At 51.0% G+C, this 56922-nt stretch carries 58 protein-coding genes, 2 tRNA genes and 7 pseudogenes (1 of these 67 only partly in view); 31 read left to right on the top strand and 36 right to left on the bottom strand.

Annotated features, from left to right (window positions below; all coding sequences use genetic code 11):
* The 4 genes from rsmE to ruvX all read left to right on the top strand — a co-directional run.
* Positions 1-311 carry the final stretch of a 16S rRNA (uracil(1498)-N(3))-methyltransferase gene (rsmE, locus tag M2406_RS24215; RefSeq protein ID WP_012146727.1) on the top strand. 421 nt of this gene lie to the left of the window's left edge, so only the last 311 of its 732 coding nucleotides appear in the window; its start codon lies beyond the left edge, outside the window; its stop codon occupies positions 309-311.
* Between the two features lie 10 nt (positions 312-321).
* A complete protein-coding gene (gene gshB, locus M2406_RS24210; protein WP_012146728.1) occupies positions 322-1272 on the top strand; it encodes a glutathione synthase in 951 nt (316 codons plus the stop codon).
* A gap of 132 nt (positions 1273-1404) precedes the next feature.
* Positions 1405-1968 (top strand): YqgE/AlgH family protein, encoded by a 564-nt coding sequence (locus tag M2406_RS24205; RefSeq protein ID WP_012146729.1) that lies wholly within the window; start codon positions 1405-1407, stop codon positions 1966-1968.
* A complete protein-coding gene (ruvX, locus tag M2406_RS24200; RefSeq protein WP_012146730.1) occupies positions 1968-2390 on the top strand; it encodes a Holliday junction resolvase RuvX in 423 nt (140 codons plus the stop codon). Before M2406_RS24205 ends, ruvX begins: the two co-directional genes overlap by 1 nt.
* Here ruvX and M2406_RS24195 read toward each other — a convergent pair.
* Positions 2387-3409 carry a type IV pilus twitching motility protein PilT gene (locus M2406_RS24195; protein WP_259191711.1) on the bottom strand — a complete coding sequence of 341 codons (1023 nt, stop codon included), beginning with the start codon at positions 3407-3409 and terminating at the stop codon, positions 2387-2389. The two genes, ruvX and M2406_RS24195, sit on opposite strands and share 4 nt — an antisense overlap.
* 20 nt (positions 3410-3429) lie before the next feature.
* Here M2406_RS24195 and M2406_RS24190 point away from each other — a divergent pair, with 20 nt between their 5' ends.
* From M2406_RS24190 to hemW, 6 genes are read left to right on the top strand one after another with little or no spacing between them, the layout of a single operon-like run.
* Positions 3430-4137 carry a YggS family pyridoxal phosphate-dependent enzyme gene (locus tag M2406_RS24190; protein ID WP_012146732.1) on the top strand — a complete coding sequence of 236 codons (708 nt, stop codon included), beginning with the start codon at positions 3430-3432 and terminating at the stop codon, positions 4135-4137.
* A gap of 20 nt (positions 4138-4157) precedes the next feature.
* Positions 4158-4979 (top strand): pyrroline-5-carboxylate reductase, encoded by an 822-nt coding sequence (gene proC / locus M2406_RS24185; protein ID WP_115183836.1) that lies wholly within the window; start codon positions 4158-4160, stop codon positions 4977-4979.
* A 31-nt stretch (positions 4980-5010) separates the two neighbouring features.
* Positions 5011-5565, top strand: coding sequence for a YggT family protein (locus tag M2406_RS24180; RefSeq protein ID WP_012146734.1), 555 nt, complete (start codon positions 5011-5013; stop codon positions 5563-5565).
* Positions 5562-5852 (top strand): DUF167 family protein YggU, encoded by a 291-nt coding sequence (gene yggU, locus M2406_RS24175; RefSeq protein ID WP_012146735.1) that lies wholly within the window; start codon positions 5562-5564, stop codon positions 5850-5852. The genes M2406_RS24180 and yggU overlap by 4 nt, the downstream gene beginning before the upstream one ends.
* A 17-nt stretch (positions 5853-5869) precedes the next feature.
* Positions 5870-6463 carry an XTP/dITP diphosphatase gene (locus tag M2406_RS24170; protein WP_017893965.1) on the top strand — a complete coding sequence of 198 codons (594 nt, stop codon included), beginning with the start codon at positions 5870-5872 and terminating at the stop codon, positions 6461-6463.
* Positions 6456-7595, top strand: a complete 1140-nt coding sequence (hemW, locus tag M2406_RS24165; RefSeq protein WP_012146737.1) for a radical SAM family heme chaperone HemW — start codon at positions 6456-6458, stop codon at positions 7593-7595. The genes M2406_RS24170 and hemW overlap by 8 nt, the downstream gene beginning before the upstream one ends.
* Positions 7596-7630: 35 nt before the next feature.
* On the opposite strand, the gene M2406_RS24160 is transcribed toward hemW, so the two are convergent.
* From M2406_RS24160 to trmB, 5 genes are all read right to left on the bottom strand, one after another.
* Positions 7631-8065 (bottom strand): DUF29 domain-containing protein, encoded by a 435-nt coding sequence (locus M2406_RS24160; protein WP_012146738.1) that lies wholly within the window; start codon positions 8063-8065, stop codon positions 7631-7633.
* Positions 8066-8165: 100 nt separating this feature from the next.
* Positions 8166-8882: a DUF2884 domain-containing protein gene (locus M2406_RS24155; RefSeq protein WP_129936128.1), complete on the bottom strand. Its 717-nt coding sequence runs from the start codon at positions 8880-8882 to the stop codon at positions 8166-8168.
* 30 nt (positions 8883-8912) lie between these two features.
* A complete protein-coding gene (gene glsB, locus M2406_RS24150) occupies positions 8913-9836 on the bottom strand; it encodes a glutaminase B (RefSeq protein WP_026142524.1) in 924 nt (307 codons plus the stop codon).
* A gap of 83 nt (positions 9837-9919) precedes the next feature.
* Positions 9920-10246 (bottom strand): YggL family protein, encoded by a 327-nt coding sequence (locus M2406_RS24145; protein ID WP_020828611.1) that lies wholly within the window; start codon positions 10244-10246, stop codon positions 9920-9922.
* Positions 10246-10965, bottom strand: coding sequence for a tRNA (guanosine(46)-N7)-methyltransferase TrmB (trmB, locus tag M2406_RS24140; RefSeq protein WP_012146744.1), 720 nt, complete (start codon positions 10963-10965; stop codon positions 10246-10248). Before trmB ends, M2406_RS24145 begins: the two co-directional genes overlap by 1 nt.
* A gap of 177 nt (positions 10966-11142) precedes the next feature.
* Here trmB and mutY point away from each other — a divergent pair, with 177 nt between their 5' ends.
* Genes mutY through mltC form a run of 3 tightly spaced genes read left to right on the top strand, consistent with a single transcriptional unit; the run spans position 11143 to position 13644 of the window.
* Positions 11143-12243: an A/G-specific adenine glycosylase gene (gene mutY, locus M2406_RS24135; RefSeq protein ID WP_375189088.1), complete on the top strand. Its 1101-nt coding sequence runs from the start codon at positions 11143-11145 to the stop codon at positions 12241-12243.
* A complete protein-coding gene (locus M2406_RS24130) occupies positions 12240-12512 on the top strand; it encodes an oxidative damage protection protein (protein ID WP_012146746.1) in 273 nt (90 codons plus the stop codon). Before mutY ends, M2406_RS24130 begins: the two co-directional genes overlap by 4 nt.
* Before the next feature lie 55 nt (positions 12513-12567).
* The gene (mltC, locus tag M2406_RS24125) at positions 12568-13644 is read left to right on the top strand and encodes a membrane-bound lytic murein transglycosylase MltC (RefSeq protein WP_112364225.1); all 1077 of its coding nucleotides are present in this window, start codon (positions 12568-12570) and stop codon (positions 13642-13644) included.
* 47 nt (positions 13645-13691) lie between these two features.
* On the opposite strand, the gene M2406_RS24120 is transcribed toward mltC, so the two are convergent.
* Together M2406_RS24120 and speF are read right to left on the bottom strand one after the other, a co-directional pair.
* Entirely contained in the window at positions 13692-14804 is a 1113-nt protein-coding gene (locus tag M2406_RS24120) for a GGDEF domain-containing protein (RefSeq protein WP_259191704.1), read from the bottom strand.
* A 104-nt stretch (positions 14805-14908) separates the two neighbouring features.
* Positions 14909-17071, bottom strand: a complete 2163-nt coding sequence (speF, locus tag M2406_RS24115) for an ornithine decarboxylase SpeF (protein WP_012146749.1) — start codon at positions 17069-17071, stop codon at positions 14909-14911.
* 704 nt (positions 17072-17775) lie between these two features.
* Between speF and M2406_RS24110 the strand changes: the two genes are divergently transcribed.
* Positions 17776-17851, top strand: a tRNA-Phe gene (locus M2406_RS24110).
* A gap of 192 nt (positions 17852-18043) precedes the next feature.
* Here the strand turns inward: M2406_RS24110 and M2406_RS24105 are convergent.
* The 3 genes from M2406_RS24105 to M2406_RS24095 form a co-directional block, all read right to left on the bottom strand.
* Complete coding sequence (locus M2406_RS24105) at positions 18044-19075, bottom strand: site-specific integrase (RefSeq protein ID WP_259191701.1); 1032 nt, start codon at positions 19073-19075, stop codon at positions 18044-18046.
* Positions 19076-19161: 86 nt separating this feature from the next.
* A complete protein-coding gene (locus M2406_RS24100; protein ID WP_259191699.1) occupies positions 19162-20844 on the bottom strand; it encodes a TraI domain-containing protein in 1683 nt (560 codons plus the stop codon).
* The gene (locus M2406_RS24095) at positions 20838-22283 is read right to left on the bottom strand and encodes a UvrD-helicase domain-containing protein (RefSeq protein ID WP_259191698.1); all 1446 of its coding nucleotides are present in this window, start codon (positions 22281-22283) and stop codon (positions 20838-20840) included. The genes M2406_RS24100 and M2406_RS24095 overlap by 7 nt, the downstream gene beginning before the upstream one ends.
* A 640-nt stretch (positions 22284-22923) precedes the next feature.
* On the opposite strand from M2406_RS24095, the gene M2406_RS24090 reads away from it, so the two are divergent.
* Genes M2406_RS24090 through M2406_RS24075 form a run of 4 tightly spaced genes read left to right on the top strand, consistent with a single transcriptional unit; the run spans position 22924 to position 26955 of the window.
* Positions 22924-23757: a helix-turn-helix domain-containing protein gene (locus M2406_RS24090; protein ID WP_259191695.1), complete on the top strand. Its 834-nt coding sequence runs from the start codon at positions 22924-22926 to the stop codon at positions 23755-23757.
* Positions 23758-23763: 6 nt separating this feature from the next.
* Positions 23764-24750, top strand: coding sequence for a glycosyltransferase family 9 protein (locus M2406_RS24085; protein WP_259191694.1), 987 nt, complete (start codon positions 23764-23766; stop codon positions 24748-24750).
* Positions 24743-25246: a molybdopterin-dependent oxidoreductase gene (locus M2406_RS24080; protein ID WP_259191692.1), complete on the top strand. Its 504-nt coding sequence runs from the start codon at positions 24743-24745 to the stop codon at positions 25244-25246. Before M2406_RS24085 ends, M2406_RS24080 begins: the two co-directional genes overlap by 8 nt.
* Complete coding sequence (locus M2406_RS24075; protein WP_259191691.1) at positions 25243-26955, top strand: hybrid sensor histidine kinase/response regulator; 1713 nt, start codon at positions 25243-25245, stop codon at positions 26953-26955. Before M2406_RS24080 ends, M2406_RS24075 begins: the two co-directional genes overlap by 4 nt.
* A 56-nt stretch (positions 26956-27011) precedes the next feature.
* On the opposite strand, the gene M2406_RS24070 is transcribed toward M2406_RS24075, so the two are convergent.
* The 17 genes and pseudogenes from M2406_RS24070 to M2406_RS26555 all read right to left on the bottom strand — a co-directional run bounded on the left by M2406_RS24070 (position 27012) and on the right by M2406_RS26555 (position 39774).
* Positions 27012-27692 (bottom strand): N-6 DNA methylase, encoded by a 681-nt coding sequence (locus M2406_RS24070; protein WP_259191690.1) that lies wholly within the window; start codon positions 27690-27692, stop codon positions 27012-27014.
* A gap of 113 nt (positions 27693-27805) precedes the next feature.
* A complete protein-coding gene (locus M2406_RS24065; RefSeq protein ID WP_259191688.1) occupies positions 27806-28729 on the bottom strand; it encodes a DUF1281 domain-containing protein in 924 nt (307 codons plus the stop codon).
* A 124-nt stretch (positions 28730-28853) separates the two neighbouring features.
* A complete protein-coding gene (locus M2406_RS24060; RefSeq protein WP_259191686.1) occupies positions 28854-29132 on the bottom strand; it encodes a toxin in 279 nt (92 codons plus the stop codon).
* A gap of 11 nt (positions 29133-29143) precedes the next feature.
* Positions 29144-30157, bottom strand: a complete 1014-nt coding sequence (locus M2406_RS24055) for an ArdC family protein (protein WP_259191685.1) — start codon at positions 30155-30157, stop codon at positions 29144-29146.
* On the bottom strand, positions 30154-30822 hold the full coding sequence (locus M2406_RS24050; RefSeq protein WP_259191684.1) for a DUF3085 domain-containing protein: 669 nt from the start codon (positions 30820-30822) through the stop codon (positions 30154-30156). Before M2406_RS24050 ends, M2406_RS24055 begins: the two co-directional genes overlap by 4 nt.
* Before the next feature lie 131 nt (positions 30823-30953).
* The gene (locus M2406_RS24045) at positions 30954-31499 is read right to left on the bottom strand and encodes a hypothetical protein (RefSeq protein ID WP_259191682.1); all 546 of its coding nucleotides are present in this window, start codon (positions 31497-31499) and stop codon (positions 30954-30956) included.
* A gap of 90 nt (positions 31500-31589) precedes the next feature.
* The gene (locus tag M2406_RS24040; protein WP_259191681.1) at positions 31590-31973 is read right to left on the bottom strand and encodes a hypothetical protein; all 384 of its coding nucleotides are present in this window, start codon (positions 31971-31973) and stop codon (positions 31590-31592) included.
* A 90-nt stretch (positions 31974-32063) separates the two neighbouring features.
* Complete coding sequence (locus M2406_RS24035; RefSeq protein WP_259191680.1) at positions 32064-32402, bottom strand: hypothetical protein; 339 nt, start codon at positions 32400-32402, stop codon at positions 32064-32066.
* Positions 32403-32963: 561 nt separating this feature from the next.
* Positions 32964-33863, bottom strand: coding sequence for an integrase domain-containing protein (locus tag M2406_RS24030; protein WP_259191679.1), 900 nt, complete (start codon positions 33861-33863; stop codon positions 32964-32966).
* 1086 nt (positions 33864-34949) lie between these two features.
* Positions 34950-35174: a hypothetical protein gene (locus tag M2406_RS24025; RefSeq protein ID WP_259191677.1), complete on the bottom strand. Its 225-nt coding sequence runs from the start codon at positions 35172-35174 to the stop codon at positions 34950-34952.
* A gap of 485 nt (positions 35175-35659) precedes the next feature.
* Positions 35660-35767: pseudogene (locus tag M2406_RS24020) on the bottom strand (DUF2345 domain-containing protein); the annotation flags it as partial.
* Between the two features lie 29 nt (positions 35768-35796).
* The gene (locus M2406_RS24015; RefSeq protein WP_259191671.1) at positions 35797-36447 is read right to left on the bottom strand and encodes a helix-turn-helix domain-containing protein; all 651 of its coding nucleotides are present in this window, start codon (positions 36445-36447) and stop codon (positions 35797-35799) included.
* Positions 36444-36722, bottom strand: coding sequence for a PerC family transcriptional regulator (locus M2406_RS24010; protein WP_259191666.1), 279 nt, complete (start codon positions 36720-36722; stop codon positions 36444-36446). The genes M2406_RS24015 and M2406_RS24010 overlap by 4 nt, the downstream gene beginning before the upstream one ends.
* Positions 36723-36818: 96 nt before the next feature.
* Positions 36819-37157: a GNAT family N-acetyltransferase gene (locus M2406_RS24005; RefSeq protein WP_405050636.1), complete on the bottom strand. Its 339-nt coding sequence runs from the start codon at positions 37155-37157 to the stop codon at positions 36819-36821.
* Between the two features lie 138 nt (positions 37158-37295).
* Complete coding sequence (locus M2406_RS24000) at positions 37296-38717, bottom strand: DUF1254 domain-containing protein (RefSeq protein WP_259191663.1); 1422 nt, start codon at positions 38715-38717, stop codon at positions 37296-37298.
* Positions 38718-39350: 633 nt separating this feature from the next.
* Positions 39351-39614: pseudogene (locus M2406_RS23995) on the bottom strand (IS3 family transposase); the annotation flags it as partial.
* A 22-nt stretch (positions 39615-39636) separates the two neighbouring features.
* The gene (locus tag M2406_RS26555; RefSeq protein WP_405050635.1) at positions 39637-39774 is read right to left on the bottom strand and encodes an inverse autotransporter beta domain-containing protein; all 138 of its coding nucleotides are present in this window, start codon (positions 39772-39774) and stop codon (positions 39637-39639) included.
* A gap of 388 nt (positions 39775-40162) precedes the next feature.
* Here M2406_RS26555 and M2406_RS23985 point away from each other — a divergent pair, with 388 nt between their 5' ends.
* The 3 genes and pseudogenes from M2406_RS23985 to M2406_RS26550 form a co-directional block, all read left to right on the top strand.
* On the top strand, positions 40163-40570 hold the full coding sequence (locus M2406_RS23985; RefSeq protein WP_259191661.1) for a CidA/LrgA family protein: 408 nt from the start codon (positions 40163-40165) through the stop codon (positions 40568-40570).
* Complete coding sequence (locus tag M2406_RS23980) at positions 40567-41262, top strand: CidB/LrgB family autolysis modulator (RefSeq protein ID WP_259191660.1); 696 nt, start codon at positions 40567-40569, stop codon at positions 41260-41262. Before M2406_RS23985 ends, M2406_RS23980 begins: the two co-directional genes overlap by 4 nt.
* Before the next feature lie 130 nt (positions 41263-41392).
* Positions 41393-41512, top strand: a pseudogene (locus M2406_RS26550) (DUF4158 domain-containing protein); the annotation flags it as partial.
* On the opposite strand, the pseudogene M2406_RS23975 reads toward M2406_RS26550, so the two are convergent.
* The 3 genes and pseudogenes from M2406_RS23975 to M2406_RS23965 form a co-directional block, all read right to left on the bottom strand.
* Positions 41508-41991: pseudogene (locus M2406_RS23975) on the bottom strand (DNA-binding protein); the annotation flags it as partial. The pseudogenes M2406_RS26550 and M2406_RS23975 overlap by 5 nt on opposite strands.
* Positions 41992-42024: 33 nt before the next feature.
* Positions 42025-42675, bottom strand: coding sequence for a DUF2913 family protein (locus M2406_RS23970; protein WP_259191659.1), 651 nt, complete (start codon positions 42673-42675; stop codon positions 42025-42027).
* Positions 42676-42772: 97 nt separating this feature from the next.
* Positions 42773-43024 (bottom strand): hypothetical protein, encoded by a 252-nt coding sequence (locus M2406_RS23965; RefSeq protein WP_259191658.1) that lies wholly within the window; start codon positions 43022-43024, stop codon positions 42773-42775.
* A 125-nt stretch (positions 43025-43149) separates the two neighbouring features.
* Here M2406_RS23965 and M2406_RS26545 point away from each other — a divergent pair.
* A pseudogene (locus M2406_RS26545) lies at positions 43150-43253 on the top strand (plasmid stabilization protein); the annotation flags it as partial.
* 354 nt (positions 43254-43607) lie between these two features.
* On the opposite strand, the gene M2406_RS26540 reads toward M2406_RS26545, so the two are convergent.
* Positions 43608-43877: a 3'-5' exonuclease gene (locus M2406_RS26540; protein ID WP_405050633.1), complete on the bottom strand. Its 270-nt coding sequence runs from the start codon at positions 43875-43877 to the stop codon at positions 43608-43610.
* Between the two features lie 1727 nt (positions 43878-45604).
* Between M2406_RS26540 and phnC the strand changes: the two genes are divergently transcribed.
* The 4 genes and pseudogenes from phnC to phnE (M2406_RS23945) all read left to right on the top strand — a co-directional run bounded on the left by phnC (position 45605) and on the right by phnE (M2406_RS23945) (position 49221).
* Positions 45605-46438 (top strand): phosphonate ABC transporter ATP-binding protein, encoded by an 834-nt coding sequence (gene phnC / locus M2406_RS23960; protein WP_259191657.1) that lies wholly within the window; start codon positions 45605-45607, stop codon positions 46436-46438.
* 29 nt (positions 46439-46467) lie between these two features.
* Positions 46468-47409, top strand: coding sequence for a phosphonate ABC transporter substrate-binding protein (gene phnD, locus M2406_RS23955; RefSeq protein WP_259191656.1), 942 nt, complete (start codon positions 46468-46470; stop codon positions 47407-47409).
* A 63-nt stretch (positions 47410-47472) separates the two neighbouring features.
* A pseudogene (phnE, locus tag M2406_RS23950) lies at positions 47473-48318 on the top strand (phosphonate ABC transporter, permease protein PhnE); the annotation flags it as partial.
* A gap of 24 nt (positions 48319-48342) precedes the next feature.
* Complete coding sequence (gene phnE / locus M2406_RS23945; RefSeq protein WP_259191765.1) at positions 48343-49221, top strand: phosphonate ABC transporter, permease protein PhnE; 879 nt, start codon at positions 48343-48345, stop codon at positions 49219-49221.
* Between the two features lie 180 nt (positions 49222-49401).
* On the opposite strand, the gene M2406_RS23940 is transcribed toward phnE (M2406_RS23945), so the two are convergent.
* A tRNA-Ile gene (locus M2406_RS23940) sits at positions 49402-49478 on the bottom strand.
* Positions 49479-49861: 383 nt separating this feature from the next.
* Positions 49862-50034: pseudogene (locus M2406_RS23935) on the bottom strand (IS3 family transposase); the annotation flags it as partial.
* A gap of 141 nt (positions 50035-50175) precedes the next feature.
* Here M2406_RS23935 and M2406_RS23930 point away from each other — a divergent pair.
* Complete coding sequence (locus M2406_RS23930; protein WP_259191654.1) at positions 50176-50859, top strand: Crp/Fnr family transcriptional regulator; 684 nt, start codon at positions 50176-50178, stop codon at positions 50857-50859.
* A gap of 640 nt (positions 50860-51499) precedes the next feature.
* On the opposite strand, the gene M2406_RS23925 is transcribed toward M2406_RS23930, so the two are convergent.
* Positions 51500-52096, bottom strand: coding sequence for a tyrosine-type DNA invertase (locus M2406_RS23925; RefSeq protein WP_259191653.1), 597 nt, complete (start codon positions 52094-52096; stop codon positions 51500-51502).
* A 323-nt stretch (positions 52097-52419) separates the two neighbouring features.
* On the opposite strand from M2406_RS23925, the gene M2406_RS23920 reads away from it, so the two are divergent.
* From M2406_RS23920 to M2406_RS23905, 4 genes are all read left to right on the top strand, one after another.
* The gene (locus M2406_RS23920) at positions 52420-53109 is read left to right on the top strand and encodes a Crp/Fnr family transcriptional regulator (protein ID WP_259191651.1); all 690 of its coding nucleotides are present in this window, start codon (positions 52420-52422) and stop codon (positions 53107-53109) included.
* 204 nt (positions 53110-53313) lie between these two features.
* Positions 53314-53967, top strand: a complete 654-nt coding sequence (locus tag M2406_RS23915) for a Crp/Fnr family transcriptional regulator (RefSeq protein WP_259191650.1) — start codon at positions 53314-53316, stop codon at positions 53965-53967.
* Between the two features lie 1344 nt (positions 53968-55311).
* The gene (locus M2406_RS23910) at positions 55312-56184 is read left to right on the top strand and encodes a glycosyl transferase (RefSeq protein WP_259191649.1); all 873 of its coding nucleotides are present in this window, start codon (positions 55312-55314) and stop codon (positions 56182-56184) included.
* 61 nt (positions 56185-56245) lie between these two features.
* Entirely contained in the window at positions 56246-56500 is a 255-nt protein-coding gene (locus M2406_RS23905; RefSeq protein WP_405050634.1) for a transposase, read from the top strand.
* A gap of 263 nt (positions 56501-56763) precedes the next feature.
* Here the strand turns inward: M2406_RS23905 and M2406_RS23900 are convergent.
* A partial coding sequence (locus M2406_RS23900; RefSeq protein ID WP_310473611.1) for a MarC family protein occupies positions 56764-56922 on the bottom strand: 159 nt, incomplete at its 5' end.

Raw genomic sequence — 56922 nt, 5'->3', positions numbered from 1 at the left:
AGTGCGGCCGCAACCGCATCCCGGAAATCCGCGAGGCCATGCAGCTGGAAGCCTGGTGTGCCGAGCAGGATGGCAGCCTCAAGCTTAACCTGCACCCGCGCGCCAGCCATAGCATCAACACCCTGCCGCTACCGGTGGAAAATGTCCGGTTGCTGATTGGGCCGGAAGGCGGTTTATCTACAGGCGAAATTGCGATGACCACAGGCCACGGATTTACTGATATCCTGCTGGGGCCACGCGTTCTGCGTACAGAAACCACAGCGCTCACCGCAATTACCGCTTTGCAGGTACGTTTCGGCGATCTGGGTTAAAGGAGAAAAGATGATTAAGCTCGGCATCGTGATGGACCCTATCGCCTCCATCAATATCAAGAAAGACACCAGCTTCGCCATGCTGCTTGAAGCGCAGCGCCGTGGCTGGGAACTGCACTACATGGAGATGGACGATCTCTATCTGCACGCCGGTGACGGCCGCGCCCGCACCCGCCTGCTGAGCGTGAAAGAAGATAAAGAGAGCTGGTTCAGCTTTGGCAGCGAGCAGGATCTGGCGCTGCAGGATCTGGACGTGATCCTGATGCGTAAAGATCCGCCGTTCGATACCGAATACATCTACGCGACCTATATTCTCGAGCGCGCAGAGGTCAAGGGCACGCTGGTGGTCAACAAGCCGCAGAGCCTGCGTGACTGCAACGAAAAGCTGTTCACCGCCTGGTTCCCGGAACTGACGCCGGACACTTTGGTCAGCCGCAGTGCGGCGCACATCCGTAAATTCCACCAGCAGCATGGCGACATCATCCTCAAGCCGCTGGACGGCATGGGCGGCGCGTCAATATTCCGCGTGAAGCAGGATGACCCTAACCTGTCGGTGATTATCGAAACCCTGACCGAACACGGCAGTCGTTTCTGCATGGCGCAGAACTTCATTCCGGCGATCAAGGAAGGCGATAAGCGCATTCTGGTGGTGGACGGTGAGCCGGTGCCTTACTGCCTGGCGCGTATTCCGGCCCAGGGTGAAACCCGTGGTAACCTGGCGGCCGGTGGCCGGGGCGAAGCGCGTCCGCTCAGCGAAAGCGACTGGAAAATTGCGCGCGCGGTAGCGCCAACGCTGAAAGAAAAAGGGCTGATTTTCGTTGGCCTGGACGTGATTGGCGATCGACTGACCGAAATCAACGTCACCAGCCCAACCTGTGCACGCGAAATCGAAGCGGCCTTCCCGGTGTCTGTCACCGGTATGCTGATGGACGCGATCGAAAAGCGTCTGGCGGCGAAGTAATCCGCAGTGCGGGCGGCTTTGTCGCCCGCCACCCTGCCCCCGAACTGGCGCTATCGGCTTGAAAGGCGACGGGGATGGCCGCATACTGGCGGCTGTTCAACTTACCACCACTTGATTATTTTAAATAACACCATGAATTTACAGCACCATTTTCTTATCGCTATGCCATCACTTCAGGATCCTCGCTTCAAACGCTCGGTGATTTACGTCTGCGAGCACAATGAAGACGGTGCCATGGGCCTGGTGATCAATAAACCGGTGGAGCAGTTCACGGTGGAAACGGTGCTGAGCAAACTGAAGATCATGCCACAGGCACGTGATCCGGCGATCAGCCTCGATAAACCGGTGTTTGCCGGTGGCCCGTTAGCAGACGATCGCGGTTTTATCCTGCATACGCCGCGCAAGGGTTTCGGCTCCAGCATTCAGATCTCGCCGGATACCATGATAACCACCTCGAAAGACGTGCTGGAAACGCTGGGCACCCCGGAGCAGCCGGATGACGTGCTGGTCGCGCTCGGTTATGCCGGTTGGGAAAAGGGCCAGTTAGAACAGGAAGTGCTGGAAAACGCCTGGCTGACCATTGAAGCCGACACCGACATTCTGTTCCATACGCCAATCGCCAGCCGCTGGCGTGAAGCCGCCAACCGCCTGGGCATCGACATCTGCAGCATTGCCAACCACGCAGGACACGCCTGATGACCAACCGCACCATTATCGCCTTCGACTTCGGCACCAAGAGCATTGGCGCCGCCATTGGGCAGGAACTGACTGGCAGCGCCCGAGCGCTGGCCGCCTTCAAAGCACAAGACGGTTCCCCGGACTGGCAAAAGATCGAAAAACTGCTCAAAGAGTGGCAGCCGGATCTGGTGGTGGTCGGCCTGCCGCTGAACATGGACGGCACAGAACAATTGGTGACCGAACAAGCACGCAAGTTCGCCAACCGCCTGCACGGCCGTTTTGGCGTACAGATAGCGCTGCATGATGAGCGCCTGAGTACCGTCGAAGCCCGCGCCAACCTGTTCGACCGTGGCGGCTTCCGCGCGTTGGACAAGGGCAGCGTGGACTCCGCCTCGGCGGTGGTTATTCTGGAAAGCTGGTTTGAGCGGCAGCTGGGTTAATCCCTATTCTGAGTGTCTTGCCCTCCACCAAGTAAGCCGGCGCTGATCCTCTGCTGCAGGCCCTGTTCAAAGGTCTGCATGCCGGACTGCCCGCCTGTTTGCAGCACGTTGGCCAACTGATGGGTTTTGCCTTCACGGATCATGCTGCTGACCGCCGCCGTTGCCGTCAGCACCTCAAAAATCGCCACCCTGCCGCCTCCGGGCCGGCTTAACAGCTTTTGTGCAATCACCGCCTGCAGGCTCCCGGCCAGTTGGGCGCGTACATAGGGCTTTTCTTCCGCCGGAAAAACATCCACCAGCCGATCCACCGCCTGCGGCGCACTGCGGGTATGCAGCGTGGCCAGTACCAGGTGGCCGGTTTCTGCAGCGGTCAGAGCAAGGCGGATGGTGGCGGTATCGCGCAACTCACCCAACAGGATCACATCCGGATCCTCACGCAGTGCGGCACGCAATGCGTCGTCAAAACTGTGGCTGTCGCGCCCCAACTCCCGCTGCTGAATCAAACACTGCCTGCTGCGGTGGATAAACTCAATCGGATCTTCCAACGTGAGGATATGCCGCCGCTGGTGCTGATTGATGTCGTCAATCATCGCCGCCAAGGTGGTGGATTTACCGCTACCGGTCGCGCCGCTCACCAGGATCAGGCCGTCTTCACGTCGCACCAACGCAGGGATAATATCTGGCGCCGCCAATGCTGCCAGAGTCGGACATTGGCCCGCTATCAGCCGCAATGCAACGGAGACGCCCAGGTTTTGCAGAAAAAAATTGGCGCGCAACCGGATATCACCCGGCAGCGCAAGTGCCAGATCCAACTGCCCTTGTTGTTGTAACTGCTGTCGTTGTAACGGCTGCAGCACGCCGTTGCACAGCAGTTGCATTCTGGCTTCGCTCAGTATTTCCGCCCCTTCCAGCGGCTGAAGTTCACCATCAATGCGCAACATCGGCCGATGACCGGTACAAAGGTGCAGATCGGAAGCATTATGCTTTACACTAAGGGCCACGAATTCATCGATATCCATATCAATCTCCTGGGTCAACAATGAGCACTATCCAACAGAATCTGCAGGATGTCAGAAACCGCATTGCCGCGGCCGCTCAAGGCTGCGCACGCGCTCCAGAAGAAGTTACGCTGCTTGCAGTAAGCAAAACCAAACCTGTGGCGGCGATCGCAGAAGCCATCGCGGCAGGCCAGCGCGCCTTCGGCGAGAACTATGTTCAGGAAGGGGTGGATAAGGTTCAGCATTTCGCCGCGCAGCCGGAAGGCGCAACGCTGGATTGGCACTTTATCGGCCCGTTGCAATCCAACAAGAGCCGACTGGTGGCAGAGAACTTCGCCTGGTGTCACACCGTCGATCGGCTGCGTATCGCCTCGCGCCTGAATGAGCAGCGCCCGGCGGACATGCCGCCGCTTAACGTTCTGATCCAAATAAATATCAGCGATGAGCAGAGTAAGTCTGGCATTGTACTGGCTGAATTGCCGGCGCTGGCGGAGGCGGTTGCCGCCCTGCCTAACCTCAGACTGCGCGGGCTGATGGCTATTCCAGCCCCGCAGGAGGATTATCAGAGCCAGTTGGCGGTATTCGGCCAAATGCGCGACGCCTTTCTGGCCCTGCAGCAGCAATATCCGCAGGTAGACACCCTGTCGATGGGCATGACCGATGACATGACGGCGGCAATTGCCGCAGGCAGCACCATGGTGCGTATTGGCACCGCCATTTTTGGCGCCCGTGATTATTCACAGGCCTAATATACTGACGAGGGATTCTAATGCAGCATCGCAAGATCACCTTTATTGGCGCCGGCAACATGGCGCGCGCTATCATCGCCGGCCTGGTGGCGGGCGGTTATCCGGCCAAATCCATTAGCGTCTGCGCACCTTCGGCCAAAAACCGTGATGCGCTGGCGGCGGACTACGGCATCGTCAGCAGCAGCGACAATCTGGCCTGCACACAAGCCGCCGATGTGGTGGTGCTGGCAGTCAAACCGCAAATGATGGCCGACGTCTGCCAGCCGTTGCGCGAAGGCGTCGATTTCAGCGCCAAGCTGGTTCTGTCGATCGCCGCCGGTATCCAGGTCAGCCGTTTTTATCAACTGCTGGGTGACAAGCTGAACATCGTGCGCATCATGCCCAATACCCCATCGCTGGTGGGCAAAGGCATGAGCGGCCTGTATGCGCCGCAGCAGGTCAGCCAACAGGACCGCGACTACACCAGCGATTTGATGGCATCAGTCGGCAAGGTGTGTTGGGTGGAAGACGAAAACGGCATTAATAGCGTGATCGCCGCAGCAGGCAGCGCACCGGCTTATTTCTTCCTGTTTATGGAAGCCATGCAACAGGAAGCCGAACGTATGGGCTTCGACAGCCAGACTGCCCGTAATCTGGTGCAGCAGGCGGCCTCCGGCGCGGCTGCGCTGGTGGAAGCCAACCCGGATACGCCATTGTCGACCTTGCGTGAGCAGGTCACCTCCAAAGGCGGCACCACCGCCGAAGCACTGCGCGTTTTCAACGAGCAACAGCTGCCGGCAACCGTGGCCAAAGCCATGCAGGCGGCAGTATCCCGCGCGCAGGAAATGGAAAAATCATTTTAAATAATCGAGAGTTAAGGAGAAGGGCTACTACATGCTAACGCTGACTTTTTTGGTCAAAACCGTTATTGATCTGTACGTCATGGTACTGCTGCTGCGTATCTGGATGCAGTGGACGCGCGCTGACTTTTACAACCCATTCGCGCAGTTTATCGTGAAGATCACCCAGCCGGTAATCGGCCCGCTGCGCCGCATTATCCCATCGATGGGGCCGATCGACAGCGCATCGCTGCTGCTGGCGTTCCTGCTGATGACCATCAAGTACCCGCTGCTGCTGCTGATCCAGGGCGGCGCAATGTCACTCAGCCCGTATAACCTGCTGTTTGGCCTGATCTCGCTGGTGAAGTCGGCCGGTTACCTGATCTTCTGGGTAATGATTATCCGCGCGTTGATGAGTTGGATAAGCCAGGGCCGCAGCCCAATCGACCAGTTGATGTACCAACTGACCGAACCTTTGATGTCCCCTATCCGCCGTATTCTGCCGGCGATGGGCGGCATTGATTTTTCGGCGATGGTGGTGATCCTTATCTTGTATCTGATCAACTACCTGGGCATGGATCTGTTCGGTGAGATCTGGTTCCTGCTGTGAGTGCAGTAACCCCGGTGCTGGACGGGCTGGCGATCAGGCTATATATTCAGCCGAAAGCCAGCCGCGACCAGATTGTCGGTTTGCATGGCGACGAACTTAAAGTCGCCATTACCGCCCCGCCGGTAGACGGCCAGGCCAACGCTCATCTGATCAAGTTTCTCGCCAAACAGTTCAAAGTGGCGAAAGGCAACGTCACCATCGAGAAAGGCGAACTGGGGCGGCATAAACAGTTACGCATCGTTAATCCGCAACAGATCCCCGACGTGGTCGCGGCGCTAATCGAATAAATTTCAAGGTAGTCATCATGCAAAAAGTCGTTCTTGCCACCGGTAACCCGGGCAAAGTACGCGAACTCGCCGACCTGCTGGCCGATTTCGGGCTGAATGTGGTCGCACAAACCGAGCTGGGCGTTGAATCTGCCGAGGAAACCGGCCTGACGTTTATCGAAAACGCCATCCTGAAAGCCCGTCACGCGGCGCAAATCACCGGCCTGCCGGCGATCGCCGACGACTCGGGCCTGGCGGTGGACGCCCTGGGCGGTGCGCCGGGCATCTATTCTGCACGCTACGCGGGCGTTGACGCCTCTGACCGGCAAAACCTCGACAAACTGCTGGTGGCACTGAAAGACATACCGCAAGGCAGCCGTGGCGCTCAGTTCCACTGCGTGCTGGTGTATCTGCGCCACGCCGAAGATCCAACGCCGCTGGTGTTCCACGGCAGCTGGGCCGGTGAAATCACCGACACTGCGGCAGGTGAAGGCGGTTTCGGCTACGATCCGATCTTCTACGTCCCGGAACTGGGCCGCACCGCCGCCGAACTGAGCCGCGACGAAAAACGCGCGATATCGCACCGTGGCAAGGCGCTGAAACTGATGCTGGAAGCCATGCGTAATGCTTAAGTTGCCTCCGCTGAGTTTGTACATCCATATTCCGTGGTGCGTGCAGAAATGCCCGTACTGCGACTTCAACTCACATGCGTTAAAGGGCGAAGTCCCGCATCAGGAATATGTTGATCACCTGCTGGCGGATCTGGATGCCGATCTGCCGCTGGTGGCCGGCCGGGAAGTCAGTACCATTTTTATCGGCGGCGGCACCCCCAGCCTGCTGAGTGCCGAGGCGATGCAATCGCTGCTGGACGGCGTGCGGGCGCGCATTCACGTCGTTGATGGCGCAGAGATCACCATGGAGGCCAACCCCGGCACCGTGGAAGCCGATCGCTTCAGCGGCTATCAGCGGGCCGGAGTGAACCGCATTTCTATCGGGGTGCAGAGCTTCAGCGCCGAGAAGTTAACCCGTCTGGGGCGCATACACGGCCCGGAAGAGGCCAAACGCGCAGCGCATCTGGCCACCGGTCTCGGCCTGCGCAGCTTTAACCTCGATCTTATGCACGGCCTGCCGGACCAGTCGCTGGAAGAGGCGCTGGACGATTTGCGCCAGGCGATTGCCCTGAACCCGCCGCACCTGTCGTGGTATCAGCTGACCATCGAACCCAATACCCTGTTCAGCTCACGCCCGCCGGTACTGCCGGACGACGATGCGCTGTGGGATATTTTCGAACGCGGTCATGAGTTGCTGAGCGCCGCCGGCTACCAGCAATATGAAACCTCGGCCTATGCCAAGCCGGGCTATCAGTGCCAGCACAACCTCAACTACTGGCGCTTTGGCGACTATCTGGGGATTGGCTGTGGCGCACACGGCAAACTGACCTTCAGCGATGGCCGCATTCTGCGCACCGCGAAAACCAAGCATCCGCGCGGTTTTATGCAGGGCAAGTATATGGACAAGCAGCATGAGGTGACGACGGCGGATCGGCCATTCGAGTTCTTTATGAACCGTTTCCGCCTGCTGGAGGCCGCACCGCGCGCCGAGTTCGTCAACTACACCGGGCTGGATGAAAGCACTATCCGCGCCCCGCTGGATGAAGCGCTGGCGAAAGGTTATCTGGAAGAAACGCCGGAATATTGGCAGATCACCGAGAAGGGCAAACTGTTCCTGAACTCGCTGCTGGAGCTGTTCCTGGCGGATGAATAGCAAAAAGCGCTGAATTATCAGCGCTTTTTTTGGTTTCAATCTGGATAGAACTCGTGGGAAAGCACCTGCTGAATATCCCAAATCCCGTTTTCCGGATAAACGTCCAACCCGGTTTCCGTCGTCGCCAGCGCTATCGCCTTGGACCAAACCACATCCAGCCAGTCTGCATCGCCGAGTTTGCTTTTTAAACTGGGTGACTCTTTCAGGCTATAAAGCACCTCTTTACGCTGCGCCTTAATCGTTCTTTCCCAGCTGGTGCCACGACGCGCCGGCTGATACTTCCATTTCAGCAGGTGTGCTATCAGCACCGTCATTCGGCTTGCAAGTTCCCTTTGCTCGCTCTTTCCCACGTCCTCAATCTCCTCGGCGATCTTTTCAACATCGATCTCAGACAATTTTCCGGAGCGCAAAAGAGCAGCCTGTTCATTTGCCCAGGCGACAACATCAGTTTCGTAGCGAGTATGGCTCATAGCGTTCTCCGTAAACACCCATGAATCTGTACATAGTTTAACCAGTCTGTCAGATAACCGTCAGGAGGTCAAAAAACACGCTACCCGCAGTGATTTAGTGTTACTTCAAAGCATTAAGCAGGTCTTTACGCTGAGTTTCCAGACCGGTAACGCGGTTACACACGTCGTGGCCGAAGTTCTGGAAGTCCTGCTCCTGGTTGTTCCATTCGTTCTGAATCGCTTTTTGCAAGCCACCCAGATTGCCCATGATCGCCTGCAACGGATTGCCGCCGCTGTTGGCCGCCTGCTTGACGCCCATCTCGTTCAGGCTGTCCTGCAACACGCCACCCATGCTCTGCTGCACCAGATTACGGCCATCCTGCTCAACCTGATCAATCGCCTTGTGGTGGAAGGTCAGGCCGTCGCTGCGGTGTTCAATAATGCGGTTCATCTGCTGTTTGAGCTGACCATTGAGCGTAGTCAGGCGGTTGCGCACGTTGCTGTCGCTGCCTAATTCCTTGACGATCACCTTATCCAACGCTACACGCGCTTTTTCCAGATGTTGCTGCGCGCCGTTGTCGATCCACGGCAGCTCTTTACGCAGCGCATTCTGGTAGCTGAAGGCCTTTTGCCGCTGGCTGTCAGTCAGGGTCAACGCCTGCCCATTGCGGGTTACATCGCCATCCGCTGAAATCTGCAGGTTGCCGCTGGCTCCTGTCACCTGCACGTTCTGCGGGCTGATAATCACGTCGTCCTGGGGTTTAACGCTGCACTGATACTCGGCATGGGCCTGTGAAGCAGTCAACAGCAGTAAGGCTAACCCGGTTTTCTTTAACATATTTTCTCCTGACTCCCTTCCGTGGTGGGATTAAAAAATCGAACGGCTAATCCGTTGAGACAACAGTTCCAGCGCCGCAGTTCCCGCCAGTGAGTTACCGGAGGCATCCAGCTCTGGCGACCAGACGGCGATCGACAGCTCATCGGGGACGATGGCGACAATACCGCCGCCGACACCGGACTTGCCCGGCATGCCCACGCGATAGGCAAATTCCCCCGCGCCATCGTACATGCCGCTGGTCATCATCAGCGCATTAATCTGGCGCGCCTGCAGCGGGCTGATCACTTCACGTCCGCTCAGGTCACGACCGTGATTGGCCAGGTAGACAAAGCTGCGCGCCAGCTCCAGGCAGCTCATCCGCAACGCACAGTAGTGGAAATAGGTTTGCAGCACGGTAAGCACGTCGTTTTCAAAGTTACCGAACGACTTCATCAGATAGGCGATGGCCGCATTGCGATCGGAGTGTTCAAACTCGGAACGGGCGACCCGCGAATCATAGGCCAGGTCTTCTTCTCCGGCCAGTTGGCGCACCACTTCCAGCATGCGCTGTTTGGGGGCACTGAGCCGGGTTTGCAGCATGTCGCACACCACCAGCGCACCGGGGTTGATAAACGGATTGCGCGGCTTGCCCTGTTCCATCTCCAACTGCAGCAGCGAGTTGAACGGCAGGCCGGAAGGCTCTTTGCCGACCCGCTGCCAGATCTCGTGCTCCTGATAGCGTGTCAGCGCCAGCGTCAGGCTAAGCACCTTGGAGATTGACTGAATAGAGAAGCGCTCGGTGGCGTTACCGGCCTGGAACATTTCACCGTCGACGGTACAAACGGCGATCGCCAGACGATCGGACGCCACTTCCGCCAGCGCCGGAATATAGTCCGCCACCTTGCCCTGGCCAATCAGCGGGCGCACCTGTTGCAGGATCTCTTCCAGCAACGCGTTATCCAATGTAGTTACCACCGCGGTCACACTCCGGACAAAATAAAGGTGCCGTTAAGGCACCTTACAATCAATGAATACAGCGCAAAATCAGGCGGGGAAAATCAGTCCCACCAGATATCGAACAGATCGCTAACCTTAACGTCGGTCAGCTTGCGCGCTTCCAGCCATTTTTTGACCAGTTCACGCTGTTCGTCGGTACAGTGACCGATAGTCTGCAGGCAGATCAAACCTTCCCACTGCAGGTAGCCACTGCCGTCAAACGCCATGCCGTTCGGCTCGATCACTTCGTCGATGAAAGCGTCCAGCGTGCTGTCGATATCTTCAACCGCGGTGCCTTCGGCAAAACGCCATGCTACGGAGAAACCCAGCTCCTGAAACTCTTCAATGTGTAACTTTTTACGTAAACGACGACTGCGGTTCTTAGCCATTATTCTTTCCTCTCAAACATCAAATCCCAAACGCCATGTCCCAGACGCTGGCCGCGTAATTCAAATTTTGTCAGTGGTCGTGAATCCGGACGCGGCACGTAATCATTATCGCTGGAAAGATTACGATAGCCTGAGATCCCGTTCATAACCTCTAACATATGTTCTGCGTAAGGCTGCCAGTCGGTGGCCATATGGAAGACGCCGCCGACTTTCAATTTGCGCCGCACCAGTTCAACAAACGGCGTCTGTACGATGCGACGTTTGTTGTGGCGCGCTTTATGCCACGGATCGGGGAAGAACAGCTGCACCATGTCCAGCGAACCATCCGGGATCATATTCTCCAGCACCTCAACCGCGTCGTGACACATCACGCGCAGGTTGCTCAGTTCCGCTTCGGTAGCGTCGGCCAGGCAGGCGCCCACGCCCGGCGAGTGTACTTCAATCCCCAGGAAATTCTGCTGCGGGTTATGGCCCGCCATGGTCACCAGCGAGGCGCCCATGCCAAAACCGATCTCCAGCACGGTCGGCGCATCGCGCCCAAACAGTGCGGTGATATCGACAGGTTCAGCCTGATACTCCACGCCCATCACCGGCCAATAGTTGTCCAGCGCGTGCTGCTGGCCTTTGGTCAACCGCCCCTGGCGGCGGACAAAACTGCGGATACGGCGCATCGCACGGCCGTTCTCATCAAATTCTGGGGAGATGACGTCATTAATCATAGTGCTTTCTGTCTGTTTGGCTGCCAATTAGGGAAACGCGCATTATGCAAAGATACATTGGTTTAGCAAGTGTTCATCTTGTGTCCCTGCCGTGCGACGTCGGAAAGTTCCGGTTTACAGCATCATGACTCTATGCTGCAATCGCGCTTCATTTTCTGCCGGATATCGAATCTGCTTATGATGCAAGCACAACAGTTCGCACAGGTGGTGCTTGACTGGTACCAGCGTTACGGCCGTAAAACCCTGCCGTGGCAGCTTGATAAAACCGCCTATAAAGTATGGCTCTCCGAGGTCATGTTGCAACAAACTCAGGTTGCCACCGTGATCCCTTACTTTGAACGCTTTATGGCACGTTTTCCCAACGTGCGTGCGCTGGCAGAAGCGCCGCTGGACGAAGTGCTGCACCTGTGGACCGGCCTGGGTTACTACGCCCGTGCTCGCAACCTGCACAAGGCCGCGCAGACTATTGTCGCACAGCACGGCGGCGAGTTCCCGACAACCTTTGAAGAAATCCACGCCCTGCCCGGCATTGGCCGCTCAACGGCCGGTGCGGTACTGTCATTGGCACTCGGCCAGCATTACCCGATCCTCGACGGCAACGTGAAACGCGTGTTGGCTCGCTGCTATGCAGTCGAAGGCTGGCCGGGCAAAAAAGAGGTCGAAAACCGGCTGTGGCAGATCAGTGAAGACGTCACCCCGGCGCAGGGCGTCGGCCAGTTCAATCAGGCGATGATGGACCTGGGGGCGATGGTCTGCACCCGCTCCAAACCCAAGTGCGAGCTGTGCCCGCTCAACCTCGGCTGCATCGCCTATGCCCATCACAGTTGGGCGAAATACCCCGGCAAAAAGCCCAAGCAGACGCTGCCGGAAAAAACCGCCTACTTTTTATTGCTGCAACACGGCGAACGAGCCTGGCTGGAACAGCGCCCGGCCGTCGGCTTATGGGGCGGCCTGTTCTGCTTCCCGCAGTTCGGCGAACGCGAAGAGATGGAACTCTGGCTGCAACAACGCGGTCTGAACAACAATCGCCAACAGCAGTTGACCGCATTTCGTCATACTTTCAGTCATTTCCATCTCGATATCGTGCCGATATGGTTGGAAATGAACGACGCAGCGGCCAGCATGGATGAGGGCGCCGGTCTCTGGTATAACTTGGCGCAGCCGCCATCGGTCGGGCTGGCAGCGCCGGTTGACCGCCTGTTACAACAGTTGGCAAAACAGTCCCCGCGCCAACAGGGTTTATTTGGCGATAGAGCCATTGATGAGGAATTAGCATGAGCAGAACCATTTTTTGTACCTTCCTGCAGCGCGACGCCGAAGGGCAGGATTTCCAGCTTTATCCAGGGGAAGTCGGCAAACGCATCTATAACGAGATCTCGAAGGAAGCCTGGGCAGAATGGATGAAAAAACAAACCATGCTGATCAACGAGAAAAAACTGAACATGATGAACGTTGATGACCGCAAACTGCTGGAAGGAGAGATGATCAAGTTCCTGTTTGAAGGGCACGACGTGCACATCGAAGGCTATACGCCACCAAGCGAATAACGCTGTTGGGGCCAGGCGCTGGCCCTCTTCAACACTTCCCGTATACGGCTTTAAGATGAAGAAAATTTTAGCTCTGCTAGTGATAGCGCCTTTGCTGATTTCCTGTTCCGGCAAAAAAAATACTGAAGTCAACGAAGCCCTGGTCAAAGACACCAACGGCTTTGAGATCCTGATGGGCCAATTCGCCCACAACATCGAGAATATCTGGGGTCTGAACGAAGTTCTGATCGCCGGGCCAAAAGATTACGTTAAATACACCGACCAGTATCAGACTCGTAGCCACATCAACTTTGATTCTGGTGCCATCACCATTGAAACCATCGCCACCACCGATCCTGCCGCCCACCTGCGCCAGGCGATTATCAGCACCTTGCTGATGGGGGACGATCCGGGTTCTATCGATCTGTATTCCGACGTCAACGATATCCAGATCAGTAAAGAGCCGTTCCTGTACGGCCAGGTGCTGGATAACAAAGGCGCACCAATCCGTTGGGAATGGCGTGCGGCGCATTTCGCCGACTATCTGGTGCAGACCAAACTGCAAAAACGCACCTCCGGCCTGCACGTGATTTACTCGGTCACCATTCAACTGGTACCGAACCACCTGGACAAGCGTGCGCATAAATACCTGCCGATGGTCCGCAAGGCGTCCGAGAAGTACGGGGTGGAAGAATCACTGATCCTGGCGATTATGCAGACCGAATCGAGCTTTAACCCCTATGCGGTGAGCGGTTCGGATGCGTTGGGCCTGATGCAGGTGGTACAACACACCGCCGGTAAGGACGTGTTCCAGATGCGTGGCAAATGGGGCAAACCAAGCCGCAGTTACCTGTTCGATCCGGAGAACAACATCGACACCGGTACCGCCTATCTGGCCATTTTGCAGAACAACTATTTGGGCGGCATCCAGAACCCAACCTCGCGTCGCTACGCGGTAATCACCGCCTATAACGGCGGGGCGGGCAGTGTGCTGAGGGTGTTCTCCAGCGACAGAACCCGCGCGGTGAGCATCATCAACGGCATGCAACCGGGCGACGTCTACCAGACGTTGACTACCAAGCATCCGGCCAGTGAATCGCGCCGCTATCTGGTGAAGGTGAACAACGCGCAGAAGAGCTATCGACGCCGTTAATCACCCGGTCAGGGCGGTCTTTCCCGTCGCCCTGACCACCAGCATCCCTAAGCAATACTGTAGCCATTACGGCCAAGCTCCTTGGCGCGGTACAGAGCCTGATCGGCTGCTGCCAGCAGTTGTTCACGGTTCTGTCCCGGCTGCCATTGCGCTACCCCCTGGCTGACCGTCACCCATTGCGCCACCTCAGAAGCCGCATGCGGCATCGCCAGACCCGCAAGCAAACCTTCTATCCTCTTCGCCACCTGCACGGCTTCGCCTGCGTCGGATTTTGGCAGCAGAATAATAAACTCCTCACCACCGTAGCGGGCCACCAGATCCTGCGAACGCCGGGTGGCACTCTCCAGGCAGGTAGCCAAGCGAGTCAGGCACTCATCCCCCTGCTGATGGCCATAATGGTCGTTATATTTTTTGAAAAAATCGACGTCCAGCAGGATCAGGGAAAACGGCGCCTGCAGGGTTGATTCCCGCAACAGAACCGCATCAAAGTAGTTGTCGAAGTAGCGGCGGTTGGCAATGCCGGTCAGCGGATCGCGGTTGGCCAGCTTGCTCAGGCGTTCAATCAGCTGCTTATTTTCCAGCTCGCGCTCGATCGCCAGTTGGAACCACTGCTCCAGCCGGCTCCGCGCCGAATAAATCAAAAACAGCATCAGCGCATAGGAGATCAGGTTCACCAGCGAAAATGCGCTGTTGATGAAGATATTTTCGGCAATCGCCACCAGCAGCACCGGAATGCTGAACAGGAAAAATAGCCGCGGGGACAGATAAAAAGCGATCAGAGAAGAAAACAGCAGGCCGAGGGTTAGCGGGTAAAGCAGATTAATACTGTCGTTGACGATCAGATGGTGAAAAACGCCGCACCAACACAGGGCCAACAACAAAATACAAACCACCCCGCCACGCCAGGCGGCCTGTTCACCTCGGGCGGCCAACTGACGCAACGCAACAAAAGACAGAGCAGACAGCAATACCACGCCGCAGATAGCCGGTGCGCCACGTAACAAAGAAATCAGAGAGTGCTCGCCAAATGCTTGGGCACGCTGAAACAGCAGATAAAGCGCCAGCAGCACATTAACCAATAAGAACCAGTTAAAATTACGTAGCGTCGAACGTCGCTTCTCTCTACCAACCCACTCGAGATTACCCTCTTCTTTCATCATCTTATTCCGCTACTGGACACTTTTACCTAAAGGTAGCGCCAGCACTCGGCTTTGTCATCCCGGACCGGGATGATTTAAAAACGGCCCCTGCGGGCCGCCCAAGACTATTGCTTGATCATATAACCGAAGATACGTTTCCAGCCGTGATCCTTTTTCTCGATATACACGCCCTGCAGCTCCGGCGAGAAGCCCGGCAGCCGGTTGATACCCTCTTCCAGCGCCAGGAAGTAACGCTGCACCGCCCCGCCCCATACTTCCCCCGGCACCACGCACAGCACGCCCGGTGGGTAAGGCAGCGCGCCCTCCGCCGCAATGCGCCCTTCCGCCTGGCCAATCGGCACCAGTTCAACGTTGTCGCGGATAAACTCCACGTTGGCATCCTGTGGGTTCATCATCACCTGCGGGAAATGACGCTGGCGGAACATTTCTTTCTGCAACTGTTTGACGTCAAAGCTGACGTACAGGTCATGCATTTCCTGGCACAATTGGCGAAGGGTATAGCCGCGATAGCGCTGTTCATTCTTGCGATACACCGTTGGCAGCACCACGCTCAGCGGCGCGTCTTCTTCCACATAGCGTTCGAACTGCACCAGCATATCCACCAACTGCTCCATCTTGGCCGGATTTTCCGCCGGGGTCAGCAGGAACAGGATCGAGTTAAGATCGCATTTCTCCGGCACTATGCCGTTCTCACGCAGGAAGTTGGCCAGAATAGTCGCCGGTACGCCAAACTCGGTGTACTGGCCGGTAGCTGCGTCGATACCCGGCGTCGTCAGCAGCAGCTTGCACGGATCGACCAGATACTGATCCTGCGCGTAACCTTCAAAACCGTGCCATTTTTCATCCGGGACAAAGTTGAAGAAACGCGCATCGTTGGCGATCAGATCGGTGTCGTAATCCTGCCAATTTTTACCCGCCACCTGCGGCGGAATAAACGGCCTGAGCTGCGAGCAGCGTTCCAGCAGTTGCTTGCGCGTCTCGATACCCAGCTTCACGCAGTCCAGCCACATGCGGCGACCGGCAGCCCCAGCATGCATCTTGGCGTTAACGTCCAGCGCGGCAAACAGTGGATAGAACGGGCTGGTAGAGGCGTGCAGCATGAAAGCATTGTTAAGGTGCTTGTGGTTGCAGTGGCGCTTCTGGCCCTTGATGTGGTCGTCTTTCTTGTGGATTTGCGAAGTCTGCGAGAAACCGGCCTGTTGTTTATGCACCGACTGAGTAACAAAGATGCCCGGATCTAGCTCATCCAGCTCCAGCAACAGCGGCGAGCACTCTTTCAGCATCGGGATAAAACCTTCGTACCCCACCCAGGCAGAGTCAAACAGAATGTAGTCACACAGGTGGCCGATGGTGTCGATCACCTGACGGGCGTTATAGATGGTGCCGTCGTAGGTACCGAGCTGAATAATCGCCAGGCGGAACGGACGTGCCGCATTGGCCTTTTCAGGCGCCACTTCGCGGATTTGCTCGCGCAGGTAACGCTCATCAAAGCAGCGCGAATCAATGCCGCCGATGAAACCAAACGGGTTACGCGCGGTTTCCAGATAGACCGGCGTTGCCCCGGCCTGGATCAGTGCACCGTGGTGGTTGGACTTGTGGTTGTTGCGATCGAACAACACCAAATCACCCCGGGTCAGCAAAGCATTGGTCACGACCTTATTGGCGGCAGAGGTACCATTAAGCACGAAATAGGTTTTATCGGCGTTGAATACCCGGGCCGCATGCTTTTGCGCATCCTTGGCCGAGCCTTCGTGGATCAATAAATCGCCCAGCTTAACGTCGGCGTTGCACATGTCAGAACGAAAAAGCGTTTCACCGTAGAACTCAAAAAACTTCCGGCCGGCCGGGTGCTTGCGGAAAAACTCGCCGCCCTGATGGCCCGGGCAGGCAAAGGTTGAGTTTTCCATTTCCACATAGGTTTTCAGCGTCTTGAAAAACGGCGGCAGCAGCGCCTGCTCGTAGGCATCGGCGGCGGCTTCGAGCTGTGCCATATAAAACGCCTTGCTGGCGCCTTCCAGCGCAAAAACACCGCTGATCAACGGCAGGTAGTCCGGGGAGAGATGCTCGTCCCCTGCCACCGCCACAAAGGTCGGTATTTCGAACCCGGTCGCTTTGAGCTGCGCCAGATGACCTGCGTTGACGTCATCAACCGACACCACTAACGCGGCCACGTCGGTGTAGTCCGTTTGCTCGATGCGGACGACCTGGCGCAGTGTTTCAATGGTGGCAACCAAACTGGCACTGGTGGCTATTTTCAATTCTTTCATTGTGCTAACTCTCAAACGGTTAAGGATGAGGTGGTGCCACGGGGCACGGTGATGGGATAACAAAAATTATCCCGGCAAATTGATGTCCGGCGTTAGCGCATAAAGCGCAAGCGTGGCCGGCTGACTCTCTTAAGATTATCAGGTAACTATCGGGGACTGGTATCGGCAGCGTCCGATAGACATCAGTAAAAGCAGAGCCGCCGCTCTATTTTTAATAATGCCTAACAGCGAGCATCAGATAGCCTTACCGCATGGCAGGCTGGGCGTTTTTGACGGATTGCGTTCGGGAAGGGTAACGGTTGAGTAACGGCATCATTTGATGTCTGGTGCGCAGTGACGCTTGAGTAACAAAACCAGTCATGCCTGCAACCCTCTGACTTAAATGAGCGGGAACGCCGTTAGGGGACGTAGAGTGCCAAAATTTGCGCAATGATTGCATGTTTTTTTATGAGGTTCAAGTGACAATTATGCTGCTTTGATTACGAAAAATTAATGATTAACCTGTTGTTAATTAAACAATTAAAATAAAACACAGAAAAATCAAAACGGTATAAATAGACAATTTTTTTGCATATCTATTACCAAACAACACCACTGACTCTCACCTGCCCCACCTGCCATTGCATGAAAATAGAGCAACCGATCGGCTTTGTGACAGAAAGCGATTGACGATTTCCGGCCAATAGGGTTAAATGCGCCCCGTTGCCCGGATAGCTCAGTCGGTAGAGCAGGGGATTGAAAATCCCCGTGTCCTTGGTTCGATTCCGAGTCCGGGCACCACTAATTCTGCATCAATGCACACTGGTTAAAGGATGAGAACTTTAACGGGTGGTTAATACGGAATCGACTTGTCAAAGAGATAACAGAGTAACTGTTTACTATCGCGACGTTGTAAGTTGAATTCCTCAAGAAGGATACCTGTGTTTGCCCACAGGCGTCCTTTTCTCGATAACTGGTGATATTCACAGCAAATCATACCTGTGTCAAGCTTTGTAAGTTTCTTGTAGCAGTGATATCCGTATGTAAAACAAGCTCCTGTTCGAGTGCTTTCCCCGCCACTTCCATATCCAATTCGATGTATTCCATTGTTGTGCTGACGTTACGGTGTCCCAGCAGATCCTTCACCAGTTTTAGATTTCTGTCCGGCGATTTCATCAGCTCCGTGGCAAGCGTGTGGCGGAAACGGTGTGAGGAAATATCAAAGCTACTATCCCTCGACAACCGACGATAAAAGCTACGAAAGGACTGCAGAACATTTTTTTCGTCATAGATGTAATGAGTATGCCGTGGGTTGGTGAACCGTTTGACGTCAAAAAGCAGGTCATGCTGACCAGCACCTCGCTCAGTAGCACGCATAATAAGCAGCTTTATTCGTTCTCTTAATTGACGAACCAGCGGTACCTTCCACTCTCTATGTGTTTTGCTGCCTTCAAGCCGAAGCTCGATCCAGCCTTGCTCAAGGTTCACATCTCTCAGCCTGATGTGGATCATCTGATTGTTACGCATCCCGGTATATCGGAATGTGTCTAATACCGTCATCCAGAACCAGGTTGGGTAGAGAGCACATTTCCCACCTTTCACTGGTTTTCTCTCTTTCTCCCTCTGTTCATACTGCTGCATCACGAGGTAAAGGCGGGTCAATTGAGTCTTCGTCAATATTCGTTTTTTCTTGGTATCAGAACGGACTACCGTTCCGTTAAAGGGATTCTCCGTGTGCTGAACTAACCCTTTTTTAATTCCCAGATTAAATATAGCCCGCAAGTGAGCTACCTTATTGTTCCAGGTATGCACCGAGAGACTTTTCTCCTTTAACAGATGTCGGCGCCAAACCAAGACGTCCCTTTGCGTCACCATCGCTGGGGTAATAATTCCACCAATAAAACGCGTAAACGTCAGAGCAACTTTCCTGTAGCTCCATTCCGTTGCTGAACGAAGTTGCTTAGTAAAGAAATATTCCTCGAGCAGAAATTCCCACTCGTCGTGCATCTTTTCTTCGTTTTTCATTTCATGACCTCGAATTAGTATATTTATCTACTCACAACCCGTCAGTTGAACCCAACATTTTATGAGCTCCTTCTTACATCTAACGACTACGGGATCACGAGTAACTGACTGTCCTCTGGTACTCTTGTCTCACCATATAAACTATTTGCCTTAATCAGGTAACCATTGATACGACGATAGGAGCCCACCCCCTCTGGCTTTTCATAAAGATGACCAATAAAGAATCTCTGTCCCTTCCGGATCCGATGTCTACCCAGTTTTTCAAACGCCTTTTGGATTGAATTTCGTTCAGTACGCTCCAAATTATTCTCTTTGATATACAGATGAAAAATATCTGGAACGCAGAGAAATACGAAACCACTAACAATATGCGCTCGCGACTCCATGGTATTAATTGATATATCCCCTTTTTTGATCCCAAGACTCAACCACTGTAGGAAGGCGTCCCCAAATTGACTTTCTGCGTTATTTTCTACTAACAGTGGCTTCGGTGATGAATGTTGAGGCTCTGGAATACTCGTCGTATCTGCGCACTCTGATAAATCAGGTTCTATTACTTCTGGTAAATCACAGCTGTCTTCAATTACAGTGGCAATGTCATGCACCGGCCCCTGGTTTTTTTTAGGTCGCGGGCTCTCTTTCTGAGGGGCGTTTCCCTCTTCCTGGCTATCCAGGCAAGCCGGTACTGACACCTCAACCGCCAATAGTGACAACAAGGCCTGCATATCCTCTTCAACGCCAACCGCCTTTTCAGGCGCGAGGACCATCTCAGCCAAAGGCCTATCGTTGACCGGCGTATCCAGGGCAGAGCTCAGTATCACCTCTGTTGCTGGCGCTGCATTTTCTTCTGTTTGAGTTAATGTCTCTGCCGGCTGTTGCCCCTCGATGAGCGATGAGTTGGTGTCGCTGACTGCACTTTGCAAATCAACAACGGGCACTGAAGAGGTGATATTTTCTGTAGTCGGAGCCATCGACGGTAAAGGAACTGTCAATGTGCCGGAGATAGATGCCGGCGAGAACGATACGGCCAGGCTATCGCCGCGCGCCAGTTTGACCGCGTCCTGGATAATGTCGTCGATTACAGGTAATGCGCTGGGCTGTCGGGACGCAATCGTCATCAACGAGTGTGCAGCCGCCGGCAGTGTTGAAAGCCAGTCGATGACCTCTGCAGGCAGCAGCCGTGCCGCAATCAACGCACTTTGACTCGTCGCCAATGTCGGGGCTGACGGGGTCGCACCGAAACGAAAACGGTAGGGATCACCCGGCACCGTCAAACCGGGTAACCAGGCTCGTCCACTTTGGAGCTCCCCCTGCAGCTGGCTCAACAACGGCAGGTAGTGCCATAGTGCAGCGTAAAATACCACGACATTCCACTGTACATTCTGGGCTGATTGCTCTTCGGGCGGTGCGCCTGGTGGCAGCATGTGCCCTTTGGCCAGACGCACCGCATACGTCGTCGTCTGAAGGGTGACATCAACCAATCCCCCTTCCCTGGCATACTCACCCTGCGGCGTTGCCGGCAACACCTGCATCAATGCAATGAGCTGTTTCAGTGGCTGCAAATAGAATTGTTCATAAAGGTCTTTGGGAAGTGCACAGTTCTCCCATAACTGCTGCAAACACTGCTTACGAGATGCCGTGCTCAACAGCTGCTCTGCGGATGCGGGCATATAGTAGCCTGCAGGGCCTCGAAAGGCTGAAATGCTTGCCGTTGGCTTTACCGGCATATCCCGGGTCCCAACCAGCAGCTCTTTGATGGCCTTCAGCATGCAGGGCCTCCAGCGATATCTCCTTCGCTGTCCATCAACACCTGCAGTAAATCATTCAGTACCAGTGTTTGCTGAGCCCGGGTAACAGCGACATACAGCAGATTCGTTTCATCAGTACGTTCGCTGTCAACCATCAGGGGATCGGTGATATCCGCAAAGTCATCGTTCAACATCACCACGGGCCACTCCAGGCCTTTGCTGCGATGTGCTGTCGAAACGGTCACCTGTGCCTGGCTTTCATCTGTGACCGCATGCTCACGCATTACCTGCAGCTTTTGTGGCAGCGGGAAGTACTGGTCGAGTAATCGAAGACCCTGGTTCATTTCAGCGTCTTTGGTTGCTCTGGCCACCGACTCAAATTCCTCAAAATTTCGGTATTCTCGCGCCAGCAGCGGGGATTGCATTCGTTCAGGCATATCAGCCGAAAACCAATACAAATCCTCAAGCTCATCAGTTTTGTAGCCGGCAATACCGCCAACCCAATACACTTTTTTTCCCGCAAGACTGGCTTCAAGTGCCCTACCAATCACGCCAGCGACAGTCCGACTGAGGACAGCAATGTGTGTTGATTTGTCCTGTTCCGGCAAGCTCGCCATGACGTTGTCTTCACCGCCGTTCCCGACCAGGGGCAGCGTTTCCCCCTGCCGTTTAAGCAGCATATTCGCCACCCTGGCCACTCCAGGGCCAAACCGGAAACTGTGTGTCAGACACAGCTGTTCGGCATCTGCCAGTTGCTCAGCGTCGAGCGCATTCTCCGCCCCACGGAACCGGTAAATTTGTTGATGGCGATCACCGACCATGACCACATTACAGCGCTGTGACAAGACCAGGGCTTGCGTGACTGGATTGGCGTCTTGACCCTCATCAAACAACACGGTCTGCCAGCGTTTGCCGAGATCTGGCTCTGAGAGCTGATACAGTTTGAGGTAAACATCATGGGTGACAGGGAATACGCCGTCCTGACGAACTGATTCACGCCAGAGCAACTGTGCTGCCGCCAGAATTTTTTCAGATGACAATCCGCTGCGCGCGTTCTCATCAGGCAGGTGTTGAGTGCCAAACTCGCTATCTGCACTGCAGAGAAAAGCATTGAGGGTCATGGTGGCCACGCGAGCCAGAGACCAGTGACGCGTATTGAGTTGACGGGCAACGTCAGTGATCCGCAGATTGCCTGTCAACCGTTGTTGATAGTGGCGCCCGAAGTTGGGCCAGGCCAGTTGATGGGAGGTTTTACATTCCACATTGAATGGGAATTTTTGCTCTGCTTCGTCCCTGACAGCCCGGTTATAAGCAAGATAGAGCATCCTGCTGTCCGGATTTGCTAACGCAAACCGCACCAGTGTGAACGTTTTTCCGGTGCCGGCAAAAGCCCTAACCACCAGTTTTGTTCCAGACCAACCGATGATGGCGGCCTGTTCAGGTGTAACACAATAAGACATCAGCAGAACTCCGTAAAACTTGACCGGCGCTTATGCTGCGCAGGTCAATACGGCAATCACCACAGGAAATCCTTTTTCCAGTTGAAAAGGTTTCCTGCGGTTAGCCGTTTTCAGGTTGATAGACAGTTATCAACCCCGCATTGCTGGAGTCTGTTAAGTCAAAACCATGGGGTGTCTTGATACTTTCGAAGACAATCCCAAAGCTAAATTTCAGGTTTCCCTGGTGCAAAGGCTACAAGGTTCAGGTGAATTTATTTCGGGGTGCTTTAGCCATTCACAAGCATTCATTACTTGTGAAAAGCACACCCTCACTGTTATTGCGCATCCGTCTCAATGTAGGGAGTAATCCCCCACGTTGAGTTGGCGCTTTCTCTGGTGTTGTGCGCTGTAGCTTCACCTGAGCGTTATGCTCATCCGAAAAGCGATAAGCATAACGCTCAGAAACTTCAGTTCAGCACCGCTGGCCCCCACACTCAGGCATCTTTTTAACAACTAACATTAGTGCATGTCAACACAATTGATACTTTAATGACTTTAAGTGTCGTTTTGCGATACTTAAAATGGCGTTTTCTTTGAAAAACACAACTTTGAGTGTAAAGTTGTGGCTGATTTTTAAACTGAAATTGAATGAAGGTGGGAGATGGATATCAACAATAAAACTGCCCTGGGGGAGATCATTGCAAAAGCCCTAGCGATGAAGGGTATTCCAAAGCAGAAGCATATCAGCCACACCAGCCGTGTACTGGATATCACAACAGCTGCAGCACAAAAGAAGATGACCGGCGCGTCGAACTGGGAGGTATCACAGCTGGTAAAAGTGATCGATTCCATTGATATGAAGATGAGCGATTTTTTCGACATATTTAACTATTCAGTTAATGAGGTTCATACTGCTACATGGCATGATGGAAAAGCTAATATTAAATGCAAAATCTACTTATCAACTGCAAACAGTAATGAACCAACGGAATATTCAGCCTTAAAAATCAATGATGAATGGGTTGTTTTTCACACCGATGATATAAAAGATGAGGTTTTATTTGAGTCAAAACGAAACATTGAAATAATTCAACTGTATCCACAAAAACATAATGTAAAAAAACATAGAATTGCAATTCTTGATGACGATAAAAACATTGTTGATAGTCTACAGGAAATCATTGGTCATGGTCAGTACGTAGTAGATTCGTTCTATAACATTGAATCCTTAGAGGAGAGCTTGAAACGCAGCCCTTATGACGCCTATATTCTGGATTGGGTTGTTGGGACGAAAACTGTTTTTAACACAATCAAAGAAATAAGAAAGTCAGAAAATAAAAATGCAATGGTCCTGATTCTTACCGGACAGCTATCTGGCATAGTAGACAGAGAAATAGCAAGTGCAATAAATGACTATGATATCACTGGCCCCCATGAAAAGCCGATCAAAGCCAGTGTGATAAAATCAATTGTTGATAAACACTTCCCCAAGTGAATCATTATGAATAATACTTTATTAACATATACAGGCAGTCTTTTACTTGATGGAAGATACATCGTTTCACCCTATGGGGTAAGTAAAGAAGAACCCGGTGGGGACATATCCCCATTAAGTAACGCCTTTGTTCATAATAACGCAATCAATAAAATTTCCGTAGACTACTCAAAAGTTAAAAGCTTGACTGTCATCAATGGATTAGGGGTAACGCTGGGAGATTCAGTAGTCGGTATATCTGCACTACATGCAATAAAAAAAACAAATCCCAACATCGTCATTAGAGTCATTCGTCCAGAGAACTGCCCTAATTACGTCAATGAAATTTACACGCTCACAAAGAACATAATAAATGAAATCCACTTCATGCCATTTGATATTACCAAAGCGACAGAAGCAGAGATAATAATAGATATTGGAAACCAATTGTATTGGGAGGATTTTAACAAGTGGGAAATGCATGACTTCTTTTTAAGAAATCTTGGTCTCGAGCATATTTTTACTCCTGCTGAGATCAAAAGCAACTCATGGTTAAAAGATGCCCCCCTTATTGAAATCAACCTGGGCGAGTATGTACTCTTCTGCCCTCACGCAAGTACAAAAATAAGAAGCATACCGGAACAGTACCATGAAAAAATAATATCTTACTTAAGCGACAAATTTAATATTAAAGTGCTTGGGTTCAGTGATGTTGAGCATGAAAATTACACTAATATATCTGAACTATCAAAAAGCACTGCTTGTTTTGCATCCATAATAAAACATGCCAAACACCTCTACACATGTGACTCCGCCGCCTTACATATTGGTGCTGGTTTTGACATCCCAACTACATGTATATTTACAACTGTGAAGCCTGAATTTCGTAGTCTATACTATACTCATTGCGATTCTGTTTATATCGGAAATGATAAAACAGTGGGGATCCATAATAGTGAAGATATCAATTTAATCAATTCAATAAGTAAAGAATTCGAGGTTTATTATGCGTAAATTAAAATCCCTATCGATATTATTCATAGTCGCTGTGTTTTTTTCAAAATCGGCCTTTGCAAAGATAGGCGATCTCTATATAGATGGTGACATTGTAAATAAAAATCATAATGACGGCTATCTGTTAACTGCTGATGATTTTAATAAACTTAAAAAATCCCATATAAAAACCACCACATCCTGGACTGAGCCTGGACACGTGGTGGATTTCGAAGGTGTAAAATTCAAGGATTTATTGACACTTGTCGGTGCTCATGGAAAAACGTTAAGAATGAGAGCGTTGAATGACTACTGGGTCGATATACCTTTCTCTGATGTAGAACAATACGGTATTTTACTTGCAAATAAAATGGACGGAAAACCTCTGAAAGTAAGAGATTTTGGTCCCTATTTCGTCATTTACCCTTTAGATGAGTTTTACGACAAACTTAATAGCCCAACGTATCAGGCTCGCCATATCTGGCAAGTAGACAGCATAACGGTAATAGATAAATGAAGCTAAAACGGATCCTAATCCAGTATATCGTCGGTTTTTTGATTCTAACCGGTGGTTTTGTGTGGATGTATGAACAGTATTTTTCCACAAGCCATAATATGAACTCGGCTGGCCCACAAGAAAACTATGCGTGGGCAATAGCTAAATTCACGATCAGACTGGCAGGATTTAATGCGAAAGTTGAGCGCCAGCTGCGATTGGGTAACAATGATAAAGAGGAATTACAAACAGAGCTTGATCTCCTGTTCTCGAGCTCTAATGTCCTGCTACATAAAAGTGTTTCGACCAGATACTTATATGAAGAAGCTGGCTATGCTAATACTGTGACACAAATAAATTCCAATCTAGAAAAGATTGATGTCGAGTTACATAAAGAGACTCCTGATTACTCTATCATTCTTAAAATAATTGAATTAATCGGACAGGACAATAAAAATCTCGTTGTAATTTCAGATCATGCTGAAGTAAGGCAAAGAAATATCATCCAGAAAGACTATATTAACAAAGGGAACTCTATGAAGTTTCCTATTGCAACTCTGTATTTCCTTTTCTTGCTGATGCTATTCATTTCATATCGACAAGTAAAATCCATTAACAACCAATTAGAATCCGAAAAAAAATCCTTCAACAACAAAAATGCGTTCCTGGGGGTTTTGGGCCACGAGTTAAGAACTTCTCTACAGGCGATAATTTCATCTGTAGAGGTGATTATCCAGAAAAAAGACGGTACTGCATTCAATCACTTTGAACGTTTAGAAAATGCCGCCATGAAAATGGAACGTCAGATGAAAGACCTTGCTGAATTTGCAAAGGTTGATAATGGTAACGTCGAAATAAAAATAGCACCATTCAACTTACGTAAGATTGTGCAAGATACCGTTGAGCAAAGCATTTCGATATTAAATAAAAAGTCTGTTTCTGTAAGTTTAGGTGACATCTCTGATATGTATATAAAAAGTGATCCTTCGCGGGCTATGCAAATTATTGAAAACATTGTCACCAATGCCTTAAAATACACAGAAAACGGTAATGTGCAGGTCAGTGCAGTTGTTCACGAAAAATCCAAACTAATTATTAAGGTCGAAGATACGGGCCAGGGCATCCCGAAAGATAAAATAAACACTATATTTTCTCCGTTTGTCCGAGTCGGAAACGACAACAAAGTGCCCGGTTTCGGGATGGGGTTAGCTATCGTCCATGGTGTTGTTAAAGCCATGAATGGGACTATTGATGTAAAAAGTGATGTTGGTAAAGGAACTGTATTTACCGTTTCATTACCTATTGAGCTGGCAACACCTGCTGAAATTGACATTATCACCGATATTGATGACAAACCGTTCTCAGCTAAAGGCATTAGTATATTGATTATCGATGATAATGAAATGGCTTGCGAGTCATTAGTATCAATTCTTCAGCATGACTTTTCAGTAGAGTATACAACATCTCCGGAAAGAGCATTGGAGAAGTTATATCGGAAATCATTTGATCTTGTTTTGAGTGATTTACAGATGCCTATTATCACTGGTGATGACTTATACAGAGAGGTCAAACAGAACAACGGTCCAAATAAAAACACACCGTTTATATTCATTAGTGCATACACCAGTGAAAGCCCAATCAAAGATGTGGACATTTTAACAAAACCAGTAAGATTAAATGATATTAAAAAATCCATAGAATCCGTATTTGCGAGTCAACCCACTCTATAAATCGCACATTATATTTATAGAACCAAAAGATAACCGCCCATACTGGGCGGTTTTGGTCAATTACCTGAATGGTACTGCTGTATTCTAAGCGGCCATTTTTCCAACCAATGCATCGGGGTGTACATCACCAATCGGCGCTCATTTGCCAATACGTTTCCCAATACAATTTCACCGGGTATCCCAAGTGATGACAGCTGGATATAGGCCATCGACACAGCCACTACATCGATGTCAACGCAGGAAACCCACATATGCTGTGAAGGTTCGTATCCCAACGCTTGCATCTCTACCGCTGCAGCAATCATCATGCCGCCGGCACCACAACCAGGTTCACTGATGGTGACAAACGGCTGAGTTTGCAACTGTTGCTTCAATCCTGTGAACTGTAACTTGGCCATCATCGATGCCACGCTCCAGGGCGTGAAAAACTGCCCACGGTGTTTATCCCCGAGCTCCAGCTGCATGAACGTCATCCCCAGAAAATCACAAGCCTGGGCATTCAGTGCAATTCGTACCAGGGCAAGTAAGTGCGCTAGGCGTTCGACGTCTTCACGTTCATACCCCTTGATGATCGTCAGATACTGTTTCTCCAGTCTTTCGTCTGGACAGAAGCGATTGTGCATCGCTATCGCGCCACACTGAACGAAGTCAGAAAAGAACTTATACCGATGGTGGTAGCGTGCAGTTTGGCCAAAGAGGCCGATGAATTGTTTCTGTGCTTCACTAAACGTCAACATGGTGAACTCCTTTAACAAGGGAGCTCACCCGCAGTGGGAGAACTCCCCCACGGGAAAAAAAAGACCACCGAACATCGGTGGCCATAGGTTAATGCGTTAACAAAACTCGATGATTAGCCAGCAACTGAATTCAGTGACAACGGCACAGAATCCTTGTCGGCGTAGGTCAGGTGGATCACCTCACCGGCCTCAACCTCAGCCGCTATTCGTCCGCCGTCGACATGCTCGCCGCGGTCGTAGCGATCGTAACCACTACGTTCCGCATCAGGCATGTACCAGGTATGTTCCACCTGGCAACTGAACCGCTCCGACACTGTCCCGATAACCTCGCCGGCTGGCGGGTACCACGGGGAATCAAAGTGCACCGTCAACGTGTTGATACCGTCCCGCACACAACCGGCATTATGGCCTGCTGGCCATTCGACGCCGTACTGGCGACCATAGAGATCGGCCGTGGTCGGCACATCACGTAACAAAGCACCTGAACCATTCAGTTCGGTCGCCAGACGCGTCGGGATCAGCATCAGCATATCGCACGGTGCGGTGTACTCAGGCATCATGCCCAAACGCTCCCAGCAAAGGCCAGCATCGATGTCAGGACTCACCCCCACCAGGCCGAACCAGTCCGCATACTGGCGAGACAGTACATCCGCCATACGCGCCTTCGCGACGTTGGGGATGTTCTCCCATTTCACGGCGTCAATTCCCGACTGGCGATAGAGACGCTCAATCAAACGAACATTTTCGGCCGTTAACGGGATATCAGCCTTCAGCAACCCGAACCAGTGTTCAAAGGCCAGATTCTGAGGTGATGCGATCCCCGGATGTGTTAACAGATCCGGATAGGGCACATAAACCCCAGGTTTTGTTGTGGCCGGCTTCAGTATGCCGGCGCAGCCGGCCAGAAATAGCCGGCAGCTCTGTTGAATGGCATGACGGTAGTCAGGCACAACATGGCCATTGACCCATTGCTGCAGTTCATCCACAAACACGGATTGGCCAGTGATCACTAAACGGTTTTTGCACCAGTTGGACATGGTCTTTCTCCTCTTCATAAAAAAGAGGGAGCTTTCCCCAGCGGGGGAATAACTCCCCCGATGGGTTAGGTGTTAAATCATGATGCCCAGGACGAGGGTACTGTCCTGCCCGTTATGGTTGTTTTTAGTCATCGGTTACCTCCTGCTCTGTTTCGCCGATCGCGCCCAGTTCTTCCACCTGGCGCAGATACGGTGATGAAGGGGTAAAAGGATTGGCGCCCAGACGTTCCAGGTGGTATTTATCCACCAGATTGTTGATCGCCTCAAACGGCCGCACACCCGCTTCCTGTAAAGCCATCACGCACTCCGCTTCACACAAATCGGTATCGTTTAACGTCAGACCAAAGTATTTGGCCAGTAACCTGCCGGCAATGGTCTGCCAGTAACATTGTTCCATCGTCATCACCCGTCTCCTCATGCCGCAACGGCAGACTCGGTTGTCACCGGTTCCGCCAGGGGCTTCAGCAAAAACTCTGACGCCTCACGGGCCTGTTTGGTTGCACGAAACAACGCGCGCTTATCCTCACGCAATACCTTGAGCCAGTGCTCAAGGTAGCTGTCGTGCTGAACGTCGCCAAAGATGCCAAGCTGCGCGCACATAAAGGCACTGCCCAGCTCCGCCACCAGTTCCTCGAACGCATACACCGGATCTCCGAACGCCCGGGAGGTAGACGTGATCCCCTCCCGGTTGAGTCGTGTTGCATGACCGGTGCTGTGCACCAGTTCATGCAATAACGTCGACCAGTAATCCGCCTCGGTTCGAAATTGCTGAACCTGCGGCAAGACAATCTGGTCGCGGATCGGGGAGTAAAATGCCCGGTCCTGGTACACCTGTTCGAGCCGAACGCCACTGGCATCAACGAGGGTGCTGACCTGAGCCTGCGTTTTCGTATCAACCAACGCCCCATCCTCTTCCGGCACTTCTGCCGGCGTAACGCCGACAACGGTTTCCGGGAGGTTGTCGCATTGCGCCACGTTAAACAGGTACAGCGGCTTCAGCATGGGTATTCGCGTTTTCAGCGGGTTCCCCTCCTCGTCAAACAGCTGCCGGCCATCAGCATCCTCCACCTGCTTGTCCCAGGATTTGAATACCACGGCCAGGGTGGCTGTTTCGCCAGCGCGCACATGGCCACCGACGGCTTCCGCCTGCTTGTAGGTCAGCCAGCGATGGGAGTGAAACCCCCTTTCGTCCGCGGCCATCCACAACAGCAGCACATTCACACCGCTGTAGTGGTAACCGGTTGTGCCGTTCTGCGGCATGATGCTGGTCGACGCACTGCGGGCATTGTCGGTCCGCCAGGACTTACGCCAGGGCAACGTTCCCGTCTCGATGGCGGCAATGATTTTGTCCGTGACCTGTTGGTACAGGTCAGGACGTTCGCGACGGGCTTTTGCCGGCCGACGTGATGATGATGATGATTTCTTCATGGAATGCTCCTCGTAAAAAAAGCGCATTCCTCCCCTGGCGGCGAAGAATACGCCCCAGGGGACAGAAAGTGGTTAGAACGCAGTGCCCCTTTCGGGTTTACCGTGTCAACACGCTGTTTCAGCCGTTCGAACAAGACCTGATAGTCATCCCGATCGGCGGGCTTTGCCCGCTTGCAATCGGTATGGCAGGCCGTGGCCAGCATGTTGATAGCCCGCTCACGCCAGTGTTTAAACTCATCCTGTCTGACGCAGACCGAGTAATGGACCTCGGCCAGCTGCAGCATACGGGCGGTCATTCGTCGGTAGTCGGCGACACACACCCAGTTGATCACAGCGACGTGCATATAGACCGTCTCCGGTAACAGGTGTATCCAGAGTTCATGCCCTTCCGACAGTATTCGTTCGATACACCTGTCGGTTAGCACCAGCTCCTCACCAAAGTCATCACCGCCGACGAGCTGCCGTGATGTCTCGTACCAGGCCTCATCCTTTTCGGGATGGCAACCGTCGGCATACACCAGATGTTTAATACGCCCGGTGGCGTTTCGCTCACCCACGGTCGGCATCAGATAGACACCGTTGTCTTTGGCCAGCATCAGCGCACACTGATTGGCGCGAACTTCAGCAATAACAGTGCGCAATTCTGCAGGGTTAAAATGCAACATGGTAAGTCTCCTGTGTGCTGGAGACGGACTTCCCCGAGAGGGAAGCCCCTCCAGGGAAAATGAGTTAACGCGTTGAAGTCCTGTCGTACTCAACAAGACTGGCAGTGCGGACTACAAGGTTGAGATCAGGTTCACTTGCTCCTGCTCAAACCCGGGTTTAACCAGACGTTATCCATCAAGGTGATCACGCTCCAGTGATAGGAGAGCTCGTCGTTATTGATACTGTCCCTGAATTGCACCAGGTGTCTGCGGACTGAATCATCCGTGAGTACCCGTTCATTCACCGCATCTGGAGCCTTGAGCTCAGGACGCTGCAGATGATGACGTAACCAGATAAGCGGTTGTTCCCAACCACATCCCGCAGTGTGTGTATCCCGCTCTATTCGGAAGCAGCCGGGGCACAGGTTATGTACCAGGAGCAACATCAGCCGGCCGAAGAAATCCTGCCGACTGTCGATCCAGAGAGTCTGCTGTACAGGCTGCATGTGTCCCGGCTGCAGAGAAAACTGCAGACCGGCCACGTCGAGTACCGCACCGCTGAACAGATCACTGGCCTGGTTAATATCTACAGGCCGGGTTGTCGCCGGCAAAAGCCAGTACACCTCGGTCACCGCAAGCGTTAAATCAATCCACGCGTCCTGGGACGGCGGCTTGTCAAAATACACTGTTGTTATCACGATAAATCCTCCAGAAATAATGAAGGGGGATTTATCCCCCGGACGGGAATAAATCCCCGTCAGTGTGTGTGTCTGCAAGTTGTCAGGCTGTCATGCCGACCACCAAACCTCGAGCTCACCAATAGCGATGTCGGCTTCAACATCGCGCTTGCCTTGCTCCACAACCTGCGCCCAATAAGACGCGTGAATATCTTTGCTCAGCGATTCCAGGCGAGTCAGAAGCGCTTGCCCGTTAGCGGAAAGTGTTGATATATGGCCGTATTGCATGACCAGCAGGAAACCACCAAAGGCCTCTCCCGCATTGATAACGGCATTTTCCACATCATTCAGCTCAGTGGGGTCTTCACGTTCAATACCCAATCCCAGGCGCTGGCAAGCCCGTATACTCATGAGCTTACCTTCAACCAGGCAAAGGAAATGAAACGCATCAAGCGCGGTTTTCACGTCAAGTACGTTGGGTAACTGGGTATGCATCGATAAATCCTCCACAAAAAGAAAAGCGGGATTTATCCCCATAACGGGTGTAAATCCCCGTCAGGGTATTAAGTGGGTAAACCGACCGCTCTAAAAGCGGTAACGCAGTCTGGCCAAATGCTCAGCATGTTGGCTAGCGAGTCGGTAAGCTTTTCTGCGCTCGGTATGTTTACAAGCCAGCACAACATGGGTGCTTGCGTAGGCATATTCGCCTTTGTACCAACCTTTGCGCAGCATCAGTAACGCGCTGACCGAACCATCATCACTGCAGATAACATGCGCGCGAACGGCAAAATTACCTGTTGCATTGACGTACCAGTCAGTAAAACGCGGCGGCGCCATGCGAAAAGGTATTCGCTGGACAGCCGATTTGACACAGTGCAGGGTTGAGAAGAAATCAGGAACAACTGAAGAAGTAAAAACAGACATGGTGTTTCTCCTGTAAAAAAGGGAAACACCGCTCCCAGGGGAAAGGTATTTCCCCTGGGATTTGAATGCGTCACGCGCAATCGTCATAGGTAAGAAAGTTAAGCCCTGTTCATCAAAACTACGATGACATCTACTCTCAAAGGCGGGCAGATGTACTACACCGTAAACGGTGTGCTTCCTTTCAAGCTACGGAAGCGTTTTTTGCCACTACCCGAAGGCGATCCTCACAAGTGACTGGATCATTGGTGGCTGTCGACTGACAGCTAGGTCACCCGAAGGCGCTCATCACAGACCCATTGAGCATTAGTGGTTGTCCGAAGACAACGAGTAAGCATGTTTATTTTCCGAGCAAATCGCTGATCTGTCAAGAGGCCATGCGCCCCTGGTTTTGGAATAATATTTCCTGTTATCCTAATAACGTAACGTCTCAGTAGCATTATAATTTTGAGGTCGCAGCCCTGTGAGAGCTGCGACCGTTATGTACGAACCATCATATTTACGCATACAGTTGAGAAAATTTTTGAATTAATAAAACCCTGTACACTGCATACGATTAATCCGTTATTCTACATCACCTTTGAAATAGACTTGCTTAATATAACGACCTCGGCCATCTCCATGTCCCAAATCCATCGATACCAATGCCTCAGCTTCTACACGACTCATTCCATTTTTAACATGATGAGTCACCGCATCGCGTGAATATGCGTATCGCAAACTATGGGGAGCATCTTTCCCTGTCATTCCAGCCTCACGAACAATATTTCTGTACCGTTCTATTGCTGTATGCAATGAAGGCTTATCAATCAGTTTCCCATTGTGTTCATCACAATGTTTTATTGCCGCCTCTAAAATAGATAAAACCTTCTCACGATTAAAAATGGTCGTATCGCGAGGACGACCTCCTTTCGTGCCAAAAACAATCCGAACACGCTCGTCTCCATTAATTAAAGCCTGCCGCCATGTTTTTAAAGATTTTGCTGACTGAACAGTTTCTTCCGTTCGCAAACCTACATAGCGAGACAACTGAACACCCAATGCTACCCCCACATCTTTTTTTAAGACGTGATTTATGACAGCATTTAACTTTTCATCCGAAATAGGGGCTTTTGTCCCATCACGGTTAGCACCTAAAATCCCGAGAGCCTGGTTGCTCAATTTCTCATGGTTGGGATCAGCCAGTTTATTCCGACCCGCAGCTGACATGATTGAACGCACTGCTGCCATCTCGTTTTGCAATGTACGGAGCGACAGGTTTTCAGCCTGCCGGCTATGAATGTATTTTTCGATATGGGTCGTCTTGATGTGTTTTACATCACGAATTTGAATATTCAACTTTGCCAGACGTTCAGAAAAACGGTCCGCAATTCTGGAACGGTCAGCAACGGTTTTAAAACTCCCTCGTCCCTGACGAGCAAGCGTGACAAGTTGTTTTCCCAGCTGTTTACCGAATCTGGACATTTCAATATCTCCAATGGGATACACGTCCCTCTGCTTTAAAAGAAGCAGACGGATCTGTACCCCAGTAATTTCAACCCCGACGACACGGTTGCTTTTGCGCTTCCTGCGTCTCGACTGGTATCTGTGCATCGGGGCGGCGAAATGTTGAGTTCTTGCGAGGCACCCCAGATCTCTGATCTGTTTGCTGCTTATGCAGAGCTGACTTTCGTCAAGCTGCCTCCAACACTACTGTTCGTAGTGTCGCCATCGATACCGAGTCGATTTCCTCCTTTTAGATAGTGAAACGTTCAAAACGGATTTCCCGTCGTAATTACGTTGAAGTGAATGAGTGTTTAAGGCCGTACTGACACGGACTACATGTTGGTCAGATGGTAGTTAAACGTTGAAAGCCACGTCGTGCGTGGGTTGAGACGTTATGCGCTACGCGCGTCACTTGGTAGTGTCTTCGCCACTTCACAAGTGACGCGCGCTCCTCTGCTCCCAATGAGACTCACGTAAGCAGCCAAAGGTACCCATTGGCTTTATACGTTCGTTCAAAGGTTGCATCGTCAGCAACACGTCATTAAAGCCTTTAACAGCTTTAAAGAAGTAAGCGATTTCAGTCAGTTGTGACTGGTTTATCCAGGCAAGGACTGCCCAATGTAGATGTGTGCCTGGCGAGTTAGCACCAAGGCATTGAGATGACTTTTCAGCAGCCTTAACCGCTCCGAATACTACGTTGGATGAGCGATATCTGCTCCCAAAGGCGGGCAGATGTACCACACCATACCTGGCGTGCTCCCTCTCAGGCTACGGAAGCTTTCTTTTGCCATCACCCGAAGGCGATCCTCGCAGATGACCAGATCATTGGTGGCTGTCTATCGACAGCAGGGTCACCCGAAGGCGCTCATCACAGACCCACTGAGCATTGGTGGTCGTCCGAAGACGACAGTACAACGTGGACAGATTAAATGATTTGACCGAATGTCGTCAATCACCACAAGTTAATTATCAAAAAAACCTCATATTTTACGTATATTTTTTAACGCATGCCCGAAAAAAAATAAAAGTGAGGTATAACCCTAGCTATAAAAAACGCATTACCCCCTATATCACAAATACATTTAATGCCATAAAACCAACTAAGGTACCAATCTTTTTCCAATAATCCTCGCCGACCAACTGAGGGTGATAAATCATACCTTCATTAAATGCAGAGTAGTGTTGAAATGAAAAACGACCAATTACGGATGGAACATCATTCACAATGCCATATGTGGTGGAAAACGTAATGTCGATTAATTCCATATTTGGTGTTATCAAACCACGCATGTAAATTTATCGCTCCCACACGTGATATAGGATTACCCAGATTACTTTTTAATTTTTCTTCACTTGTATAAAACACTGGCCGCGTTTCATAATCAAAAAAACCTAAAGAATAATAAAGCGGAGTTTGAAAAACCTCCTCCAAAGCATTGTTGTGAAACCTCTTCCGGAGTATGTTTTCAAGCAATACTCTGAATGACTTTTAGCGCTGTTTCTCTTTTATCCCAAGTCATAAATGGAGTTTTACTCAATTTTATCTCAGGCACCTCAAGATTCCATTTCTTGGAGCGTTTTACAGCAGAGGTGAACTCCGTTTAATAATTCACATTCTTACCAAACTGGACTGACCCCACGACAGTAGACAAATCCTGTCCCCTCGCATCAACCCGTTGAGGGTTTCCTGGATCACCGTTTCTCATGTGGCGCCGATGTAGTGCGTAATATCGCACGCAGCATCGGCAGTCGAAAATCCCTCAGCACATATCCCTGATAGCCTTACGCGCCAACAGTTCCATTAGGTCATTCTGAGCCTGAATTTGGACCAGACCTTGATTGGCTACGAATTTGATCTCCAGCTTGCGAACGAACACGTTCAGCATAATCTTGCTTCATAAATAACACGAAATCATGCATTGACAATAAACGCTTTCAGGGCCTCAGGATGCTGAAGGGTGATATAACGATTTCGAAAACTGAGAATATCGAGGTGCTCCATACGTGTCACCTCCCGGCTGATAGTTTCCCGTGTCATGCCGAGATAATTTGCAATGTCTCCCCGTGTCATCGGTAAACGGAACTCTCTCGGCGAATACCCCAGTTGACCAAAACGGTGGGATAAATCCAGAATAAACATGGCAAAGCGTGCATTTGCCCGAGTCTGGCTTATCTGGTAATACCGGGTTTTGTTTCTTCTGATAACATCGCTCATTAAGGTATACATATCCCGCCTTCTGTGCCGGTCTGTCATCACCTCAGTCAGCAATGCGGGAGGGAACCGACGAGCAGTGCAGGTATCAAGAGCCTGCGCATAACCGGTGTATTGCCCCGACAATAAATCCGGTAACCCACACCATTCACCGGGAAGACAAAAGCCCGTAACCATCTCTTCCCCTTCTTCTGTCAGCCGGTAATGCTTCACCGCCCCCGACATCACCACAAACAGCCCCCGAAACGCTTCATCCGCACCATAAAGACAAAGCCCCTTGTGATATAACAGCTCTGGCAGTGCATCAATGATGCCCCGGAATGTCGCGTTCTTTTTATTCACTGGCATCATATTGATTTCGGGAATATACGAAATACCGCCCCTTTCTGGCGATTGAGTCCCATACGCTCCTGAGTCCGACTGGCTGCTCGGTTGATGGCATGGATATCCAGTCTCTCCTCCGGAGCCGGAGAGGAAACACGGGATAAACAGGCATGCCGTCTCAAACGGACAAGGTTCCGCTGCGTATCCGTCTCACATGTCTGCATGACATTGAGCCAGCGGGTGGCGGCACGCCGCCACAACCCCGCGTGTTCCAGTTTTTCAGCCACCGCATCACTGACCATACCCGGCACCTCGCATTAATAATTCCAGGTAATTGTTAACATCACAAAAAGTCTGCATTCATCTGTTCCCTATTTTAAAAATTGCAGTCCCGTCTGTTATTTTTTGTGTTCCATTGCCATTCTTTTCAGACTTTCACTTTCAAGCCTGAAATACTGTTTTTCTTCGATTAATGAAGCGCCAATTGAAAGGTAAAATTCTCCGGCTTTCGGGTTGGACTTTTCAGCCGTCCAGTCAAGACGTGTACAACCCTGTTGAAGAGCAAATTCTGCGATAAATTTGATGAGTGCCGTGCCAACCCATTTCCCTCTTGCCGTTTCCAGTGTAAATAAATCTTTCATAAATACCTGCCCACTACAACGCGGTACCGGAAACATCAGTGTAAATGTCGCAAACCCGGCAAACCGACCATCCAGCCTAGCCCCGAGAGCGGTCACACCAGAATATGTTGAGAAAACTTTCTCGGTGAGATATATCTTCACTTCATCATTACTGACGCTGTTCTCGCCGAAATAAAGGAAAGCCGCTCCGAAGAGCGGCTACCGGGCGTACAAGAAGGGAAAGTGGCTCGGTTATCAACCAACCACCTGAGCTGCCGGAATGACCCACGTCCTATTGATGATTGATGGGTCTGTCTCGCCCGGCCAATATAATCTCAGCATCAGGATGAAACCTCCGGGTGGTGCCGGGAGCCAATTCGACTCTTTATCCTTACCGGGAGAATCCTTCTGCAAGTAGATAACCGTCGAACCGTCTGCATCGACCTGCAGATTTTGGCGCGGGCTGATCGAATATCGGTTGAGAGGATTGTCCACAAAGAAACATTCTTTGTCATACATCGTTAACGACCAGAACCCCTCTACCGGCGGCAAGTGACCTTTAGGGAAACGTATGATGTATTTGTTAGAACCATTGTATTTACGGCCCTGCGCATCCACCGTCGAGGTCGGATAGACCGCGTCCTGAGGAAGATTGGCCCCTAACCCAACAGCGGTTATGAAAGCCCGCATCAGGTAATCCGTGCCATAACTCCCGGTGTTAAGCGTATACGACCAGCCATTCTGGCTGTCAAGTGTCTTAAATTGCTGCATGATCCTGTCGTACGCGATATCCGGAACCCGACGGAGGGTATCCGTTTTGAGTTTACTCTTGTCAAAGTCCTTACCTGGAATGATGCCAATACGCTCAAGCTTAGCAATATGAGGGGTATCTGCCGCTGACGGTGGATTCGTCTTCATCAGTTCGCAAAGCAGCGTGAAGTATGACACCGCATCCATTCGATTGACCTGATCGCGCACTGCTGTCTTCATATCGAGAGATGCATCGACCTTGCCGGACGGTGGGGTGTAAGGTTTTCCATATGCACTGAGCGGAACAAGTCTGAACTCGTCTTGCAACTTGTGGACCGCCGCATAATCTTCTGGTGTGCCTGTACAAAAGATACGGCCAAGCATCCACACAATATTGGTGGGTGACTTATACTCCTTCATACCTGCCGGTAGCGTCCCTTTCCAGCCCGGTCCAGTTATCGCATAAGTCTGCGCTCCGGTACCCGTCGTGCGTTTGCCCGGAACCTGGAACACCGTCGTCCAGCCGTCCAGCATCGGCATCAGGAAGTAGCGGTCCTTCATGTCGGGAATACTGAGTACCCAGGGCTCGCTGCCAACATCAAAGAAGGCGTTTGTGTAAAGCGTATCGGCATTCGGCGCGGTAACATCCCTGAATGATGCGTCGGGATAGCTGCGCATCTTAATGATTTGTCCCATAGGCCCCCGGGTTCCCGCAGGCACGGCAACATTGGTAATGATCCGCCGCGTCAGTTCCATCGTCACCAAGGGGTAACCAAAGATGTAAGCCTCCGCCGCCAAACCAAGATCCTCAGGGTCCTCACCAGGGTCGAAAAAAGCCCCCGTTTCGGCGAAAACGGAACGAGCCATTGTCGTACTGGCGAGCAAGCCCAAGCCACCGAGCACAACGGAACGACGTGTCATCTTCATATACAATCCCCCGGGTTACCCATCCTCTGACACTCACCTACTTTTTGCTGAGTACGGACAGATCCAGGAGCGGCAACTTTGTTCTCCTTCCCGAATGCAGTAGCGTCAGCAGTTGCAACGAAAATAACATGTTGATATACCATATAATTTCCTCTATTTCGTAATACATTACCTGGACATTGCTTCTGAATATCCTGGTCCGTGATTTTTCCAAAAATCACGCGGTACCTGGATGCCATAAGTAGAAAATGCACGAGAGCAGGGGTTCCGACTTCCCCCATGTAACCCGGTCGTGGGGCTGGCATCGCCTTACTCACCACTCGAGGTGTTTTCTCGTCGGCAATGTTAATAGTCTGAGAGCAATATCGACGCAAACTCCCGGCACGGCCTGTTATTTATGCCAGCACTAATATCAACGGTTTTTACTTTGTAAAAAGCATTTAGTGAAACAAGGAAATTCAAAATGAAACCAGTGACATCAAACACTTTCAAAATGTTAATTCCACATGCAATTTCAGATCCCCCATTGCAACACAATATCCGGCGCATTCGTTTTATTCTGATAATGAGGCGAGTGAAGAAAAAAAAGGGGGATCAAATTAATCCGTTGTTTAATTAAGGGGGAATAATTAGGGCGACATAAGCTGAGGCCTGGCGCAATATATCATTGCTGCGACGTAGCTCCCGATTCTCACAATCCAGTTCTTTTAAACGCTGGCGCTCATTGGTACTCAGTCCGCAATCATCAGTGCTGACGGGGCTGACACCACCACGGACATCATTTTTATGCTGACGCAACCAGGCTCGTAGGGTGTCGTAATGGCACCCGATTTTTGACGAAATAGCACGAATGGCATCCGGCTCAGAGTCATACTCATCACGGTGTTCCAACAACATTCTGACAGCGCGCTCACGCAGTTTAGGGGGTGTAGCTGAGGCCCGCGGCGGTGGCCCAGGGATTTTTTTGCAGGTTGTCTTTGCCAAACAGCGACACCTGGTCAGCGAGCCACCGAACTCGGGCAGTGAGGGAAGCCAGCCTTCGGCGCGCAGGTCCCAGCCGTTGGCAGGGCGGGCCTCATAACCCTGCTTGTCGGTGGCTCTGCAAGAAACATAAGCAACGAAGCAAAGGATTAAAACGATACCCGGATGAGCACTTCTACAATCAGTTGGGACTCATCCAGTTGCCGAAGCTCCCGCAGAGGCTTCCGTGGGCGAAGGCATGATTCTGTCCGAGAGCCGGATGTGCCAGAAGCGCACGTCCGGTTCGATGAGCGAGATGTGGAAACGAAATTTATGGTCAGGACAGTAAGGCACCGCCGATCGAAAGAGGCGGCAACAGATATGCCTGACTGGCATGAAAGCCATAGAGATAATTCATGGTGTGATTTGTAGTGAAGGTCACAGTTTAATGGTATATAAATTCGTCAGTTAAATGGGATTAACTTATGGCCAACGTGCTTACACTGTGCTGGAAATACCTGAGGGCAATCGTCCTTATCTACTTTTGCTTGTTTGTCGGCAATGCTATCGCGGCACTGCTGCCGAGTGCCATTCCCGGCAGCATTATCGGCATGTTGCTGCTGTTCGCCCTGCTCTCCACGCAAATTATGCCGGCCAAATGGGTTAAACCCGGCTGCCATCTGCTGATCCGTTATATGGTGCTGTTGTTCGTACCCATCGGCGTTGGCGTGATGAAATACTACGACCAGATCCTCGATCACCTCGGCACGCTGGTGGTCTCCTGCATTGTCAGCACACTAATGGTGCTGGTGGTGGTGGGCTATACCTCACATTATTTCCACCGGGAGCGCCGCATCGTTGGCAAACCGGATGCAGCGGAGGGCGAAAAATGATCCATGAAATCTGGTGGTCATTGCCGCTGTCGCTGGCGGTCTACTTTGCAGCGCGTAAGCTGGCGCAGTCGCTGAATATGCCACTGCTGAACCCATTGCTGGTATCGATGGCGGTGATCATTCCCCTGCTGTTACTGACCGGCATCCCTTATGAGCGCTACTTTCAGGGCAGCAAAATCCTTAACGAACTGTTGCAACCGGCCGTGGTGGCACTGGCCTATCCGCTGTATGAGCTACTGCATCAGATCCGTGCGCGCTGGAAGTCCATTATCGCCGTCTGTTTTATCGGCAGCATGACCGCCATGATCAGCGGCGGCGCCATTGCTTTGTGGATGGGCGCCACACCGGAAATTACCGCGTCCATCATGCCGAAATCGGTCACCACGCCCATCGCCATGGCGGTCGCGGAGTCGCTCGGGGGTATCCCGGCGATCAGCGCCGTCTGCGTGATTTTCGTCGGTATTCTCGGCGCAGTATTCGGGCATATGCTGTTTAAAATATTGAAGATCACCACTCGCTCGGCGCGTGGACTGGCAATGGGCACAGCATCTCACTCGTTGGGTATCGCACGTTGCGCGGAAATGGACTATCTGGAAGGCGCATTCGGCTCGTTGGCGCTGGTGCTCTGCGGCATCATTACCTCACTGCTGGCCCCTTTCCTGTTTCCGGTATTACTGCATTTGTTCAGTTAAAGGGTCTAAAACTTGCGATACTTCTCGCAATTATGGTTTTCATAGCATTGATTTCATCAACAAAGAGATTTGCATAACACTTTAGTGTCGGGAGAATGCCTGGTGTTTACGCCAGTTTTTTGAGCTGTTGGACAAATCCGGGATTGCTCTACAGCTAACGACAGTGCGCTGCTTGGGAACACTTCTTTCTGATCCTCTTCAAATTCCCTCAATTATCCGTTTTTACATTGCTACGCAGCTGAACATCCGTCCAGCGCCGTCACCTGTACCCGCTTTCCAGCGCCCACCTGAGCCGTTCTCGCGGTGCTTTCACTTTTTTTGCGATATGCTGATAAGGTGTCACACTCATTCCCGATGGTCCCTCCCGCCGGATACGGGTCACCATGCAGTACTGGAACGCATCGGGTATCGCACTGACACCCCTTTGCAAACTCCGGACGCAGCCAAAACACTTACTATTGAAAAGCACGTTCTTCTGACTGAACAGTAGTTCGTCGTGCAGACCAGCGAGCAGTTGTGGCGTGCGTATCAACAGCAGTCGAAAAGGCAATTCGAAACTGGTCACGTAATCAACATTCAGCAGGGCAATGCGCAGACGAGCTTCCGCTCCGGCTTTTAACTGACGGCATTCGTCCAGCACCTCATCCCACTGTAGGGTCAACCGGGGCGTTTCGTCAGCGCACGAGAACGGGTATTTCCCAAGAGGTAATCAATTCGCTCCACAGGCATTTCCCCTTTACGTTAACGTGATGCTGCCTGAGCTCAGGGAGCCTGCACTGCATCACCAGACGCTTCCGCTGACGGCACCAGCGCCAGTAAACACCCGCCAGCATGGTGCTCATGAATGATATAATGCAGCCCACGCGCATCAAACGCAGCACCAACAACACGACCCTCTCCGGCAACGACAAACTCCACTGGCGCGGTCTGCTGGCCCTGTTCGTTAAAATGGTGGTGCAGTTCGGATTTCCTGACCAGCAATGCAGAGATATTCGCATATTCGGTATACAAGGATCCGGGAACCCACTCCTCATCAGTTACCACCTCGTTAATCCAGCCTCGGGACCGCAGATATTCAATGGCATGCGTCAACCGGAACAGGTCCGACTGTTGCATCACCGGCTCAGTGCAGAACTGCCACAGAGAGTCCAGCTGCTTAAGCAAGCCGGCTGTAGGACCTCTCTGTCGCCCAAGGCGAAGCAGGCTGTCAATATCCGGCGCCACTGAGCGGGGAAAACGACGTTTTTTTTGCGCGTCGGCCAGCCAGCGAACCAGGAAGGTATGGATGGTCAGCGGTGACAGTGCCTGTCCCTCCTGCTGCGCAAGGCGCAACGCCATCAGTGCGCACCATGCGAGATGTGCCAGGTCAGAGACCGTCTGTTCAGGGGGTAAGGTATTGTGCGTCTTTTTCATGCAGCGAGTATATCAGCAGAGTGTGTACTGGAAAAATCCCCGAAGGGAACCGGCCCGGGTATTAACATCCTTTCTCACCTCTATACCAACTGCACACTCATGTGCTGATCACCCCGTTCTCGCCGTCATGACGGGCAAGGCCATGCCCTGAACCATCGACTGGAGCGCGATGTGAAATCCCCCTGCGTGGAACGGTTAATGACAAGCGGTGTAATATCCACCATGCTTTCATACTCCCCTCCGTTACCCTTTGCCAGGCACCACGGATGATGCCACTGAATGCCTGCAGAACGCTTTTAACAGGTTGTGTAATGGGCGTCAGCGTATCAAGATTCATCATCAGTACCATTTTACATCCCGGTGCACTGGCCGCTTCCCATATCCAGCGTAATAACGTCGGGGGGAGTTCCGGCGTGCCTGCTGGCGTTGCCACGAATAACCGGGTCAGACTCCTGTTCTGTGTAGAGGGTCCGACGGATGCCATCGGTAATGGCAGCGCTGCTTGCTGATAATACAACCCAGGACATTTTGCGTACCATGCTGGCATCGTTTCTGAGCATCCAGCCAGCTCTGGCCCACCTGTAGTGGTGACAACTACAGAACCACGACCTGCGATAGTGGAGCACCCCATTGGCAGTGCTTCAGCGAAGAATCTCGCAGGTTCTCTACCTGAATAGCTCAACATTGATGTTATATCGTTAGGTAAATAATAATCGCAGCATAAACCAGGACGCTCAGCCATTATGGCTGAGCGTCCTTTCCTTGTTATTTCCCCTTTTAAGAAATTAACATTCGATATTATCGGAAGCTACAGATGAGAAAGAAAATATTTAGACTGAATGTCGATGTTCCACCACTCAATGCTATTATTCTCGAATGTCAGCTAAGAGCGAAGCGGAAGTTACCCCCCCCCCCCGGACATTAGCATCGACTTACACAAGCCCATCCCAATGCGACAGCTTTATATTTGTAAGATGCTCTTCCTCAAGGACAAACGCCAGGCTGTAACGAGCTCGGGTAATAGCCACGTACAGTTTTTTTCTCGACTCCTCCGTTTTATCATTGTCGAACACCCTGAGGTTGCCGCCTAGATACTTGAGATGTTTCTCCGGTGATATAATCAGGACACGATCGAAACCGAGACCTTTGCTGGAGCCGAAGATGTGACAGGTCAGCCCTGGCGGCAAATAGTCTCTCCCCATGGACGATGACCATCGCAAACCCGAGGCTTGAACGTGGCGAGATAATCGCTCACCTGCGAAGGCTTGATGACGAAGGCACCGTAGTGACATCACCAATGTGACACCCCGTCACCACCTCACCGCATTGCTAGACCCCTAACGAAGCAATTAACACATTCCCTATTGACACCTGCCACCACCCTTTGAAATTGTTCCATGCCTGTTCTCCGATGGGCACGGCGCAGCCTGATGTCTCTCCCAGAGTTTCAGGCTGCGCCACCTAATCGTGACTAAAACCAACAATACTGTCCGCTCCGCAGCGCGTTCATAATAGAGGCTTTGGTCTCCACCCAATGGCAGCACCCTGCGTGTCATCGGTATACGCAGTAACCAATCGAGTAACTTACTGCGCTCTGGGTGCTGGGTGCTGGGTGCTGCTGCCATAGTTCGCAACCAACCGTTACACCCTGACATCACCTTCCCATTGACTCACTTATACACTCGTTCATACATTTGCATCGCTCTCCTCAGGGGGGCAACGGTGCAACCTCGTTTTCCTGGCAGTTAGCGGTGAGGCCCCCTCTATCAATGGTAATACCCGACTGAATTTCTCCAGGGATTGGAAAGTTGTATTTCATAGGTCGGGCGTTACCTCCAAATAATGGCAGTACTGCGAGTGGAATTAGACCTCAGTTTGTCCTCGCGGTACTGTCACCCAAAACGGCAGCTCCAAAAGCAGGGATGCATGGAGTTAATAGCGTTGGGGCTGCCGCCAATAATGCAGTATGGACACCTAAATGCTTTGGAAAATCCTCTTATCCTGTTGGTTGGGATCTAATGCTATTTTCATTATTTTAATATTCATTTGTTTCCACCGTTCAAATAAATCCTGACTTAATTTGGCATAATCGGCCGTTTAATATCTGGCGTAGCATCAACACGGGTCGTCGAACGAAACAAACAGTTGAACCGTAAACTCCCCATTAGCCAGGCCACCGCTCGCCTGGCGGGTATGGGTACATTAGCAGATAGGGAGACGAACGAGGAGATACTGCGGGAACCGTGGGAAAGTGCGGATGATTGTTCGAATCATGAACCCGAGCAACAGCACTACCAGACAGTAAGTAAGCCACCATCCCCCGGCCCTGACTTCCTGGGTCAGAACAAGAAACCAGGGACTCAGAGCAATGGATGAGCCAGTAAATCACGATGGAGGTGGTCACCGTCATCTGGTAATTACCCGGTTTTTGGGTGGTGTCCCTGTGGTACACAGTGTTGCACCTAACAGGACTGGCTTTTTCGTGATGGTTTGACCTGGCTTCACGTCATCGATTTTCGTGGTAGTCGTCCCGTCAGGGGGGGATAACATTCGAAGCGCTCGCATTACACGTCGACGTGCCATCGCGGGTACCCACCATGAGTTCCACAATCTCTGAATGCTAATAGTCTGTTTCCTGGTGATTCATAATCTCAAAAACGTTGCGATGAAAATTCTAACGTTACCCACGGTCCGCATTTTAAACGCAATGCATAGGGTGCCTGATGACCGTCGTCACAAAACACAACCAAATATGACTGAATGTAAATTTTATGATAGAAAAGAGCGGACATAAGATAAATCCTATGAAATAACAGATGACCCCGCCACATTGCCGGAACGTTCCACTTGGGGTGGCAGCTGTCGGTTAATTCACCTCACGGTTTCTAACCATTTGGTATCGCTTGGTATTATTTGCACAGGGGCCTTAATGAACCATGATCTTACCACCGTGGCGGAAAGCCACTCCCCGCCATTGGCACATTCCGACCCTGCCCGGCAACGTACCGTTCTAAGCGTGCGTAACCTGAGCAAATCCTGGCGCGGGCAGGCCCCCGTCCTGAGCAACCTTAGCGTTGAGTTTTATGCTGGGGAACTGACCGGCGTCATTGGCCGTTCGGGCGCGGGTAAATCGACCCTGCTCCATATTCTGAACGGAACCCTCCCTGCTGGCGGAGGAGAAATCTTCAGTTATCCAGAGCAGGGGAAGCCGCTTGAGATCACCCAATTAACCGGCCGCGCATTGCATGCCTGGCGCAGTCGGTGCGGCATGATTTTCCAGGATTACTGCCTCGTCCCGCGTCTTGATGTCCTGACAAATGTCCTGCTTGGTCGACTGAGCCAGACCTCCACGCTCAAATCCTGGTTTAAACTGTTCCCCAAAGCTGACCAGCTGCACGCTATTTCATTGCTGGAGTGGATGAACATACTGCCGCAGGCGTTGCAGCGTGCGGAAAACCTTTCTGGGGGTCAGATGCAGCGCGTGGCCATTTGCCGGGCGCTGATGCAAAACCCGGAGATCTTACTTGCCGACGAACCCGTAGCCTCACTTGATCCTGCCAACACCCATCTCATTATGGACGCGCTTCGCGACATAGCCGAACAGGGTGTCTGTGTGGTGGTTAATCTCCACTCTATTGATATTGTTAATCAATATTGCACACGGGTTATTGGCATAGCGGGTGGCCAAATTATTTTCGACGGCCCGCCAGAAAAATTGGATCAGGGCATCCTGCTCCAGTTGTACAACGAAGAAAAAAGCTAACTGCATTTTTTATTCAAACGGGGAAGATAATGACACAGCACTTTTTTACTCGCGTAGGGTTTTCTTGCACCATTCTGGGTATGGCCCTGGTATGGCAGGCCAGTGCAGCTACGCAACCGTCAGTATTAAATCTGGGGATTTTAGGCGGACAGAACTCAACACAACAAATCGGCGATAATCAGTGTGTTAAACGATTTCTGGAGCATGAGCTGAAGGTCGATACCCGCTTACGCAACGCGTCGGACTATACAGGTATCACTCAGGGTCTGCTTGGCGGCAAGGTCGATGTGGTGCTGAATATGTCCCCAGCAGCCTTCGCTTCGGTATATATCAGGGATCCCGACGCGGTCGATGTCATTGGAATAACTGCCGATGATAAAACCGGGACTCACAGTTATCATTCGGTCGTGGTGGTTAAAGCCGACAGCCCGTACCAGTCTCTGGACGACCTGAAAGGTAAACCCTTTGCTTTTGCCGATCCTGATTCCACTTCCGGTTATCTGATCCCTGACTACGCATTCAGGAATAAACTGGGCGGTAATGTGGATAATCAGTATAACCACTTCTTCTCCAGTATTACCTTCTCCGGCGGGCATGAGCAGGATATCCTTGGCGTACTGAACGGGCAGTTCGCCGGCGCAGTCACCTACAGCTCAATGACCGGTGAACACAACAGCGGTTATAGCGCAAGCGCCTTCCACGCGCTAATGCGTATGGGCTACCCGGACCTGATGAAACAGATCCGGATAATCTGGCAATCTCCCCCCATTCCAAGCGGACCGATCCTCGTCAGCAACGCCCTTCCGACAGAGTTTAAAGCCAAAGTGGCCGCCGCTATCAAGAAACTCGATACAGACGATCATGCCTGCTTTATCAAAGCGGTTGGGGGACCATTACATATCAGTCAGGGGAGTGTGGCTGATTTTCAGCTTATCATCGACATGAAGCGCGAATTGCTCAGCACCCGTTAATTCTTTTCCAGATCTTCTCGGCGTGATGGCCGGGAAGATTGCATTCCAGGAAATCATCGCCCGATGAACAGTGCCCATACCGAATTTGAACGTTACTATAAACAGGTTCGCTTACGACAAAAGCGGGATAGTCTGGGCATGTCTGTTCTGCTGCTGACACTCTATTTTTCCGCTGGCCACGTTGCCGAATTTAATCCCCTCACGCTCTGGCATGCCTTACCTGATTTAGCGAATTATCTGTCTGACACCCTGCCGGTGCTTCACCTGGCGGACCTGTTTGCGGGTTCCAATATTAAGGGGTCTCTCGCCTGGTGGGGATATCGTCTGCCAGTACAGTTGCCACTGATCCTGGAAACACTCCAGATGGCACTGGCCTCAACCGTTATGGCCGTCGTTATTGCCATCCCTCTGGCGTTCCTTGCAGCCAGCAACGCGGGCACTGTTTGGCCGCTGCGCCTTGCCATACGTACACTGGTAGCATTCCTGAGAACCCTGCCGGACCTGGCGTGGGCGATGATGTTTGTGATGGCATTGGGTATCGGTCCGTTGGCAGGGACGCTTGCGTTGATGCTGCACAGTACGGGTAGCCTGACCAAATTGTTCTATGAGGCGGTAGAAAGTGCTCAGGACAGGCCGGTACGCGGGTTGAAAGCCTGTGGTGCGTCAGCGCTGCAGCGGGTGCGTTTCGCCCTATGGCCACAGGTGAAGCCGATTTTTCTCTCCTACGCGCTGATGTGTCTGGAAATCAACTTTCGCTCCTCAACCATTCTTGGACTGGTGGGGGCAGGCGGCATAGGCCAGGAGCTGATGACTAACATCAAACTCGACCGTTACGATCAGGTCAGCATGACGCTATTGTTAATTATTATTGTGGTGTCCCTGCTGGACAACCTGTCCAGTCGGCTACGCAGAAGATTATTGTACGAAAATCAAATGCCACCCAGGCAGAGTCGGCTCGATCACATGGCCCTACTCCGGGCTCAGCTACACTATTTGTGTCGTGTGGGAGGACTGGCATTAGCGGGTTTATTGTACTTCTACTGGTTTTTCTCCCGGTACGGCATCAGCCCCGACCAGTTCAGTGCTGGCATCGGGCAAATCGGTCTTTATTTGCAACGGATGTTTATTTGGCAGAATTTTACTGACTGGCCGTTAGGTTATTACCTGACGCAGATCCTCATGACTCTGGCGATTGTCTTCACCGGCACACTGACTGCGACGGCAATTGCGCTTCCGCTGTCATTCCTCGCGGCGCGTAATATCATGCAGGGCCGGTTGTCCGGGGCCGTTGCTCTGCTGATACGTCGCCTGTTGGATATACTGCGCGGGATAGACATGGCTATCTGGGGATTGATTTTTGTGCGTGCCGTGGGTCTTGGGCCGCTGGCGGGCGTGTTGGCCATTATCATGCAGGATACCGGGCTGCTGGGGCGCCTGTATGCTGAAGGGCATGAGGCTGTGGACCGTGCTCCCGGAAAGGGGCTTGATGCTGTAGGTGCCAATGGCCTGCAAAAGCATCGCTTCGCTATTCTCACCCAATCTTTTCCGACACTCTTGGCTCTAAGCCTGTTCCAGATTGAATCCAACACTCGCTCAGCCGCCGTCCTGGGCTTTGTTGGCGCAGGAGGTATTGGCTTGGTCTATGCTGAAAATATGCGACTGTGGCACTGGGACGTAGTGATGTTTATCACCCTGGTGATGGTCATGGTTGTGATGGCAATGGACACACTCTCAGCCTGGCTGCGTCGCCGCTATATTGTGGGTAATACAGTACCGTTGTTTAAAAATGCCAGTGGAACAAACGAGAAGTAAGGCACCTGCATGCGTGGGTAGCGCAGACTGAAGCGCTGCTGAAACAGCGTGAACAGGAGAATGATCATTACAGCCGTCGATAGCGCGATATCAGGTTATTTATTGCCTGCCCGCACTCATGTAAATGGGCTCTCCGGTCGCTCAGGGTTATCCCTTCATCGCTGACCGGAAAGCCAATAATGGACCGCCACCGGGGTCTCGAACCCCGCACCTGCAACATCAATGTCACCGGCTCTGTCCTGCTGAGCTAGTGGCGGTCTGTGTATCCTTAGCACGGAGGCGGATATTACGCACGGAAAATTACCCCTGCAAGAGCCAGGGGTTAACAATGAGTTTCAACTGAATACCAGATGTTAATGAAGGCGTCATTTTATAACAGGAAACCTGATAAACAGGACGACGGGACGTGAGAGAGTAAAGATCGGATTCTGGTATAATGAATCATCACGGGGCACGCTACACGCTGCCGCCGCGGTAAGTCGGAACCCGACGGGTTGTCCCCGTCAGTGTGTCGAAGGTATCGGTTTCTTAGTTCGTAATTACCGTCCCTGACCTGCGCAGTATCAACACATCAGCTGCAATACGCTCTCCCCTCAATCAGAACAGACAGCCCAGCGCCGCCACCTTCACTGTACGCACCTTGCTTGCACATTTGCTTAGTCATGTAACAGTCCTCTCGGTTCAGCATGGTATGCAGACGACGATAGCCATAACAGCGGTAGTTGCTGTGATACGTACCTCTGCATATTTACCCTCCGACCGCAGTGCTGCACGATGATAAAAATAGCTTCTGCGGGCAAGCTGCAATGCCCTATACCTGCATTAGTTATTACACATTGAGGACCAGCCCTTAATTCAGCGTTTTTTTTCTCACTCCAGCATTGATGGATTACAATACAAACTCACGCTCAGATCACAACAATCAGGATCCAATAGAACAATCAGGAAGATATCATGACTTACATGTCGCGAGAGAATGCAGAGTATATAGTCTGTCAGAGAGGCTGGCTGTCAAAAATGCCTCAAACATTCAGAAAGCGTTTACTGCAACATGCCCTGCTTTTAAAATTCGAAGCGGGCCAGAGCATCTTTAAGCCTGGTGATCCCGCAGAGGGAATTTATGGGTTGGTCGCCGGCACAGTGATTGTCAGTACAGCACCGCCTGACTCAAAACCGCGCCTGATCCACATCGCACTACCTGGTGGCTGGACGGGGGAAGACAGTTTTATGACCGGACAACCGCGGCGGATTGAACTGGTCGCACAGAGTGATACTTGGGCGATGCATGTTCCATTGGAAAGCATGGAGAAAATGGCCCTAGACGATCCAGAAAATATCCGCGCCTTCGGCGTGATTTCAATTCTGGCGTCAGATTCTCTACTCAGAATTGTGCATGACTTGCAGAAAAAAAGTGTCAGTGCCAGGATCGCCTCTGTTTTACATCGCATGTGCTGGACAACCAATATGTCGGTTTGTGTCTCCCAAGAGAACCTCAGTATCATTGCGAATACATCAAGAAAACAAGTCAACAGCACAGTCCAGCGATTTGTTTCCGCAGGCTGGATTGAGATCAGTTATCGCTCCATCACCGTGACTGATCCTGCTGCATTACAGCAACACGCGGAACAAATGAAATAGAGATAGAGGGCATAGACAGTGATGACTTATCCACACTCTAAAAATGATGGCACCTGTATCATCGTATTCCTTATTACGCTAAAACGCAGGTGTAGGGGCCGCTTCCCTATTTCCGTTCGTTGAAGTAACTCTGAGGCATCGGGTATTTACGACAACTCTCTCCGTACATAACGTGCAGATAGCGAATAAAAAATGCCAGTTAACCTTACTGGCATTCGTTACGACCTGAATACCGATGTTTTATGACACATCAGGTAAAAACATATGCCTGTCACAAAAAAATTGTTATAAAACTTTATCTAACAGGAGGCTGTCTCAATGCCATCACTTATTCTAATATACGTTTCAGAAAAGCACCCAGCCAAAAAACAATAGCAATATTAACCCAGTGAAAAATCCCACACACCCAAAAACCTCATCTCCGTCGATGGGTCCTTTCACGGATTTAGCAAGGAAAAAATAACACGGAACCTCTTTACCATTTGTGAAGAGGACATCATCAATTCACATATTTTTATTGTCATTTAAACACTAGAACCCTCAATAAACCATAAGCAAGGTTTATATAAACCCTCATTATTATTTATCTTAGATAATAAATATTCGCCACAGATGAAGATACCGACGTGCTTTTAATTTCCTAGTTCATGACGCCCTCTTTTTCGGGTTCAAAGATTACGTTCCCCTGCCAAAGGCGGGAAAAACGCGCAGCATTGCCAGCAGTATAATGCACCGTATGGCGGATATTACGATGCCCCAGATAGTCTTGTATCAACCGCGTATCCATTCCTTGCTCTGCAAGCTCATACCCACAGGCATGTCGTAGCATATGAGGATGGACATCGAAAGGTAACTCAGCCAATCGTCCATATTCCCTGCATAGCATATAAAATCGCTGCCGAGAGAGACGTCCTCCTTTGCGAGAAATAAATAACCATGGTACCCCATGAAGGTTTACCATTTTATTACGCATATTCAGCCACAAGACTAGTGAATTTATGGCCTGCGGATGTATGGGATGAACGGTACTGAATCCGTTTTTTAAACGCCGTATACTTAATCTCCCAGCGGATAAATCCAGGTCCTCCAGTTTTAGCCCTGTTAGCTCACTGGTCCTGAATCCGTGTAAATAGCAAAGGAGTAGCATGCAGTAATCCCTTACACCGTTTGTTCCCCCATATACCTTTCTAATTAATTTACTCATCTCATTTCGTGTTAGATACAGTCTTTCTTGCATGATTCCCCCTGTGATAAATAAATTAATCCTTCTAAATAACTCTTGTATTATCATTCAATTAAAAAAGCACATTGCAAACCGGACGAGTTATTATATTTACTTTAACCCTTTATATATTGTTCCCACCCTTGCCTTAAGCATCAAGATGTCGTCGCAGTCAGACTCATGCCGTTACATTGTGAGCAAAGCCCTCCTCAACCTTTAACGATTCTAAAGAATGCCACTCAACTCGATACCCCCTTCATTTTTTGCTTGCTTAATATACTTTTAATACCTAACTTCTCCGTTAAAGACTGTGTCAAATCGTACAATTGGGAGGAAAAATGCCAAATATGTCGCGTAAGACAGCCGAACGTTTGATCTGCGAAAGGGGTTGGCTATCTCACATGCCAGAGCCATTCAGGGTTCGATTGTTGCAAAATGCACTACTTTTGAAATATGAGGCTGGCCAGATTATCTTTCGAACAAGTGAGCCGGCAGGCGGGATCTATGGACTGGTCGCAGGCACAGTGATTGTCAATACAGCCCCCCCTGATTCAGCCCCCCGCCTGATCCACATCGCACTACCTGGTGGCTGGACGGGGGAAGACAGTTTTATGACCGGACAACCGCGGCGGATTGAACTGGTCGCACAGAGTGATACTTGGGTGATGCATGTTCCGATTAAGACAATGGAACAGATGGTTGCATTAAACCCAAATGACATTCGTGCTTTTGGTACGATTTCAATTCTGGCGTCAGATTCACTGCTTCGAATCGTGCATGACTTGCAGAAAAAGGATGTCAGTTCCAGGATCGCATCCGCATTACATCGAATGTCTTGGGCAACAGACTCCCCGGTTACTGTTTCTCAAGAAAACCTCAGCATCATTACCAATACGTCACGTAAGCAGGTGAATAACGTGATCCAACGCTTTGTTGAAAAGGGGTGGGTAGAAACACGTTATCGTGCCATCACCGTCACCAACCCTGTTGCATTACGGCAATATTCAGAAAAAGACGTTACAGAGTAATTTATTGCGAACGGGACAATAGCAGGTCCACCCAGCTTTCCCTGTAACAGGGAGTGCAAGGTTCAAACTGCACCCTGCAAACCTGCGGCTAGCAGAAACCTTGCTTACCGCTAACGAACACCAAGCAGAATGTGATCACATTAGCCACATTGGGGATAGAGATAAATAATGGTACAGATGTTGCGGAAAACTGCAGAAAGTATAATGCGTCAGCGAGGCTGGTTGTCTCAAATGCCTGAAGCCTTCGTGCTCAGGCTGTTACAGCATGCACAGTTGGTGAAATTCGCTCCCGGGCATGTCATCTTTAGTCCGGGTGACCCTGCTGGAGGGATCTACGGCTTTGTTAAAGGTATGGTGATCATCAAAACGGCCCCGCCCTACTCGACGCCACGGCTGATTGACATTGCCGTGCCAGGTGACTGGACGGGTGAAGACAGTTTCATGACGGGTAAAACGCGCAGGTTTCAACTTGTTGCACATAGCACATCATGGATGATGCATGTCCCGCTTACTGCACTGGAACAAATGGCAAAACTCAACCCAAATGACATGCGTGCATTCAGTGTAATTTCAATTCTGGCGTCAGATTCTCTACTCAGAATTGTGCATGACTTGCAGAAAAAAGATGTCAGTTCCAGGATTGCATCGGTATTGCACCGCATGTCCTGGGCGACAGACTCTCTGGTGACCCTGTCTCAGGAAAATCTCAGTATCATTGCCAATACATCCCGCCAACAGATTAACAGTGTTATTCAACGCTTTGTCGATGAAGGATGGATTGAGAAAGGTTATCGCTCCATCACTGTCATCAATCCCGTGGCGTTACGACAACATGCAGAACAAGACATTTCAGACTGAAGGATACAAGAGCCGACGCTCCATTGACGGGTTTCATTCGTATTGGCACAAGCTCACTCGATAGCTAAAGTAAGGACGACTCCCCCATGTGAGGAATGCAACGAGCAGAGGGAATTTATATTGTCGCGCCTCATGGCCATGCGCCATATTTGCCCCAAATAAATTTGCCCTCAATGTGAGATACAGGTACCGAGGGCAAATATCCTGATTGTGACGCCCCTACACCGTTACTGCATCGATAACCGTGCAAAACCTGCTGGCCAGATGATAAAATACAACGTTCCCTTTTAACCCACTGCGCTATCGTAAGGGGAAATGGTTCATTTAAATGGGTATTGGCCTTAGCAGCCAAATCATGACATCTGGATACCCCATTGTGCCGAACAACACTGTATAGCCAATAAATGTACATCAAGGAAAAGATATACCCTTTCGTTGTATCACGTCCTTCTGAGATGCAATACCCAACATCAGTCAAAGAGGATTTTTATAGCCATAGCTAGACTGTGCGTGACAGCAACAAATAGATGAGTACACAGACGCTATATCGCTGGCACCACAGACTGACGTTCTTAGATGCGCCGTATTTATCCGCATAGTACCCCGCTTTCGGTTTAGCACGAATATACAATGGTTGAGATCGCGATCCCCACGAGTACGCACCCGCACATATGAAGAGGTACTTTCCAGCTACTCCGGGTTAACCCTTCATCGCAGGCCGGAAAGCCTAAATGGAGCGCCACCAGGGTCTAGAGCCTCGCACATGCAGCGTTAATTTACCGGCTCGATCCTGCTGAGTGAGTGACGATTTGTGTATTCTTAGCACGATGACGAATATTACTTGCCTGTCAGTACCCAGACAATCGCGCTTCATTAACAAAATATTTCATCTCACCTCGTAATGTTAAAAACATCGAAATATTATTACAAATAAACTATGGGTGAATATACACTATCGGTACCTCTGAATGACCCATAGTCATGCGAGTAAATAGGGAGTGTTTATCTCGTTGAGCCAGTCCTTCAATAGTCCAGAGTAGAGGTATCAAAGCACACACCCCATCGCTGATGATACTCCTTGGCATAATAATACCGTTAACAGTGGCCCAATCCTCACCCACAACTATCCACCGCCCTGGACTGCCTCCCAGTGTACTTCAAATACTAGGAATAAAGGGCGTCCAGCGTAACTGTAAGTTTTCAGGTTGTAGCCTCTGGAACACTCTGTTAATCATTGTTATCTTTATTTTTGAATTTAAAAAAACATTTTATACAATGAGATTACTCTTTAATTTTTTAACAAGACGATGAAGCGATACGGCTTCAGATAGGGAAGTTTAGTTAATGACGCAATCCTTGCACACTGCACGCATTTTTATCGGCTGCGACCCGAATGACTGTGATCTGGAACAAATGATGGTTCTGGAGTACAGCCTGCGTAAACATGCCTCAATCCCTGTGGAAATTGAATGGATGCGGTTATCACGAGATCCTGCCAGCTTCTGGCACTCTAGCGGAACTGGCGAGGGCTGGCGTACTGATTGTTGGGCAACACCTTTCTCCGCTTTCCGTTGGGGGATCCCTGCCCGCTGTAATTTTCAAGGCCGTGCCTTCTATACTGATGCCGATGTTTTGTTCCTCAGTGACATTGCCGAAATCTGGCATCATCCAATGGCGACGGGGAAAGTCATGCTAGCAGCGGGTTCCGGTTCAGCACTACGATTAGGGGAAGTGTTGTGGGACTGTGCTGCCGCAGAGGCTCTGTTACCCCCGTTGAAAAAATTGCAGTGCGACTTGCGCGGACATAAAAGACTGCAGCAATTCTTTGAACAACATCCTGAATACATCGCAGTTCTCGCACCAGAATACAGCAACCTCGATGGCGATGACTTGCCACGCGAATCGCTAAAAGCATTGCATTATTCTGCGATGGGTAGCCAATTCTCACACCGTTTTTCGTTACCTCGCTTACAGGCTGAAAACCGCAGCCACTGGTTCGACGGAAAAATATACCGTCACTATCGTGACGATTTGCGGGAGTTGTTTGATCAGTACTATCATGAGGCATTAATGGCAGGTTATACACTGGAACAATACCGTAATCCGCAGCCATTCGGTCATTTCAATAAACAATCGCAAAAGGTCAATGACGGCAAAACGGTGTCTCGCAAGAAACGACTGCTTCTCAAGCGCATTTTCAGCCGGTCACTTGGCTAAAGTGCGGTGGTAATGCTCATTCCATCACCGTGTTCTTGAAAAAGCGTCATGGCTTCTCTGAATAAAGCACCAATATATGAGGCTAACTGTCTCTTTAGATAAGCATGTACCCTACAGAGAAAATACCCTTGCTTATTCGCCCGATATCCGCAAAGCCGTCTACACCACGAATTCCATAGAGCCGCTGAACAGCGCTATCCGTGCGGCTATCAAAAAACGCAAAGTGTTCCCGACAGATGACTCAATGCGGAAGGTAATTTATCTGGCAATCAAGCATGCGTCGAAAAAATGGAATATGCCGATCCAGAACGGGTAACTGGCAATGAATCGTTTTATTATCGAGTTCGGCACCTGAGTACTCACCTTTAACGAGTGGGTAGTTACGCAGAATTACGGACACGCTCAATTATTCGTAACTAACTAATTTATCTTCCCCTTCAAAATTCAATAAGAAAGTTTACTCACCTCGTCGAGAACACTCAGCAGAGTCAGTGACATAGGCTGTTATTCGATTACCCAGAGACCGCGCACCTGACACGGTCTTCTTGTCTGTTCCTATTTTGAGAGCACTAGGTTGAATCACCCACCGGTATGCGTCGTGATGATTTCCAACACACCGTTGATGATGAACTGTACCCCCATGCAAACCAGCAAGAACCCCATCAAACGAGAGATGGCTTCAATACCGCCCTTGCCAACAAGCCTCACAATTGCGCCTGAGCTGCGCAGGCATAACCA

The sequence above is a fragment of the Serratia sp. BIGb0163 genome, from assembly GCF_024809935.1.
Classification (GTDB): Bacteria; Pseudomonadota; Gammaproteobacteria; order Enterobacterales; family Enterobacteriaceae; genus Serratia; species Serratia quinivorans.
The sequence above is the reverse complement of the archived record's forward strand: the minus strand, read 5'-3'. Positions and strand labels throughout refer to the sequence as shown.

Bases quoted from the DNA above. Each gene is read 5' to 3' on its own strand.
- M2406_RS24100 (WP_259191699.1), bottom strand. From the start codon at position 20,844: ATGCTGAAGGCCATCAAAGAGCTGCTGGTTGGGACCCGGGATATGCCG.
- phnC (WP_259191657.1), top strand. From the start codon at position 45,605: ATGAACCATGATCTTACCACCGTGGCGGAAAGCCACTCCCCGCCATTG.
- M2406_RS23970 (WP_259191659.1), bottom strand. From the start codon at position 42,675: ATGAAAAAGACGCACAATACCTTACCCCCTGAACAGACGGTCTCTGAC.
- proC (WP_115183836.1), top strand. From the start codon at position 4,158: ATGCAGCATCGCAAGATCACCTTTATTGGCGCCGGCAACATGGCGCGC.
- M2406_RS24050 (WP_259191684.1), bottom strand. From the start codon at position 30,822: ATGTTGCATTTTAACCCTGCAGAATTGCGCACTGTTATTGCTGAAGTT.
- M2406_RS24030 (WP_259191679.1), bottom strand. From the start codon at position 33,863: ATGTCCAGATTCGGTAAACAGCTGGGAAAACAACTTGTCACGCTTGCT.
- M2406_RS24070 (WP_259191690.1), bottom strand. From the start codon at position 27,692: ATGTTGACGTTTAGTGAAGCACAGAAACAATTCATCGGCCTCTTTGGC.
- M2406_RS24075 (WP_259191691.1), top strand. From the start codon at position 25,243: ATGAAGCTAAAACGGATCCTAATCCAGTATATCGTCGGTTTTTTGATT.
- hemW (WP_012146737.1), top strand. From the start codon at position 6,456: ATGCTTAAGTTGCCTCCGCTGAGTTTGTACATCCATATTCCGTGGTGC.
- M2406_RS24120 (WP_259191704.1), bottom strand. From the start codon at position 14,804: ATGATGAAAGAAGAGGGTAATCTCGAGTGGGTTGGTAGAGAGAAGCGA.
- gshB (WP_012146728.1), top strand. From the start codon at position 322: ATGATTAAGCTCGGCATCGTGATGGACCCTATCGCCTCCATCAATATC.
- M2406_RS24205 (WP_012146729.1), top strand. From the start codon at position 1,405: ATGAATTTACAGCACCATTTTCTTATCGCTATGCCATCACTTCAGGAT.
- M2406_RS23965 (WP_259191658.1), bottom strand. From the start codon at position 43,024: ATGGTACTGATGATGAATCTTGATACGCTGACGCCCATTACACAACCT.
- M2406_RS23985 (WP_259191661.1), top strand. From the start codon at position 40,163: ATGGCCAACGTGCTTACACTGTGCTGGAAATACCTGAGGGCAATCGTC.
- ruvX (WP_012146730.1), top strand. From the start codon at position 1,968: ATGACCAACCGCACCATTATCGCCTTCGACTTCGGCACCAAGAGCATT.
- M2406_RS23920 (WP_259191651.1), top strand. From the start codon at position 52,420: ATGCCAAATATGTCGCGTAAGACAGCCGAACGTTTGATCTGCGAAAGG.
- phnE (WP_259191765.1), top strand. From the start codon at position 48,343: ATGCCACCCAGGCAGAGTCGGCTCGATCACATGGCCCTACTCCGGGCT.
- M2406_RS24095 (WP_259191698.1), bottom strand. From the start codon at position 22,283: ATGTCTTATTGTGTTACACCTGAACAGGCCGCCATCATCGGTTGGTCT.
- M2406_RS24080 (WP_259191692.1), top strand. From the start codon at position 24,743: ATGCGTAAATTAAAATCCCTATCGATATTATTCATAGTCGCTGTGTTT.
- speF (WP_012146749.1), bottom strand. From the start codon at position 17,071: ATGAAAGAATTGAAAATAGCCACCAGTGCCAGTTTGGTTGCCACCATT.
- M2406_RS24155 (WP_129936128.1), bottom strand. From the start codon at position 8,882: ATGTTAAAGAAAACCGGGTTAGCCTTACTGCTGTTGACTGCTTCACAG.
- M2406_RS23910 (WP_259191649.1), top strand. From the start codon at position 55,312: ATGACGCAATCCTTGCACACTGCACGCATTTTTATCGGCTGCGACCCG.
- M2406_RS24160 (WP_012146738.1), bottom strand. From the start codon at position 8,065: ATGAGCCATACTCGCTACGAAACTGATGTTGTCGCCTGGGCAAATGAA.
- M2406_RS24035 (WP_259191680.1), bottom strand. From the start codon at position 32,402: ATGTCTGTTTTTACTTCTTCAGTTGTTCCTGATTTCTTCTCAACCCTG.
- M2406_RS26540 (WP_405050633.1), bottom strand. From the start codon at position 43,877: ATGGGGAGAGACTATTTGCCGCCAGGGCTGACCTGTCACATCTTCGGC.
- M2406_RS24060 (WP_259191686.1), bottom strand. From the start codon at position 29,132: ATGACGATGGAACAATGTTACTGGCAGACCATTGCCGGCAGGTTACTG.
- M2406_RS23925 (WP_259191653.1), bottom strand. From the start codon at position 52,096: ATGCAAGAAAGACTGTATCTAACACGAAATGAGATGAGTAAATTAATT.
- M2406_RS24195 (WP_259191711.1), bottom strand. From the start codon at position 3,409: ATGGATATCGATGAATTCGTGGCCCTTAGTGTAAAGCATAATGCTTCC.
- mutY (WP_375189088.1), top strand. From the start codon at position 11,143: ATGATGCAAGCACAACAGTTCGCACAGGTGGTGCTTGACTGGTACCAG.
- M2406_RS24170 (WP_017893965.1), top strand. From the start codon at position 5,870: ATGCAAAAAGTCGTTCTTGCCACCGGTAACCCGGGCAAAGTACGCGAA.
- mltC (WP_112364225.1), top strand. From the start codon at position 12,568: ATGAAGAAAATTTTAGCTCTGCTAGTGATAGCGCCTTTGCTGATTTCC.
- phnD (WP_259191656.1), top strand. From the start codon at position 46,468: ATGACACAGCACTTTTTTACTCGCGTAGGGTTTTCTTGCACCATTCTG.
- M2406_RS24085 (WP_259191694.1), top strand. From the start codon at position 23,764: ATGAATAATACTTTATTAACATATACAGGCAGTCTTTTACTTGATGGA.
- M2406_RS24040 (WP_259191681.1), bottom strand. From the start codon at position 31,973: ATGCATACCCAGTTACCCAACGTACTTGACGTGAAAACCGCGCTTGAT.
- M2406_RS24130 (WP_012146746.1), top strand. From the start codon at position 12,240: ATGAGCAGAACCATTTTTTGTACCTTCCTGCAGCGCGACGCCGAAGGG.
- M2406_RS24105 (WP_259191701.1), bottom strand. From the start codon at position 19,075: ATGAAAAACGAAGAAAAGATGCACGACGAGTGGGAATTTCTGCTCGAG.
- M2406_RS23980 (WP_259191660.1), top strand. From the start codon at position 40,567: ATGATCCATGAAATCTGGTGGTCATTGCCGCTGTCGCTGGCGGTCTAC.
- M2406_RS24190 (WP_012146732.1), top strand. From the start codon at position 3,430: ATGAGCACTATCCAACAGAATCTGCAGGATGTCAGAAACCGCATTGCC.
- M2406_RS23915 (WP_259191650.1), top strand. From the start codon at position 53,314: ATGCGTCAGCGAGGCTGGTTGTCTCAAATGCCTGAAGCCTTCGTGCTC.
- M2406_RS23930 (WP_259191654.1), top strand. From the start codon at position 50,176: ATGACTTACATGTCGCGAGAGAATGCAGAGTATATAGTCTGTCAGAGA.
- M2406_RS24000 (WP_259191663.1), bottom strand. From the start codon at position 38,717: ATGAAGATGACACGTCGTTCCGTTGTGCTCGGTGGCTTGGGCTTGCTC.
- M2406_RS24015 (WP_259191671.1), bottom strand. From the start codon at position 36,447: ATGATGCCAGTGAATAAAAAGAACGCGACATTCCGGGGCATCATTGAT.
- trmB (WP_012146744.1), bottom strand. From the start codon at position 10,965: ATGATTAATGACGTCATCTCCCCAGAATTTGATGAGAACGGCCGTGCG.
- M2406_RS24055 (WP_259191685.1), bottom strand. From the start codon at position 30,157: ATGAAGAAATCATCATCATCATCACGTCGGCCGGCAAAAGCCCGTCGC.
- M2406_RS24010 (WP_259191666.1), bottom strand. From the start codon at position 36,722: ATGGTCAGTGATGCGGTGGCTGAAAAACTGGAACACGCGGGGTTGTGG.
- M2406_RS24025 (WP_259191677.1), bottom strand. From the start codon at position 35,174: ATGCGTGGTTTGATAACACCAAATATGGAATTAATCGACATTACGTTT.
- M2406_RS24065 (WP_259191688.1), bottom strand. From the start codon at position 28,729: ATGTCCAACTGGTGCAAAAACCGTTTAGTGATCACTGGCCAATCCGTG.
- M2406_RS24145 (WP_020828611.1), bottom strand. From the start codon at position 10,246: ATGGCTAAGAACCGCAGTCGTCGTTTACGTAAAAAGTTACACATTGAA.
- M2406_RS24090 (WP_259191695.1), top strand. From the start codon at position 22,924: ATGGATATCAACAATAAAACTGCCCTGGGGGAGATCATTGCAAAAGCC.
- M2406_RS24180 (WP_012146734.1), top strand. From the start codon at position 5,011: ATGCTAACGCTGACTTTTTTGGTCAAAACCGTTATTGATCTGTACGTC.